This is a genomic window from Roseovarius tolerans (assembly GCF_900109855.1).
In the GTDB taxonomy this organism is placed as follows: domain Bacteria; phylum Pseudomonadota; class Alphaproteobacteria; order Rhodobacterales; family Rhodobacteraceae; genus Roseovarius; species Roseovarius tolerans.
The window spans coordinates 55,521-110,644 of record NZ_FOBO01000012.1 but is presented as its reverse complement, the minus strand read 5'-3'; the positions used below and the strand labels follow the sequence as shown (position 1 = coordinate 110,644).

At 65.7% G+C, this 55,124-nt stretch carries 57 protein-coding genes (2 of these 57 cut by a window edge); 34 read left to right on the top strand and 23 right to left on the bottom strand.

The genetic code is table 11. From position 1 onward, the window contains the following. The 3 genes in view from BMX04_RS12820 to BMX04_RS12810 are tightly spaced (each overlapping or abutting the next) and all read left to right on the top strand, a layout consistent with a single transcriptional unit that may run on beyond the window. Positions 1-937: the 3' portion of an L-aspartate oxidase gene (locus BMX04_RS12820; RefSeq protein ID WP_074787100.1), read on the top strand. It extends 818 nt beyond the left edge of the window; the window shows 937 of its 1,755 coding nt (coding positions 819-1,755); the start codon falls outside the window, past its left edge; it ends in the stop codon at positions 935-937. Continuing rightward, positions 934-1,893 (top strand): fumarate hydratase, encoded by a 960-nt coding sequence (locus BMX04_RS12815; RefSeq protein WP_074787098.1) that lies wholly within the window; start codon positions 934-936, stop codon positions 1,891-1,893. Before BMX04_RS12820 ends, BMX04_RS12815 begins: the two co-directional genes overlap by 4 nt. After that, positions 1,890-2,561, top strand: coding sequence for a fumarate hydratase C-terminal domain-containing protein (locus BMX04_RS12810; RefSeq protein WP_074787096.1), 672 nt, complete (start codon positions 1,890-1,892; stop codon positions 2,559-2,561). The genes BMX04_RS12815 and BMX04_RS12810 overlap by 4 nt, the downstream gene beginning before the upstream one ends. A gap of 27 nt (positions 2,562-2,588) precedes the next feature. On the opposite strand, the gene BMX04_RS12805 is transcribed toward BMX04_RS12810, so the two are convergent. Together BMX04_RS12805 and BMX04_RS12800 are read right to left on the bottom strand one after the other, a co-directional pair. After that, a complete protein-coding gene (locus BMX04_RS12805; protein WP_074787094.1) occupies positions 2,589-3,332 on the bottom strand; it encodes a sulfite exporter TauE/SafE family protein in 744 nt (247 codons plus the stop codon). Continuing rightward, on the bottom strand, positions 3,329-4,237 hold the full coding sequence (locus BMX04_RS12800) for a LysR family transcriptional regulator (RefSeq protein WP_074787092.1): 909 nt from the start codon (positions 4,235-4,237) through the stop codon (positions 3,329-3,331). Before BMX04_RS12800 ends, BMX04_RS12805 begins: the two co-directional genes overlap by 4 nt. 150 nt (positions 4,238-4,387) lie before the next feature. Between BMX04_RS12800 and BMX04_RS12795 the strand changes: the two genes are divergently transcribed. The 7 genes from BMX04_RS12795 to BMX04_RS12765 all read left to right on the top strand — a co-directional run bounded on the left by BMX04_RS12795 (position 4,388) and on the right by BMX04_RS12765 (position 10,250). Continuing rightward, positions 4,388-5,365: a tripartite tricarboxylate transporter substrate binding protein gene (locus BMX04_RS12795; RefSeq protein ID WP_074787090.1), complete on the top strand. Its 978-nt coding sequence runs from the start codon at positions 4,388-4,390 to the stop codon at positions 5,363-5,365. 80 nt (positions 5,366-5,445) lie between these two features. Then, complete coding sequence (locus BMX04_RS12790) at positions 5,446-5,937, top strand: tripartite tricarboxylate transporter TctB family protein (RefSeq protein WP_074787088.1); 492 nt, start codon at positions 5,446-5,448, stop codon at positions 5,935-5,937. Beyond that, positions 5,934-7,424, top strand: a complete 1,491-nt coding sequence (locus BMX04_RS12785; RefSeq protein ID WP_074787086.1) for a tripartite tricarboxylate transporter permease — start codon at positions 5,934-5,936, stop codon at positions 7,422-7,424. Before BMX04_RS12790 ends, BMX04_RS12785 begins: the two co-directional genes overlap by 4 nt. Positions 7,425-7,556: 132 nt before the next feature. Further along, complete coding sequence (locus tag BMX04_RS12780) at positions 7,557-7,997, top strand: YeeE/YedE family protein (RefSeq protein WP_074787084.1); 441 nt, start codon at positions 7,557-7,559, stop codon at positions 7,995-7,997. A gap of 3 nt (positions 7,998-8,000) precedes the next feature. Next, complete coding sequence (locus BMX04_RS12775; protein WP_074787082.1) at positions 8,001-8,435, top strand: DUF6691 family protein; 435 nt, start codon at positions 8,001-8,003, stop codon at positions 8,433-8,435. Beyond that, positions 8,432-9,316: an MBL fold metallo-hydrolase gene (locus BMX04_RS12770; protein WP_074787080.1), complete on the top strand. Its 885-nt coding sequence runs from the start codon at positions 8,432-8,434 to the stop codon at positions 9,314-9,316. The genes BMX04_RS12775 and BMX04_RS12770 overlap by 4 nt, the downstream gene beginning before the upstream one ends. 73 nt (positions 9,317-9,389) lie before the next feature. After that, positions 9,390-10,250 carry a helix-turn-helix transcriptional regulator gene (locus BMX04_RS12765; protein ID WP_074787078.1) on the top strand — a complete coding sequence of 287 codons (861 nt, stop codon included), beginning with the start codon at positions 9,390-9,392 and terminating at the stop codon, positions 10,248-10,250. Between the two features lie 86 nt (positions 10,251-10,336). Here BMX04_RS12765 and BMX04_RS12760 read toward each other — a convergent pair whose 3' ends face one another. The 5 genes from BMX04_RS12760 to BMX04_RS12740 form a co-directional block, all read right to left on the bottom strand. Next, complete coding sequence (locus tag BMX04_RS12760; RefSeq protein WP_074787076.1) at positions 10,337-11,161, bottom strand: ABC transporter substrate-binding protein; 825 nt, start codon at positions 11,159-11,161, stop codon at positions 10,337-10,339. A gap of 24 nt (positions 11,162-11,185) precedes the next feature. After that, a complete protein-coding gene (locus BMX04_RS12755) occupies positions 11,186-11,956 on the bottom strand; it encodes an ATP-binding cassette domain-containing protein (protein WP_083398179.1) in 771 nt (256 codons plus the stop codon). Beyond that, the gene (locus BMX04_RS12750; RefSeq protein ID WP_083398178.1) at positions 11,949-12,656 is read right to left on the bottom strand and encodes an ABC transporter permease; all 708 of its coding nucleotides are present in this window, start codon (positions 12,654-12,656) and stop codon (positions 11,949-11,951) included. The genes BMX04_RS12755 and BMX04_RS12750 overlap by 8 nt, the downstream gene beginning before the upstream one ends. A gap of 73 nt (positions 12,657-12,729) precedes the next feature. Continuing rightward, positions 12,730-13,401, bottom strand: a complete 672-nt coding sequence (locus tag BMX04_RS12745) for a class I SAM-dependent methyltransferase (RefSeq protein ID WP_074787074.1) — start codon at positions 13,399-13,401, stop codon at positions 12,730-12,732. Between the two features lie 4 nt (positions 13,402-13,405). After that, positions 13,406-14,533, bottom strand: a complete 1,128-nt coding sequence (locus BMX04_RS12740) for a CaiB/BaiF CoA transferase family protein (RefSeq protein ID WP_074787072.1) — start codon at positions 14,531-14,533, stop codon at positions 13,406-13,408. 132 nt (positions 14,534-14,665) lie between these two features. Here BMX04_RS12740 and BMX04_RS12735 point away from each other — a divergent pair, with 132 nt between their 5' ends. From BMX04_RS12735 to BMX04_RS12700, 8 genes are all read left to right on the top strand, one after another. Continuing rightward, on the top strand, positions 14,666-15,850 hold the full coding sequence (locus tag BMX04_RS12735) for an acyl-CoA dehydrogenase family protein (protein WP_074787070.1): 1,185 nt from the start codon (positions 14,666-14,668) through the stop codon (positions 15,848-15,850). 1 nt (position 15,851) lies between these two features. After that, positions 15,852-16,673 (top strand): HTD2 family dehydratase, encoded by an 822-nt coding sequence (locus tag BMX04_RS12730; protein ID WP_074787068.1) that lies wholly within the window; start codon positions 15,852-15,854, stop codon positions 16,671-16,673. Positions 16,674-17,016: 343 nt separating this feature from the next. Then, entirely contained in the window at positions 17,017-17,991 is a 975-nt protein-coding gene (locus tag BMX04_RS12725; protein WP_074787067.1) for a TRAP transporter substrate-binding protein, read from the top strand. A gap of 70 nt (positions 17,992-18,061) precedes the next feature. Then, positions 18,062-18,625 carry a TRAP transporter small permease gene (locus BMX04_RS12720; RefSeq protein WP_074787066.1) on the top strand — a complete coding sequence of 188 codons (564 nt, stop codon included), beginning with the start codon at positions 18,062-18,064 and terminating at the stop codon, positions 18,623-18,625. Beyond that, positions 18,615-19,919, top strand: a complete 1,305-nt coding sequence (locus BMX04_RS12715; RefSeq protein WP_074787064.1) for a TRAP transporter large permease — start codon at positions 18,615-18,617, stop codon at positions 19,917-19,919. Before BMX04_RS12720 ends, BMX04_RS12715 begins: the two co-directional genes overlap by 11 nt. Beyond that, positions 19,889-20,416: a winged helix DNA-binding protein gene (locus BMX04_RS12710; protein ID WP_244888546.1), complete on the top strand. Its 528-nt coding sequence runs from the start codon at positions 19,889-19,891 to the stop codon at positions 20,414-20,416. Before BMX04_RS12715 ends, BMX04_RS12710 begins: the two co-directional genes overlap by 31 nt. After that, positions 20,413-21,348 carry a hypothetical protein gene (locus BMX04_RS12705; RefSeq protein WP_074787062.1) on the top strand — a complete coding sequence of 312 codons (936 nt, stop codon included), beginning with the start codon at positions 20,413-20,415 and terminating at the stop codon, positions 21,346-21,348. The genes BMX04_RS12710 and BMX04_RS12705 overlap by 4 nt, the downstream gene beginning before the upstream one ends. A 95-nt stretch (positions 21,349-21,443) precedes the next feature. After that, complete coding sequence (locus BMX04_RS12700; RefSeq protein ID WP_074787060.1) at positions 21,444-22,607, top strand: DUF2793 domain-containing protein; 1,164 nt, start codon at positions 21,444-21,446, stop codon at positions 22,605-22,607. A gap of 111 nt (positions 22,608-22,718) precedes the next feature. Here the strand turns inward: BMX04_RS12700 and BMX04_RS12695 are convergent, their stop codons facing one another. The 3 genes from BMX04_RS12695 to gmd are packed head-to-tail and all read right to left on the bottom strand — an operon-like array spanning position 22,719 to position 26,291. Continuing rightward, positions 22,719-24,167, bottom strand: a complete 1,449-nt coding sequence (locus BMX04_RS12695) for a mannose-1-phosphate guanylyltransferase/mannose-6-phosphate isomerase (RefSeq protein WP_074787058.1) — start codon at positions 24,165-24,167, stop codon at positions 22,719-22,721. A 25-nt stretch (positions 24,168-24,192) separates the two neighbouring features. Then, positions 24,193-25,161, bottom strand: a complete 969-nt coding sequence (gene fcl, locus BMX04_RS12690) for a GDP-L-fucose synthase (protein ID WP_074787056.1) — start codon at positions 25,159-25,161, stop codon at positions 24,193-24,195. 5 nt (positions 25,162-25,166) lie between these two features. Further along, the gene (gene gmd / locus BMX04_RS12685) at positions 25,167-26,291 is read right to left on the bottom strand and encodes a GDP-mannose 4,6-dehydratase (protein ID WP_074787054.1); all 1,125 of its coding nucleotides are present in this window, start codon (positions 26,289-26,291) and stop codon (positions 25,167-25,169) included. Between the two features lie 259 nt (positions 26,292-26,550). Between gmd and BMX04_RS12680 the strand changes: the two genes are divergently transcribed. Genes BMX04_RS12680 through BMX04_RS12665 form a run of 4 tightly spaced genes read left to right on the top strand, consistent with a single transcriptional unit; the run spans position 26,551 to position 30,239 of the window. Beyond that, entirely contained in the window at positions 26,551-27,483 is a 933-nt protein-coding gene (locus tag BMX04_RS12680) for an AEC family transporter (RefSeq protein ID WP_074787052.1), read from the top strand. A gap of 30 nt (positions 27,484-27,513) precedes the next feature. Beyond that, complete coding sequence (gene fghA, locus BMX04_RS12675; protein WP_074787050.1) at positions 27,514-28,347, top strand: S-formylglutathione hydrolase; 834 nt, start codon at positions 27,514-27,516, stop codon at positions 28,345-28,347. Between the two features lie 3 nt (positions 28,348-28,350). Beyond that, on the top strand, positions 28,351-29,787 hold the full coding sequence (gene sthA / locus BMX04_RS12670) for a Si-specific NAD(P)(+) transhydrogenase (RefSeq protein ID WP_050662375.1): 1,437 nt from the start codon (positions 28,351-28,353) through the stop codon (positions 29,785-29,787). Next, complete coding sequence (locus BMX04_RS12665) at positions 29,784-30,239, top strand: YaiI/YqxD family protein (protein WP_074787048.1); 456 nt, start codon at positions 29,784-29,786, stop codon at positions 30,237-30,239. The genes sthA and BMX04_RS12665 overlap by 4 nt, the downstream gene beginning before the upstream one ends. A gap of 89 nt (positions 30,240-30,328) precedes the next feature. Here BMX04_RS12665 and xseA read toward each other — a convergent pair whose 3' ends face one another. Then, on the bottom strand, positions 30,329-31,819 hold the full coding sequence (xseA, locus tag BMX04_RS12660; RefSeq protein WP_074787046.1) for an exodeoxyribonuclease VII large subunit: 1,491 nt from the start codon (positions 31,817-31,819) through the stop codon (positions 30,329-30,331). 73 nt (positions 31,820-31,892) lie between these two features. On the opposite strand from xseA, the gene purD reads away from it, so the two are divergent. Then, positions 31,893-33,158 carry a phosphoribosylamine--glycine ligase gene (gene purD, locus BMX04_RS12655; protein WP_074787149.1) on the top strand — a complete coding sequence of 422 codons (1,266 nt, stop codon included), beginning with the start codon at positions 31,893-31,895 and terminating at the stop codon, positions 33,156-33,158. Next, positions 33,155-34,048 carry a bestrophin family protein gene (locus tag BMX04_RS12650; protein ID WP_050662371.1) on the top strand — a complete coding sequence of 298 codons (894 nt, stop codon included), beginning with the start codon at positions 33,155-33,157 and terminating at the stop codon, positions 34,046-34,048. Before purD ends, BMX04_RS12650 begins: the two co-directional genes overlap by 4 nt. A gap of 94 nt (positions 34,049-34,142) precedes the next feature. Here the strand turns inward: BMX04_RS12650 and BMX04_RS12645 are convergent, their stop codons facing one another. Together BMX04_RS12645 and BMX04_RS12640 are read right to left on the bottom strand one after the other, a co-directional pair. Next, a complete protein-coding gene (locus BMX04_RS12645) occupies positions 34,143-34,895 on the bottom strand; it encodes an FG-GAP repeat domain-containing protein (protein ID WP_074787044.1) in 753 nt (250 codons plus the stop codon). A gap of 4 nt (positions 34,896-34,899) precedes the next feature. Next, positions 34,900-35,223, bottom strand: coding sequence for a 2Fe-2S iron-sulfur cluster-binding protein (locus BMX04_RS12640; RefSeq protein WP_074787147.1), 324 nt, complete (start codon positions 35,221-35,223; stop codon positions 34,900-34,902). A gap of 129 nt (positions 35,224-35,352) precedes the next feature. Between BMX04_RS12640 and BMX04_RS12635 the strand changes: the two genes are divergently transcribed. The 5 genes from BMX04_RS12635 to BMX04_RS12615 all read left to right on the top strand — a co-directional run bounded on the left by BMX04_RS12635 (position 35,353) and on the right by BMX04_RS12615 (position 39,248). Beyond that, the gene (locus tag BMX04_RS12635) at positions 35,353-35,721 is read left to right on the top strand and encodes an OB-fold nucleic acid binding domain-containing protein (RefSeq protein WP_074787042.1); all 369 of its coding nucleotides are present in this window, start codon (positions 35,353-35,355) and stop codon (positions 35,719-35,721) included. Between the two features lie 38 nt (positions 35,722-35,759). Continuing rightward, positions 35,760-36,290 (top strand): peptidoglycan-binding domain-containing protein, encoded by a 531-nt coding sequence (locus tag BMX04_RS12630; RefSeq protein WP_074787040.1) that lies wholly within the window; start codon positions 35,760-35,762, stop codon positions 36,288-36,290. Between the two features lie 122 nt (positions 36,291-36,412). Continuing rightward, a complete protein-coding gene (locus BMX04_RS12625; RefSeq protein ID WP_074787038.1) occupies positions 36,413-37,381 on the top strand; it encodes a DMT family transporter in 969 nt (322 codons plus the stop codon). A gap of 26 nt (positions 37,382-37,407) precedes the next feature. Next, positions 37,408-38,325 carry an ornithine cyclodeaminase family protein gene (locus BMX04_RS12620; RefSeq protein ID WP_074787036.1) on the top strand — a complete coding sequence of 306 codons (918 nt, stop codon included), beginning with the start codon at positions 37,408-37,410 and terminating at the stop codon, positions 38,323-38,325. Then, positions 38,322-39,248 (top strand): alpha/beta fold hydrolase, encoded by a 927-nt coding sequence (locus tag BMX04_RS12615; protein WP_074787145.1) that lies wholly within the window; start codon positions 38,322-38,324, stop codon positions 39,246-39,248. Before BMX04_RS12620 ends, BMX04_RS12615 begins: the two co-directional genes overlap by 4 nt. Here the strand turns inward: BMX04_RS12615 and BMX04_RS12610 are convergent. Then, on the bottom strand, positions 39,245-40,477 hold the full coding sequence (locus BMX04_RS12610; protein WP_074787034.1) for an MFS transporter: 1,233 nt from the start codon (positions 40,475-40,477) through the stop codon (positions 39,245-39,247). The genes BMX04_RS12615 and BMX04_RS12610 overlap by 4 nt on opposite strands. A gap of 127 nt (positions 40,478-40,604) precedes the next feature. Beyond that, positions 40,605-41,393 (bottom strand): alpha/beta hydrolase, encoded by a 789-nt coding sequence (locus BMX04_RS12605; RefSeq protein ID WP_074787032.1) that lies wholly within the window; start codon positions 41,391-41,393, stop codon positions 40,605-40,607. Between the two features lie 90 nt (positions 41,394-41,483). On the opposite strand from BMX04_RS12605, the gene BMX04_RS12600 reads away from it, so the two are divergent. Both BMX04_RS12600 and BMX04_RS12595 read left to right on the top strand, forming a co-directional pair. Then, complete coding sequence (locus tag BMX04_RS12600; protein WP_074787030.1) at positions 41,484-42,950, top strand: NAD-dependent succinate-semialdehyde dehydrogenase; 1,467 nt, start codon at positions 41,484-41,486, stop codon at positions 42,948-42,950. A 67-nt stretch (positions 42,951-43,017) separates the two neighbouring features. After that, complete coding sequence (locus tag BMX04_RS12595) at positions 43,018-44,259, top strand: META domain-containing protein (RefSeq protein ID WP_074787028.1); 1,242 nt, start codon at positions 43,018-43,020, stop codon at positions 44,257-44,259. Between the two features lie 67 nt (positions 44,260-44,326). Here the strand turns inward: BMX04_RS12595 and BMX04_RS12590 are convergent, their stop codons facing one another. The 6 genes from BMX04_RS12590 to BMX04_RS12565 all read right to left on the bottom strand — a co-directional run bounded on the left by BMX04_RS12590 (position 44,327) and on the right by BMX04_RS12565 (position 50,612). Then, a complete protein-coding gene (locus BMX04_RS12590) occupies positions 44,327-44,797 on the bottom strand; it encodes an Hsp20 family protein (protein ID WP_074787026.1) in 471 nt (156 codons plus the stop codon). A gap of 142 nt (positions 44,798-44,939) precedes the next feature. Next, positions 44,940-45,698 carry a trypsin-like serine peptidase gene (locus BMX04_RS12585; protein ID WP_139194550.1) on the bottom strand — a complete coding sequence of 253 codons (759 nt, stop codon included), beginning with the start codon at positions 45,696-45,698 and terminating at the stop codon, positions 44,940-44,942. A 59-nt stretch (positions 45,699-45,757) separates the two neighbouring features. Then, entirely contained in the window at positions 45,758-46,561 is an 804-nt protein-coding gene (locus tag BMX04_RS12580) for a trypsin-like serine peptidase (protein ID WP_050662358.1), read from the bottom strand. 64 nt (positions 46,562-46,625) lie between these two features. Next, entirely contained in the window at positions 46,626-47,948 is a 1,323-nt protein-coding gene (gene glcF / locus BMX04_RS12575; RefSeq protein WP_074787022.1) for a glycolate oxidase subunit GlcF, read from the bottom strand. Positions 47,949-47,970: 22 nt separating this feature from the next. After that, on the bottom strand, positions 47,971-49,116 hold the full coding sequence (gene glcE / locus BMX04_RS12570) for a glycolate oxidase subunit GlcE (RefSeq protein ID WP_074787020.1): 1,146 nt from the start codon (positions 49,114-49,116) through the stop codon (positions 47,971-47,973). 62 nt (positions 49,117-49,178) lie between these two features. Beyond that, a complete protein-coding gene (locus BMX04_RS12565; protein ID WP_074787018.1) occupies positions 49,179-50,612 on the bottom strand; it encodes an FAD-linked oxidase C-terminal domain-containing protein in 1,434 nt (477 codons plus the stop codon). 121 nt (positions 50,613-50,733) lie between these two features. Between BMX04_RS12565 and BMX04_RS12560 the strand changes: the two genes are divergently transcribed. Genes BMX04_RS12560 through BMX04_RS12550 form a run of 3 tightly spaced genes read left to right on the top strand, consistent with a single transcriptional unit; the run spans position 50,734 to position 52,268 of the window. Continuing rightward, positions 50,734-51,144, top strand: a complete 411-nt coding sequence (locus BMX04_RS12560; RefSeq protein ID WP_074787016.1) for a CopD family protein — start codon at positions 50,734-50,736, stop codon at positions 51,142-51,144. After that, positions 51,117-51,872, top strand: coding sequence for a DUF599 domain-containing protein (locus tag BMX04_RS12555; RefSeq protein ID WP_244888545.1), 756 nt, complete (start codon positions 51,117-51,119; stop codon positions 51,870-51,872). Before BMX04_RS12560 ends, BMX04_RS12555 begins: the two co-directional genes overlap by 28 nt. Before the next feature lie 36 nt (positions 51,873-51,908). Beyond that, complete coding sequence (locus BMX04_RS12550; protein WP_074787141.1) at positions 51,909-52,268, top strand: hypothetical protein; 360 nt, start codon at positions 51,909-51,911, stop codon at positions 52,266-52,268. 256 nt (positions 52,269-52,524) lie between these two features. Here BMX04_RS12550 and BMX04_RS12545 read toward each other — a convergent pair whose 3' ends face one another. Continuing rightward, positions 52,525-54,573, bottom strand: coding sequence for a hypothetical protein (locus BMX04_RS12545; RefSeq protein ID WP_074787014.1), 2,049 nt, complete (start codon positions 54,571-54,573; stop codon positions 52,525-52,527). After that, positions 54,570-55,124, bottom strand: the 3' end of a protein-coding gene (locus BMX04_RS12540) for a DUF4159 domain-containing protein (protein WP_175477364.1). The gene runs 2,205 nt beyond the window's last position; the window shows 555 of its 2,760 coding nt (coding positions 2,206-2,760); its start codon lies beyond the right edge, outside the window; it ends in the stop codon at positions 54,570-54,572. The genes BMX04_RS12545 and BMX04_RS12540 overlap by 4 nt, the downstream gene beginning before the upstream one ends.

Below are 55,124 nucleotides of genomic sequence, written 5' to 3'. Positions count from 1 at the left end.
AAACCGCTTCATGTTCGAGTACGACCCCAAGGGCGAGCGCGCGACGCGCGACGTGGTCAGCCGCGCGATCTATGCCGAGATGCGCAAGAACAACACGACGGATAATGGCGGCGTGTTCATCTCCATGTCCCATCTCGGCCCCGACCATGTGCGCGCCAAGTTCCCCGGCATGGTCAAGCGTTGCGCCGATAGCGGGTTCGACCTTGCCGGTGGTTTGGTCGAGGTGGTGCCGACCGCGCATTACTTCATGGGCGGGGTGGTCGTGGATGCCGACACCCGCACGGCGATGGAGGGGCTCTATGTCGCCGGAGAGGACGCGGGCGGCGCGCATGGTTCCAACCGGTTGGGCGGCAATGGCGTGGCCAATTCCACCGTCTATGGCGGCGTGGCGGGCGACGTGATGGGCGCGGATATCCGCAGCATGGGCGCGCTGCGCGATCCCTGCCCGCAGGTGTTGCAGGCCGAAATCGACCGCGCCTTGCACCCGCTCAGCCGCAAGCCCGGCCTTGTGCAGCCGATGCGTCACGCCCTGCAGGAGGCGATGTGGGAGGATGTGGGCGTGATGCGCAACGCGCCCGGCATGGAGCGCGGGCTGACCCGTATCGCCGGGATCTCAACCGAGTTGATGGAGGTGGGCGTCGCGGGCGATGACCTCGCTTTCAACCTGACCTGGCATGACTGGCTGAATCTCCGCTCGCTTTGTGATATATCTCAGGCGATCACGCTGGCGGCCCTTGCCCGAGAAAACTCGCGCGGGGCGCATTACCGCGAGGATTTCCCCGAGACGGGCGATCTCGATGCGTCCTATTTCACCGTGGTCACGCAAACCGGCGAGACGCTCGACGTGCGCCGCGACGCGGTTCAATTCACCCTCGTGCGCCCGGGCGAGACGATCATGCCCGACGGCGCACCCGAAACACTGGTGGCAGCACAATGATACCAATTGATGTGATCGAGAAAACCGCCGGAACGCTGATGGACAAGGCGGCGATCGAGATCCCCGACGACTACCTGACCGGGCTGCAACACGCCGCCGAGACCGAGGATGGCGATCTTTCGTCCTTCGTCCTGCAAGCCATGCTGGAGAATTACAAGGCCGCCAAGGAGGATCGGCGCGCGATGTGCGGCGATACCGGCTGTCCGCGCTGGTATGTGAAGATGGGCAACGAGACGCAGATCGAGGGCGGGCCGGTGGCGCTAGAATCCGCGCTGCGCCGGGCCACGGCGCAGGCGACCGACGGCGTGCCGCTGCGGCCCAACCGGGTGCATCCGCTCTGGCGCACCGATCACAACAATAACGTCGGCATCGGCGCGCCCGAGATCGAATACGGCTACGAGCCGGGGGGCGAGTGGATCGACCTCATCACCGTGCACAAGGGCGGGCTTTTTGGGACCGATTACCGCATGCTCTTCCCCTCGGACGGGATCGAAGGGATCAAGCGCTTCTATCTCGACAGCCTCGTGGCCTTCGGCAAGCGCGGGCTGGCCTGTCAGCCGGCGATCATCGGCATTGGCCTCGGCGGCTCCAAGGATACCTGCATGGTACTGGGCAAGCGCGCCGCCTGCCTGCGCGTGGTGGGCAGCGAGAACCCGGACCCCAAGATCGCGGCGCTGGAGCGAGAGTTCAAGGATCTGGGCAATTCCATCGGCATGGGCGCGATGGGGTTTGTCGGCAAGAACATGGTCGTCGATTGCAATATCGAGGTCGGCTATTGCCACACCGGCGGCATGCAGATGTCGGTACATGCCTTCTGCCTCTCGTCGCGCCGCGCGGTGGCGCGGGTCTACGCGGACGGCCGGGTGGAGTACCGCACCGATCCCGACTGGTTCACCCCCTATCAGCGGCGCGAGACGGTCGAGTGGCCGGGCAGCGCGCAGGAGGCTGCCGAATGACCAAACCGCGCGAAATACGCCTCAGCACCACGCCGACGCCCGAGGCGCTGGCCGAATTACGCCTCGGCGATATCGTCTATCTCGATGGTCTACTCTACACCGCGCGCGAAGGCGTGTATAAGCGCGCGCTGGAGGAGCAGGCGAATATCCCGATGGAACTGCCGGGCGAGAGTGCGGCGAATTTCCATTGCTCACCTGCCGCCGCAATCCGCTCTGACGGCAGCTTTGACATGGGGGCGGTGACGGCGACGGCGTCGTTCCGCTTTGCCAAGTGGCTGCCGGAATGGATGGAAAAGACTGGCGCGCGGCTGATCATCGGCAAGGGCGGCATGTCCTCGAAGGATTACAAGGAATATTTCGTACCCAACGGCGCGATTTACCTGTCGACCGTGGGCTACGGCACCGGCGCTTTGCTCGGGCGCGGGATCGAGAAGGTCGAGGCGGTGCATTGGCGCGACGAGTTGGGGCTTGCGCAGGCGATGTGGGTCATCCGCTGCAAAAAGATGGGGCCGTTCATCGTGGCCTCGGACCTTGACGGCAATTGCCTCTTCGAGCGCGAGAACGCCAAGATCGTGCAAAACCTTGACCGCGTTTATGAAGGCACCCGCCCGGCGACGCTCAAACGCTATGGTGAGACTGATGACCGCTCGGACGAGGTGATCGGCTAGAAAGCCGTTTGCAAACGTCGTTCTAACTCAAACCAGTTCGCGCGCCAGAAGCACTGCGCCGGATATAAATGTCATGGCGATCAGAAGCCGCCGGAAGGCTGCATCCGGCAGCCGCTTGAAGATCGCAATGCCGAGTTGCGCGGCGATGATCGAGAGCGGCAAGGCCAGCGCGAGGTAGCTCAGCGTCTCGCGGGTATAGGCGCCCTTCACCGCGAGAGCGGCGGCCGTGAGCGCCAGAACCGTCACGTTGAAGGGTTGCAGCACGGCGCGCGTCTCGGCCTTGGGCCAGGGGCGCAGGGCGCACCACATCATCGGCAGCGCCCCCGAGAGCGAGGCGGCACCCCCAAGCACCCCGCCCGAGAAGCCCACGATCATGTCCCAGATCGGTGTCGGGCGCTCAAAGCGGGGCAGATGCGTGCGCAGGCTGAAATAGCCGCCATAGAGGATCAAAAACCCGGCGACCCCCAGTTTCAGGCTGCGCGCGTCCAGCACCGACAGGGCCAGCACGCCCAGGGGTATCCCCATGATTCCGGGCAGCAGGAACCGCGTCAGGCGTCGTTTGTTGGCCCCGATGGCATGGCGCACGATCCAGAGCCCTTGCAGACCGGTGAGCGCCGAGAGCACGACGACCACCGCCACCGCCTGCACCGGCGGCATCACGTTGAGGAAAAACCCGAGCGCGAAAAGCGCGGTGCCAAAGCCTGCCAGCCCGTTGATCAACCCGCCCGCAAGGGCCCCCGCGGCGACATACAGCGCGATCTCGGGCGTCATGCGGGGGCGCCCGCCGGGGCCGGTGTGAAGGCTCCGATCCCGACCGCGCCAAGCAGGGCGGTATGGATCTCCTGAATGACCCGGATGCGGGGATTGTCGCGACGATGCGCAAGGGTCAGTTGGCGGATGGGCGCACCCTCGGGCAGGGGCAGGCGGCGCAGGGGCAGGGGGTTTGCGCCGCGCACGCAGCGCGCCGGCACGATCGAGACGCCAAGCCCCGCCAGAACCATGCTGGAGATCGCCTCCAGCCCCTGCAATTCCATCGTCACGTTGACCGCGATTCCGCTGTCGCGCAGCCAGCCGTCGATCAGCCCGCCCACCACCGCATCGCGGCTGAAGCGGATGAAAGGGTGTTGCGTCAGAAGGGTGCGCACATCGTCGCCTATGGTGCCTTCGGGGGCCAAAAGCTCCATCGGTTCGCGGGCGATGTCGGCATGGTCGATCTCGGGCGGCAGCGGGCCTTGCCGCGACAGCACCGCACAATCGAGCGCGCCGCGCTCGACCTCGGCGATCAGCCCGGTCGTCATGCCGGGCACGATGCGCACATGCAGGTCGGGATAGCTCTGTTTCAACAGGCGCACGGACAGGGGCGTCAGGCCGGTCAGTGTCATCGGCACCGCGCCGAGCGAGATTTCGCCCTGAAACCCCTCGTCGCCCAGAACCGACGGCACAATGCCGTCATAGGCGCGCACGATCTCGCGTGCCCGGGCCACAAGCGCGCGTCCCGCCGGGGTAAGTTCCGGCGTGCGGCGCGATCGGTCGAAGAGGGCCAGGCCCCATTCCTCCTCAAGGCTGCGCATCTGCTGGCTGACGGCGGCATGGGTCACGAATACCGCATCGGCGGCGGCGCTGAAGGTCTTGTGCTCGTCCACCGCGATCAGGGTGCGTAGGCGTCGGATTGACATGGCCTGCCTTTACCGTAAGCTTTGCTAACCCAAGCTGTAACGGAATATTGCTTATATTAAGGTTGGCTTAAAGTTACACCTGAACCGGCAGGCGTTGCAATCCGCGATCACGACCCGCGCCGCAACGCCCCGACAGAGGAGGAGGACAGAATGAAACTGAGACATCTGGGCGCGTTTTGCGCCATGGGTCTGGGGCTGGCGGCGGCACCCGCGCTGGCCGAGTATCCCGAACGACCGATCAACATGATCATTCCCTATGGGGCGGGCGGGGCGACCGACATTTCCGCGCGCACCATCGCCGAGCCGCTGGGCACGGCCGTGGGTGGCACGCTGGTCATGTCGAACATCACCGGCGCAGGCGGGGCCACAGGTTCGGTCGCGGTGCAGAACGCCAAGCCCGACGGCTACACGATGCTGTTCGCACGGGTGGGGTCCCATTCCGTGAACCCGGCGATGAAGGCAACGCTGCCCTATACGCTCGATGATTACCGCTTTGTCACGGTCTACGAGATCAACCCGGTGGCCTGTGCCGTGCGGCCCGACTCCGGTATCGAGAGCATGGAGGATCTGGTCAGCCTGACCGAGAGCGAGGGCACCAGCTACAGCTCGTCGGGCGTGGGCTCGATGCTGCACCTCGCGGCGGTCTTCGTGCTGGACGAGTTCGGCGTCAAGGACCCGCTGGAAAAGGCCACGCATATCCCGCAAAAGGGTGGCGGTGCCGCAGCGACGGCGGTGCTCAACGGCACGGCGACGTTCCTGTGCACCAACACCTCCGCGCTGGCGAGTTTCGTAGCCAATGGCCAGTTGAAGCCGCTCATGGTCACCACGGACGAGCCGGTGCCGGGCTTTGACGCCCCCTCGGCGAGTTCGCTTGGAAAATCCGATCTCACCCAGCTGGTCGGCTGGACCGGTATCGCCGGGCCGGATGACCTGCCCGACGACGTGGCCGCCAAATGGGGCGAGTGGATGGCCGAGGCGGCCGGAAACGAAAAATTCGTCGAGCAGATGACGGCGCGCGGCTCGGTGATCGAGGTGATGAGCCCGGAAGAGGCAAACGAGTTCATCGAGACCCAATACGAGACCTTCCGTGCGCTGGTCGACAAGCTGGGCATGCGGATCGAAGGCTGAGGCCCGATTGACAAACCTCCCGGGCGCGGCTGTCCTGCGCCCGGGCAATAAAGCCGTTATCTGATCGGGGAGGGTCAGGTGTGAGCCATCGGGCAATGCAGGTGCAGCTTGGCATCGGGGCCATCATCGGGGCCCTTTTTCTCATCCTCTACGCCATTCCGTACTGGGTTTCGTCGCCCAGCAATGTGCGCAATATCGTGCTGTCGCCGCTGTTCTGGCCGTACATTCTGGGTGGGTTGACGGCGCTGATCGGACTGGCGCTTGTGCTGACGGGGCGGCAACGACTGGGTGGCGGCGATCCGGTGAACGAGCCGATTGACGATCCCCGCCAAGGCATGATGCGCCTCGCTGCAATGGCGGTGCTGATGATGGCGACCTTCTGGGTCATGCCCTGGCTCGGCATGGTCTGGACCTCGATGCTGGCCTTCGTCGCGCTCGCCTTTCTGGTCAAGACGCGCCACCCGGCGACGGCCTTCATCTGTGCAATCGTGGTGCCGCTGGTGCTTTATGCCTTCTTTGCGCATGTGGCGAGCGTGGCCATCCCGCAAGGTGAACTGGTGAGACTGCCATGAGCCTGATTGACAGCGTGATGGCGGGGCTGGCCCTTGTCGGCAACTGGGAGGCGTTCCTGTCACTGGCCATTGGCGTGGTGATCGGCGTGGTTGGCGGTGCGATCCCCGGCATTTCGGCGACCATGGCGGTGGCGCTGGCGCTGCCCTTCACCTTTCCGATGCAGCCGATCAACGGCATCCTGCTGCTGCTCGGCGTCTACAAGGGCGGCATTTTCGGCGGCTCGATCCCGGCGATTCTGATCAAGACGCCGGGCACGCCCGCCTCATCTGCCACGATCCTCGACGGCCACCCGATGGCCGAACGCGGCGAGGCGGGGCGCGCGCTCGGCATGGCGCTCTGGGCGTCCTGCACGGCGGATTTCGTCTCGAATCTGGCACTGATCTTCTTTGCCGGGTTCCTTGCCTCCTTCGCGCTCAGTTTCGGGCCGCCGGAATTCTTCGCGCTGATCCTGTTCTCATTGACGATCATCGCCGGTGTCTCGGGCGAGAGCCTGCTGCGCGGTGCGCTCTCGGCGCTATTGGGGCTTTTGCTCGCCACTATCGGCCTCGATCTGGTCTATGGCACCAACCGCTTTACCTTTGGCGATCCCAACCTGATGGGCGGGCTGAATTTCATCGCCGTGCTGATCGGCCTTTTCGCCATCCCCGAGGTCATCAACATGGTCTGGCACCCCACCGGCCACATGGGCAAGGTGCAGAAGCTGGGCAGCAAATGGGTCACCTTCGCGGAATACAAACGCTGTTTCCGCTCGATCATCCGGGGCAGTTTCATCGGCGTTTTCCTCGGCTCCATCCCCGGTATCGGCGCGGCCCCGGCAGCGTTCCTCAGCTATTCCGAGGCGCGGCGCAAATCGCCGAACAAGGCGAATTTCGGCAAGGGCGAGATCGAGGGCGTCGCGGCCTCTGAGGCGGGAAACAATGGCGTGGCGGGGGCGACGCTCATACCGCTGCTGGCGCTGGGCGTGCCGGGGGACGTGATCACCGCGATCATCATCGGGGCGTTCATGGTGCACGGGCTGCAACCGGGGCCGATGATGTTCGTGCTCAACGTCGATATCATCTACGGCCTCTTCATCGGCCTAATCCTGTCCTCGGGGATTCTCTTCGTCGTCGGCGGGCTGGCCATTCGCGGCTTTCGGCCCGTGGCGGATATCCCCAAGCGCATTCTCATGCCGATGGTGCTGGTGCTGTGCATCTACGGGGTGTTCGCGGTCAACAACAACATCTTCGACGTCGGCGTGATGTTCGTGATGGGCTGGGTCGGATTCGTGATGTCGCGCTATCACATCCCCGCCGCGCCCTTCCTCATCGCCTTCATCCTCGGGCCGCTGCTCGAGGATAATTTCCGCCAATCCATGCTGATGTCGGGCGGCAGCCCCGATATCCTGCTGCGCGGGCCGATCACGTGGTTCTTCTGGACGCTGACGGTGATTGCCATCGTGGCAATCACGCGCGGCACCATGCGCGCGGCGCAATCCGAAGGCTAGGCGCTGCGCGGTCACATTTCTGTGGCCATCGGATTAGCCCTGTAAAAAACGACAGCTCTTTCATATATTCAGTCATGAATATGTATCGGCGCGCCGTCAGGCGCGCCCATGACAGATAAAGGAAGACGAGAAATGACAGGGTTCGAGACGGAATTCACCCCGCTCATGTCACTGGCGGGGGGCGTGCTGATCGGGGCATCGGCGGTCTTACTGATGTTCCTGCAGGGCCGCGTGATGGGGGCCACAGGCATTCTCTCGGGTCTGGTGACAGGCACCGCGCCCGGCGACAAGGGCTGGCGCGCGGCGATGGTCGCGGGGATGATCGCGGGGCCCTTGCTGGTGCTGGCGGTGACCGGGCAGATGCCTGCCGTCGATGTGCCGGTCAGCTGGCCGATGATCGCGGTCGGCGGGTTCATCGTGGGCATCGGCGTGACCTATGGCTCGGGCTGCACCTCGGGGCACGGGGTCTGCGGCAACGCGCGGCTTTCGCCCCGCTCGATGGTCGCAACGCTGACCTTCATGATCACCTGCGGGATCACCGTCTACGTGATCCGTCACGTTATGGGGGGCTGAGAGATGCGCTTGCTGTCCGCTTTCATCGTCGGCCTGATCTTTGGCGTGGGGATCGCCATATCCGGCATGATCAACCCGGCCAAGGTGCTCAATTTCTTCGACATCGCCGGAACATGGGACCCGAGCCTGATCTTCGTGATGGGCGGCGCGCTGGTGACCACCTTCATCGGCTATCGGTTTGTGCTACGACGTGATAAACCTGCCATCGAAGAGAGGTTTCAACTGCCCACGGCACGCGATATCGACGCGCGCCTGGTCGGCGGCTCTGCGGTGTTCGGCATCGGCTGGGGCATTGCCGGGTTCTGTCCCGGTGCCGCCGTGCCGGCGCTCGGCTCGGGCAAGGTCGAGGTCGTGGGCTTTGTCGCCGCCTTGCTCGTCGGGCTTTGGGCGGCGCGCCTCGTTCAGGCGAAACAGGCAGGACGGAAGGCCATGGCATGAGCGACAACCCGGTCAACATGGCGCTGCATCCGCAGGTCGAGGCGTTCTTCGACGCGGCCACCAACACGATCAGCTACGTCGTGAAGGACCCGGGCTCCAACGCCTGCGCGGTGGTCGATAGCGTGATGGATATCGACATGGCCGCCGGGCGCATCACCTACGATCATGCCGACGCGATGATCGCCCATATCGAGCACGAGGGGCTGAGCCTCGAATGGATCATCGAGACCCATGTGCATGCCGATCACCTGAGTGCCGCGCCCTACATTCAGGAGCGTCTTGGCGGCAAGATCGGGATCGGCGAAAAGATCATGGTCGTGCAGGATGTCTTCGGCAAGATCTTCAACGAGGGCAGCGAGTTTCAGCGCGACGGGTCGCAATTCGACCGGCTGTTCAAGGATGGCGACAGCTACACCGTGGGCAGCATGCAGTGCTTTGCCATCCACACGCCGGGCCATACCCCCGCCTGCATGGTGCATGTGACGGGCGATGCGGCGTTTGTCGGCGATACCCTTTTCATGCCCGATGGCGGCTCGGCGCGGGCCGACTTTCCGGGCGGCGATGCGGGTGAGCTTTACGACAGCATCCGGCGCGTCCTGAGCCTGCCCGATGCCATGCGTCTCTTCATGTGCCACGACTACGGACCGGGTGGCCGCGATATCGCGTGGGAGACTACGGTCGCCGAGGAGAAGGCCAACAACATCCACGTCGGTGGCGGCAAGAGCCGTGAGGAATTCGTGCGCTTCCGCACCGAACGCGACGCGCAGCTCAACATGCCGCGGCTGATCCTGCCGTCCTTGCAGGTGAACATGCGCGCAGGCGAGGTGCCGCACGACCGTGACGGCAACCCGATGCTGAAACTGCCGGTCAACCGGCTCTGAGTACGCTTTCCTGCTGATTTCCGGCTTGGAATGGGCTAGGAACAAGGCACTGCCGCAGCGATCCGGAGAGCCGATGGACCCCGCCTATCTGACCACCAAGGAAGTTGCCGACCTGCTCCGCGTGCGCGAGCGCAAGGTCTATGACATGGTGGCGACAGGCGAAATTCCGCATCGCAAGATCACCGGCAAGCTGCTCTTTCCGCAAGGCGAACTCACCGCCTGGATAGAGGGCGAGGGCGCGCTGCGCCCGTCCATGCGCCCGGATCTGGTGACCGGCTCGCATGATCCGCTGCTCGACTGGGCACTGCGCGAAAGTGGGGCCGGTCTGGCGACCCTCTGGAACGGTAGCTGCGACGGTCTGGCAGGCTTCGCCGAGGGGCGCGCGGGCCTTGCCGGGCTGCACATCCCCGATGCTGACGGCTGGAACATCGCCGCGCTCGAGGCGGCGGGGCTGCGCGACGCGGTGCTGATCGGCTGGGCGGCGCGGGAACGCGGCCTGATCCTGACGCCCTCGGTGGCGGACATGGTGCGCGATTTTGGCGATCTGCGCGGGCGGCGGGTGATCCTGCGGCAGGAGGGGGCCGGGACCACGGCGCTCTTTGATCGCCTGATGCGCGAGGCCGGGCTGACCTCCGGTGATATCCTCACGCCCACGAGCCCCGCCCATACCGAAAGCGACGCGGCGGCGGCGGTGGCGGCGGGCGAGGCCGAGGCGACACTCGGCATCGAATCCATGGCGCGTCAGTTCCGCCTCACCTTTCGCCCGCTGTTGCAGGAACGGTTTGATCTGCTGATCGACAGGCGGATCTATTTCACCGACCCCGTGCAGCGCCTTGTCGCCTTCATGAGGTCCGACACGATGGTGGCCAAGGCCGAGGCGCTTGGTGGCTATGACCTATCCCCGATGGGGCAGGTCCGCTGGCTGTCGGAGTAGAAAAGGCCCTTGCAAGCGGCCTTTCAAGCGCTTCGCGGCGCGCGTGCCAAGCCGTTTCGAAACGGCTTGGCGGTGGAAGCCGACGGTCAGCCCCCGGCGTTGGGGAAGAACAGCTGCTGGCCGTCCACCTTGTAGCCCGCGATGGCGGCCCGGCCTTCCTCCGAGAGCACCCAGTCGATGAACGCCTGCCCGGCCTCGGCCTTGACGCTTTCGTGCTTCTCGGGGTTCACTAGGATGATGCCATACTGGTTGAACATCTTGGGGTCGCCCTCGACCGCGATCTGGTAGTCGCCCTTGTTGCCATAGGCGATCCAGGTGGCGCGGTCGGTCATGATATAGGCGTCCATTGCCGTGCCGGTATTGAGCGTCGCGCCCATGCCCGACCCGGTCTCGCGATACCAGCCGCCCGAGGCCGCCTGCGCGTCGATCCCGGCCTCTTGCCACAGGCGCAACTCGGCCTTGTTGGTGCCGCTGTCATCGCCGCGCGAAGCGAAGGCGGCCTCGGCCTCGCTGATCTTGGTCAGGGCCGCGACCACGTCGCTCATCCCCGCCACGCCTGCGGGATCGGCGGGCGGGCCGACGATGACGAAATCGTTATACATGACGTCGGCGCGGGAGACCCCGTGCCCCTCAGCCACGAATTTCTCTTCGGCGGGTTTGGCATGGACGAAGAGCACGTCGCCATCACCATTGGCGGCATTCTTGATCGCTTGGCCCGTGCCCACGGCCACGACCCGCACCTCGATGCCGGTCTCGTCCTGAAACATCGGCAGGATGTGATCGAACAGGCCCGAATTCTGCGTCGAGGTGGTGGATTGCACCACGATGAACTCGTCCTGCGCCTGTGCCGCACCGGTCCCGAGGGCCAGTGTCGCGCCGAGGGCAAGCGAGAGAAGGTGACGTCTGAACATTGCGTGCTCCGTTTTGGTTTGGGGTTAGTTGTCGGTTGCGGTGTAGAGCCGCCCCTGCGTCCAAGCGCGGGCGGCCTCCGAGCGCGGTGCGCCCAGAACCTGGTCGAGCGAGCCGCGTTCCGCGACGCGCCCGGCATGGAGAAAGATCACCTCGTCGCCCATGCGCCGGGCCTGACCCATGTCATGGGTGACCATCACGATAGTCACGCCGCGTTTGTGGGCGGCGTTGACCAGATCCTCGATCATCTGGGTCGAGGCCGGATCGAGACTGCTGGTCGGCTCGTCGAGAAACAGCAAATCCGGCTCGCACACCAGCGCGCGCGCCACCGCGAGGCGCTGCTGCTCGCCGCCCGACAGCACCCGGGCAGGATGCGTCGCGAGATCGGTCAGCCGCGCCATCTCGAGCGCCTCGTTTGCGCGGTCCGCGCGGTCGCGCCCAGCCAGCCCGTGGACCTTCAGCGCGAAATTCAGGTTGGCCAGCACCGAGCGGCGCAGCATCACGGGGCGCTGAAACACCATCGCCTGCGCACGGCGCGCGGCGCGGTCGGGGGCATGGCCGCGCCACAGAACCTGACCCGCAGAGGGCGTCAGCAACCCATGCAGCAGCCGCAACAGCAGGCTCTTGCCGCTGCCATTCGCGCCCATCACGAGGGTGCGCTTGCCCGGCTCAATCTCCAAGTCAATGCCGTGGATAAGGGTCTGCCCGCCCGCCGCAAAGCTCAAGCCCCGCGCCTCCAGCAGCGGTTTCGCCGTCACGGGGCTCTCGGTAAGGATATCCATCACCGTGTCACGCATAGGCCGCCCGCACCGCCGAGGCCCGGAGCGCCATCACAAGCGCGTTGACGATCACCGCCAACGCCAGAAGCAGCACACCGAGTGCCAGTGCCAGTTCCAGATTGCCCTTGGAGGTCTCGAGCGCGATGGTCGTGGTCATCACCCGGGTCACATGGTTGATGTTACCGCCGACGATCAGCACCGCCCCGACCTCGGCCACCGCGCGGCCAAAGCCGGCAAGTGCCACCGTCAACAGGCTGTAGCGCGCATCCCACAACAGCGCAGACACGCGTTCACGCGCTGAGAGGCCGAACGAGGCGAATTGCTCGGCATATTCGCCGTGCAGATCCTCGACCACCTGTTTCGTCAGCGCCGCCACGATGGGGGTCACCAGAATGGTCTGCGCGATGATCATCGCCGTGGGGGTGTAGAGCAGACCGAGAATGCCCAATGGCCCGGCATTCGACAGCATCAGGTAGACGAACAGCCCCACCACCACCGGCGGCAGCCCCATCAGCGCATTGAGCAGCACCGTCGCCACGCCGCGCCCGGGAAAGCGGAACGCGCCCACGATTGCGCCCAAGGGCAGGCCGATCAGGCAGGCGACCGCCACCGCCGTCAGCGTCACGCGCAGCGACAGCGCGACGATCTCGCTCAGGTCCCGATCCCATGTCAGGATCAGGCCGAGCGCCTCTGCCATGATGTCGCCAAAGCTGAACACGTGCGTTTTCTCTCCTTGCCGGGAAAAAAAGCACAAAAAGACATATCAATCCAGAGCCAATTTGTCGAGGTGGTCAGACGGGCCGCAATCGCCAGAGGCGCAGGGGTTGGTGCAGTTCAGGGCCTTCGGCGCCGTCCGTCGCGTGGCGTGCCAAGAGATCGGCAAGCCTCTCGCGCTGCGCCTCGGCCACCGCACGGCGGGCGGGGTCGACGCGCGCGAGGGTGTCGATGAACGCTTCGGTGTCGGCGACCGGCGTGGGCCGCGACCATGTCACCGGGGCCGGTCCGGTCGCATCCCCCGCCGAACAGAGCGCATCAATCGCGGCCATGGCGGCGCGGCGAATGTCGGTCTCGTCCTCCACCGGGCGCATCACCTCGAAGAATGGCCCCTCGGCCAGCGGCTCCACCACGATCACCTCTCCGCCGGGGCGCAAGACCCGCAGCGCCTCGTGCAACGCCCGCCCCATCAGGGGCACAGGCACGTGATGCAGGGAATTGAGAAACACGCAGGCATCGAAACGGCCCGGATCAAACGGCAGGTCTTCGGCCCCGGCAACCGAGAACTGCGCCTCGGGCACGCTCTCTTGCGTCGCCGCGATGGCGTCGGGTGCCGGGTCGATGCCCGTCACGGCAAGGCCCTCGCCGACCAGACGCCGGGCAAGCGCGCCTCGCCCACAGCCGATATCGAGCACGTCGCGCGCGCCGGTCTCCTTCAGGATCGTCGTGATCCGCTCGCCTGTGTCCATCGCCTCACGCCTCTCCGAATTCGTCGCGCAGCGCGCCCGTATGCGCGCCCAGACCGGGTACGGCGCCGGGCGTGGCCGGGGTGTTGTCGATCAGCGCGCCGGGGGCCAGCATCCGCACCGGGCCGCTTGGCGTCTCGGCGGTGACATAGCGGTTCTGCGGGTGGCTCACCACGTCCTCCATCTCGCTCACCCGGCCATAGGCGATGCGCGCGGCGCGCAGGCGGTCGGCCATCGCGTCGCGGGTCACACCGGCAAAGACTGGACGCAGCACCGCATCGAGGGCGGCGCGATTGGCGACGCGGTTCGAATTGCTGTCAAAGCGCGGATCGCGGGCAAGTGCCGCATCCCCGAGGATCGTTTCGCAGAACATGGCCCATTCCCGTTCGTTCTGGATCGAGATCAGCACCGATTTGCCATCGCTGCCCTCGTAGACACCATAAGGTGCGATGGTGGGATGGTTCAGCCCCGCACGCGGCGGCACCTTGCCGCCATAGGCGTATTGCAGGAAAGGAACGTTCATCCAGTCGCTGAGCGCATGAAAGAGCGACACCGCGATATGCCGCCCCGCGCCGGTGGTGGCGCGCCCGATCAGCGCCTCCAGCACCGCCTGATAGGCGGTCATCCCCGCCGAAATGTCGCAAACCGACACGCCGGTGCGCGCCGGGCCCGCCGCGTTGCCGGTGATCGACGACAGGCCGGTTTCGGCCTGCACCAGCAGGTCATAGGCCTTGAGATCCGCGAGTGGCCCCTCTTCGCCATAGCCCGAGATCGACACGGTAATGAGGCGCGGATACTCGGCGCGCAGCCGGTCGGGGGCGAATCCCAGCCGGTCGATGGCCCCCGGCGCGAGGTTCTGGATGAAGATATCCGCGCGGGCCAGCATCCGCTCCATCAGCGCGCGGTCGGCCTCCTGCCGCAGGTCGAGACAGACCGATTCCTTGCCCCGGTTGAGCCAGACGAAATAGGCGCTCTCGCCATGCACAATGCTGTCATAGCCGCGCGCGAAATCGCCCTCGGGGCGCTCCACCTTGATCACCCGCGCCCCCGCCTCGGCGAGACGGGAGGACGCATAGGGGGCGGCGACCGCCTGTTCGAGCGAGACGACGAGAAGACCGGAAAGGTCGGTGCGCATGGGGGCCTCCTTGATGGATCGGGTCGGGCGCACCATGCCCCAGGGCGGGCGGAATGGAAAACCCCGTTGTGAATATTCCATTACCCGTCAAAACCTGCCAATCAGGGGCGGCAAGAAAACGAAGGGGCTGGAATGACGTCTTTTGATCCGACGGCGGAACATGCCGATATTCGCGACGGGGTGGCGCAGGTCTGCGCCGCGTTTCCGGGCCACTACTGGCGCGATCTGGATGCGCGCCGCGCCTATCCCAAGGAATTCGTCGACGCGCTTATCCGCGAGGGCTATCTCGCGGCGATGATCCCCGAGGAGTATGGCGGATCGGGGCTGAACCTGACGGCGGCCTCGGTGATCCTGGAGGAAATCCACCGCTCCGGCTGTAATGCGGCCGCCTGTCACGCGCAGATGTATACGATGGGCACGCTCCTGCGGCACGGGTCCGAGGCGCAAAAGGCCGCCTATCTGCCGGGCATTGCTGACGGCACGCTGCGGCTGCAGGCGTTCGGCGTGACCGAACCGACAAGTGGCACCGATACGCTCGCGCTCAAGACCACGGCGCGGCGCGACGGCGATGAGTATGTAATCAACGGCCAGAAGATCTGGACCTCGCGGATCGAGCATTCCGACCTGATGATCCTGCTGGCACGCACAACCCCGCGCGATCAGGCCAAATCGAAAACCGATGGCCTCTCGGTCTTCCTCGTCGATCTGCGCGACAAGGTGGGCCGAGGCGTGGAAATCCGCCCGATCCGCACGATGATCAACCACGCCACGACCGAGGTGTTTTTCGACAACCTGCGCATCCCGGCGGACAGCCTGATCGGCGAGGAGGGCAAGGGCTTTCGGTATATCCTCTCCGGCATGAATTCCGAGCGTATCCTGATTGCCGCCGAATGCATCGGTGACGCCAAGTGGTTCCTGAAAACCGGGTCGGACTATGCCCGGGACCGCGCGGTGTTCGGCGAGGCGATCGGCGCCAATCAGGGCGTTCAGTTTCCGCTGGCCCGCGCGCAGGCGCATCTGATGGCGGCCGAAGCCATCGTCTACCGCGCGGCGGCGATGTATGACGCAGGCGACAACCCCGGCGTCGAGGCCAATGCCGCCAAGCTCTTGGCCTCCGAGGCCAGCTGGGAGGCCGGCGAGGCCTGCATGCAGACCCATGGCGGCTTTGCCTTTGCCGAGGAATACGACGTGGAGCGCAAGTGGCGCGAGGCGCGGCTCTACCAGATCGCGCCGATCTCGACCAACCTGATCCTGTGCTACATCGCGGAGCAGGTGCTGGATCTGCCCAAATCCTACGGGTCGGGACGGGGGGTGTGAGATGAGCGAGTACAACGACTGGATCGGCTGGGGCTACGCGCGGTCAGAGCCGATGTCGGAGCGTCTGATCACGCAATATCGCGCGACGCTGGCGGGATATCTGGCCGAAGCCGAGGTGCCGGTGGGCCTCCATTGGTGCCTTGTGCCGGATGCGGTGGCACCGGACAAGCTGGGCCGCGATTGCCACCCGAAAACCGGCCTCTTCCTGCCCGCGCTGCCCCTGCCGCGCCGGATGTGGGCGGGGGGCGAACTGGAGTTTCACGCGCCTTTCGCGCCCGGCGATCTGGTGAAACGCGAGACGCTGATCGAGGACGTCGCGTTCAAGGAGGGGCGCAGCGGCAAGCTGGGCTTCGTCACGCAGCGCCATAGCTACAAGGTCTCCGGCGAGGCGCGGATATCCGAACGTCAGGACATCGTCTACCGCGAAGACCCCAAGCCCGGCGAGGCCCGCGCGTCTGAGCGCGCCGAGGACTGGCCGGGGTCCACGGCGTGGCACATCACCCCCGACCCGACGATGCTCTTTCGCTTTTCGGCGCTCACCTTCAATGGCCACCGCATCCATTACGATCACCCCTATGCGACCGGTGTCGAAGGGTATGAGGGCCTTGTCGTGCATGGCCCGATGCAGGCGGTGTGGATGATGAACCTCGCCACGCATCTTATGGGGCACCTGCCCGCACGGTTCACCTATCGCGGCCTCTCGCCGCTGATCTGCAACGTGCCGGTGGCGATCGAGGCGCGCGAGAGCGACGAGGGGCTGAGCCTGCGGGTGCGCCGCGAAACCGATGGCGTCGCCACGATGGCCGCCACCGCCCATCGCTGAGGCGGGGCGGGAAGCCGTTTGCAAACGGCTTCCAAAGCGGCGTCGACGCCGCTTTCACGCGCTTTGCAAAGCGCGTGACAAGGCCTTTGCAAAGGTCTTGTCCAGCCCGCGCGGAAGCCGCCTGCCGTGGGCGTGATTACGGCCGCGCCCGGCCACCGGGCTGATGAGACGAGAGGAGTGCGCAATCCACCCGGTCCAGAAATCCCGGAGATTCCGCGTGTTGGGCTGAACTTGCCGCGCCACAATGACAATTTGTTGACAAATTGCAAGTGACCGGTCAGGCTTTCCTCAGAACCGGGACAACACCCGGCACCAATTCAAAACAGAACCCAGGGAGACGACCATGAAACATTTCAACACACTGGCCCTGTCGACGGCCTTCGCCATGAGCTTTGGGGCCGCGCAGGCACAGACCGCATGGGACATGCCGACACCATATGGCGATTCGGTGTTTCACACCCAGAATATCATGCAATTCGCCGATGATGTCGCAAGCGCGACCGAGGGCGAGTTGACCATCACCGTGCATTCGGCGGGCTCGCTCTATGCCCATCCGGAAATCCGCGACTCGGTGCGCCGGGGCCTTGCGCCTATCGGCGAGATCCTGATGTCACAGCTGGCCAACGAAGACGCGGTCTTCGGCGTCGATTCGGTGCCGTTCCTCGCGGCAAGCTATGAGGATGCCTCGAAACTCTGGGCCGCCTCGCGCAATCAGATCGCGGCCAAGCTGGCCGATCAGGGGCTGACGCTGCTCTTTGCCGTGCCGTGGCCGGGCCAAAGCCTCTACCTGACCGAGGAAATCGACTCGATCTCGGAAATGCAGGGCGTCAGCTTTCGCGCCTACAACACCGCGACCGAGCGTCTGGCGCAGCTGATGGGCGCTGTGCCGACCACGGTCGAGGCGGGCGATATCCCCACCGCCTTTTCCACCTCGCGGGTCGAGGCGATGATCACCTCGCCCTCCACCGGTGTCTCTTCGCAGGCCTGGGATTTCGTAAGCCATTATATCGACACGCAGGCCTGGCTGCCCAAGAACATGGTCTTCGTCAACACCCGCGCGTTCGAGGCATTGAGCGCCGATCAGCAGCAGTCGCTGATCGAGGCTTCGGCCGAGGCGGAACTGCGCGGCTGGGAAATGTCGATGGCCGAGACCGAGGAAAAGATCGCCGCCCTCAAGGAGAACGGCATGCAGGTCTCGCAGCCCTCCGAGACATTGGCCCGCGAACTGCGCGAGATCGGCGAGACCATGACCAAGGAATGGCAGGCTCAGGCCGGTGACGAGGGGGCTGCGATCCTGTCGGGCTATAACGCGCGCTGATCCTGGCTGATCCTGACCGGCGCGGGGTGAAACGCCCCGCGTCTCTCCTCTGACAGAAAGGGGGCCGCGCATGATCCGCAGGCTGCTCGACCGTCTTTACGATGCGGGCTTCGTTCTGGCCGCATTGGCACTGGTGGCGATTGCCGTGCTGGTGCTGGTGCAGGTGATGGGCCGCGTCATCGACAAGGCCATGCTGGCCATCGGGCAGGACCCCGTCGGCATCGCCATCACGTCGCTGTCAGAGTTCGGCGGGTTCCTTTTCGTGGGTGCCGTGTTCCTGGCCCTCGCGGGCACGCTGCGCGCCGCGGGCCATGTGCGGGTGACAATGCTGACGCAATCTGTCCCGCCCGGATTGCGCCGTGCTCTGGCCGGGCTGGTGCTGGTCCTTGCCCTCGGGCTGGGCAGTTTCGCGCTCTACAGCACCGGGGTTCAGGCCTGGGATTCCTGGACGTTCAACGCGGTCTCCTTCGGGATGGCGAAATTCCCGCTCTGGATACCGCAGGGTGTGATGGTGCTAGGCCTCGTGATCTTCTGGATCGCGCTTCTGGACGAGGCGCTCGCCGTGCTGCGCGGGCAGACCCCGGCCTTCCTGCGCGCCGAGGCCGAGAAACAGGGCAAGACCGATGGGCATTGAACTTCTGTCGCTGATCCTCGTCGTGATCCTGTTCGGTTGTCTGGCACTCGGCCTCTGGGTGGGCTTCGCGCTCATCGCCGTGGGGCTGGCAGCGATGATGCTGGCCTCGACCGCGCCCGCGGAACTCGTGTTCGGCACCAAGGTCTGGGGCGCGCTCAATATCTGGGATCTGACGGCGCTGCCGATGTTCATCTGGATGGGCGAGATCCTGTTCCGCTCGCGCCTGTCGTCCGACATGTTCTCGGGGCTGGCCCCGCTCACGGGTCGCCTGCCGGGGCGGCTCTTGCATGCCAACATCTTCGGCTGCGCGCTTTTCGCCGCCGTCTCGGGCTCGTCGGCGGCCACCACCGCCACGGTCGGGCGCATGTCGGTGCCCGAACTCACCCGGCGCGGCTATGATGACCGGATGATCATCGGCACGCTGGCCGGGTCCGGCACCTTCGGCTTTCTCATCCCGCCCTCGATCATCCTAATCGTTTACGGGGCTGCGACCGAGCAGAGCATCGCGCGGCTGTTCCTCGCGGGCATCGGCCCGGGGCTGCTGCTGGCGTCGCTTTTCTCGGGCTACACCATGCTCTGGGCGCTGACTCATCGCGACAAGATGCCCGCCGCCGAACCCGCCACCTCGCTCGGGGACAAGCTGCGCGCGGTAATCCTCCTGGGGCCGACGATCCTGCTGATCATCGCCGTCATCGGCTCGATCTACGCAGGCCTCGCCTCACCGACCGAGGCGGCGGTGGTCGGCGTGCTGGGCGCGCTGATCCTATCGGCCCTGGGTGGCTCGCTCAATTGGGAGAGCACGTGGGGCGCGCTGCGCGGTGCCACGATCACCACCTGCATGATCTCCTTCATCCTTGCGGGCGCGGCCTTTCTGACCGTCGCCATGGGTTATACCGGCATCCCCCGCGCGCTGGCGGCATGGATCGGCGAGCAGGGCTATTCGGCCAACATGCTCTTGGCCGCATTGGTGGTGTTCTTCATAGTGCTGGGCATGTTCCTCGACGGGATTTCCATCGTCGTGCTGACCACATCCGTCATTCTGCCGATGGTGCTGGCGGCGGGGATCGACCCGATCTGGTTCGGCATCTTCCTCGTGCTGGTGGTCGAGATGAGCCAGATCACCCCGCCGGTCGGCTTCAACCTCTTCGTGCTGCAATCCATCACCGGGCGCAGCATATTCGAAATCGCGCGCCATGCCTTTCCGTTCTTCCTTCTGCTGGTGCTCGCCACCGCCATCCTGACCCTGTTCCCGGAGATTGCGCTATGGATCCCTCAGACGATGCTGGCGCGCTAGGGCCGGTCGTGTCCTCGGCGCATCTGGCGAATTCCGGCCTGCCGGAACTGTCGGAGATGGAGTTTGCCCTGACCATGGCGAACAACGCCTTTCAACGCTGGATCGTGCGTTGCATGACGGCCTCGGGCATGCCGGGGCTGACCCCGCTCGAAGTGTTGATCGTGCATCTGGTGCATCACCGCGAACGCCCCAAGAGCCTCGCCGATATCTGCCTCGTGCTGAATATCGAGGATACCCATCTGGTGAATTACGCGGTCAAGAAACTGGCCGGGCACGGGCTGATCACCACCGGACGCTCGGGTAAGGAAAAGACCGTGAGCATCACCGGGGCGGGGCAGGACTACTGCACCCTATACGGCCGCGTACGCGAGCGTCTGCTGGTCCGCTCGGTGCGGCAGCTGGGGCTCGACAAGGCGGAACTGTCGCGTCTCGCGGGTCTCCTGCGCACGCTCTCGGGCAGCTACGATCAGGCGGCGCGGGGGGCGGCGGCGCTGTGATACCGGCTCTTCACGCGCTAGCGCGGCATGGGCGGCTTGTTCTGGTGCTCGGGCTTGTGGTGGGCATCCTCGCCCCCGGCCTTGCCCGCGCGATGGAGCCGCTGATCTTTCCGCTGATCGCGCTGATGCTGTTCCTGGCCACCCTTCGGGTCGATGTTGTCGTGGCCTTTCCCGGCGCGCGCACCCTGCCACGCTTCCTGATCGCCACGCTGATCCTGCAGGTGGTCCTGCCGCTTTGCGCGATTGCCGGGCTCTGGGTGCTTGGCGCGATGGACTCGATCATCGGCATCGGTGCGGTGCTGGTGCTGGCCGCCGCCCCGCTCACGGGCAGTCCGGGCCTCACCATCATGGCGGGCGGCGACCCGGCCCCGGCCCTGCGGCAGCTGGTGCTGGGCACGGCGCTCCTGCCGCTGACGGTGCTGCCGGTGTTCTGGGTGCTGCCGGTCTTCGGCGCACCCGAGGTGGTGGCGATGGCCGCGCTGCGCCTGCTGGCGGTGATCGCAGTGGCGGGGGGCGCGGGCATGCTCCTGCGCCGTGCGGTGCCGTGGCTGCGCGCCGCCGAAGGGCATGGGGCTGTCGACGGCACCATCACGCTGGTGATGTCCGTGGTGGTCGTGGGGCTGATGTCGGCGGTGGGGCCTGCGATCCTCGCCCCGTCAACGGAACTCTGGCTGACGCTTGCCGCCGTCTTCACGCTCAATTTCGGCGCGCAGATCGGCGCGCTGCTCCTTCTGCGAAACGGCCCCGAGGCCCCCGCCGCCGCCGCTCTCGCCATCGTCGCGGGCAACCGCAATCTCGCGCTCTTTCTCGGCGCGCTGCCGCCCGAGACCGGCGCGGCGCTGCTGCTGTTCATCGGTTGCTACCAACTGCCGATGTATCTCACGCCGCTGTTCATGGCCCCGCTCATCCGCCGCCTCGTGCGGCACGGCTAGGGCACGCAACGCACGCCCGGTTCAGGGATTGGCAAGGCTTCGCTTCAAGAGTGTGCGCAGTCTTTACGATTGTCCCATCTCCGGAGGCCGACCCGATGCCCGACCATTCCCCGCGCCTTGCCCTGCCGTTCATTCAACCGTCGCAGGCGCAAAAGCATGTCACCCATAACGAGGCGCTCGCGACGCTCGACACGGTGGTGCAACTCGCCGTCGAAGCGGTCGAGGCCACCATCCCGCCCGCCGCGCCGAATGAGGGCGAGGTCTGGGCAATCGGCCCCGCGCCCGAAGGCGCCTGGGCCGGGCAGGCGGGCCGGATCGCAACGCTGATCGACGACACCTGGCGGTTCATAGACCCGCAGGAGGGATGGATCGCGCTCGACAAGAGCACGGGCCGTCTGTTGCGACAGGCAAGTGGTGCCTGGGCTCCGTTGGCACCGCCCGACCTCGTCAATCTCGCTGGGGTCGGCATCAATGCAGGTTTCGACGCGGTCAACCGTCTGGCGGTGGCGGCACCTGCGACCCTCTTCAATCACGAGGGCGCGGGGCACCAGCTCAAGATCAACAAGGCCGACGAGGGCGACACGGCCAGCCTGCTCTTTCAGACCGGCTTTGGCGGGCGGGCCGAGATGGGCACCGCCGGGTCGGATGATTTCGCGATCAAGGTCAGCGCCGATGGCGGCACATGGTTCACCGCGCTCAGCTTTGAGGCGGCATCCGGTCTGGCCTCCGGCTCGGCGGTGCAGCAGGCGGCGGATGACGCGACAGCGGGGCGGCTGATGCGCGTGGGGGCCTTCGGCTGGGGGCAGGATGGCGCGCAGGCGGTGCCGGTCCTGATCGATCTCGATGCGCCGGGCACGGCGTCGGGCGTCTATGCGGTGACGTCTGCCACAACGGGCGCGAGCGGGACCGGCACATGCCTCATTCTGCGCGGTGCCGCCGATGAACCGGCGCAGATCCTGCTGGATGCGGATGGTCAGAGCCTGGCCTTTCGCACCCGGGCAGGCGGCGCGTGGGGGGCGTGGGCCGTACTTTCAGGCGCGCATAACATTACCCGCGACAGCGGCCCCGATGGCAGCTATGTGCGCTATCCCGACGGCACCCAGATTTGCCAGCATAGCCTCACGCTCGACGCGCCCGATCAGGTCGACGGCGCGCTCTTTCGCGCGGCGTTGCCGACCGGATGGAGCTATCCCGCCGCCTTCGCCCCCGGCACCCGCCCGACCCTGACGGCCAGTGCGACGACCCAAGATGGCCCGTGAATCAGCGCAATTGCAGGCGATCACCTCAGCGGCACTCTGCGCGCCCATTCGGCGACGCCAATCGCGACCGCGCCCGAGATCACCGTCACTGCAATCGGGCGCTGGACCTGATCAGCCCTTGGCCCCCTGTCCGCGCGCGTAGACATCCTCGTAGCGAATAATGTCATCCTCGCCCAGATAGCTGCCGGTCTGCACTTCGATCAGAACCATCGGCACCTTGCCGGGGTTCTCCATCCGGTGCACCGCACCCAGCGGGATATAGACCGACTCGTTCTCGCTGATCAGCTTTACCGCGTCGTCGATGGTCACCTTGGCCGTGCCCTCGACGACGATCCAGTGCTCAGACCGGTGATGGTGGCTTTGCAAGGAGAGCGCGGCCCCGGGATGCACGTGGATGCGCTTGACCTGAAACCGCCCGCCGGTGGCGAGGCTCTCGAACCAGCCCCAGGGGCGATAGTCGCGCGGCAGGGTCTCGGCCTGTTTCATGCCACGCGCTTTCAGCGCCTCCACCGCCTTTTTCACGTCCTGCGCGCGGCTCCGATGCGCCACCAGAACCGCATCGGGCATGGCCACGGCGATCACGTCGCTCAGCCCGATACCGACCAGCGCCTGTTGTGCGTCCTCGGCCCGCAACAGCGTATCCGCGCAGTCGATGGCGGTCGCAGGCCCCGAGGTGACGATGCCCGCCGTATCCGGCCCGCTCTCGCGCCAGACCGCATCCCAGCCACCCAGATCCGACCATGCGCCGCCATATGGCACGACGGTCAGATTGTCCGCCTTTTCCATCACCGCATAGTCGATCGACTCGCTCTCGCACGCGGCCCAGGCCTCGGGATCGAGGCGCAGGAAATGCAGATCGCGCTCTGCCGCTGCGTGCGCGCGCCTCACGGCGGCCAGCATCGCGGGCTGATACGTCTCGAAGGCGGCCAGAATGGCGTCGGTGGAAAACAGGAAAATCCCCGCATTCCAAAGATGCATGCCGTCCGCCAGCAACGCCTCTGCGGTCTCTGCATCCGGTTTCTCGACAAAGCCCTTCAGCGGCTGCGGCACCGGCGTGAAATCGGCCTCCGGGGCGGCGCTCAGGCGCAGCCAGCCATAGCCGGTCTCGGCCCGGTCAGGCCGGATGCCGAAGGTAACAAGCTGTCCCGCCCGCGCCGCAGGCACCGCCGCCTGCACCGCATCGCGAAACGCTTGCGCATCGGGGATCACGTGATCCGACGGGGCCACCAGCATCAGCGCCCCGGGCGCGCGCGCCTCTAGGTCAAGCGCCCCGGCGAGGATGGCGGGCGCGGTGTTGCGCCCTTCAGGCTCGATCAGCGTGGCCCCGGCGGCGATTTCCACCCCGGCCAGCTGTTCGGTCACGACAAAGCGGTAATCCGACCCGGTGATGATCGCGGGGGCGGCATACCCGTCCCCCGACAGCCGCCGCGCCGAGGCCTGAAACAGGCTCTCTTCGCCGGTCAGCTTGGTGAATTGCTTGGGATAGCTCTTGCGCGACAGCGGCCAGAGCCGGGTGCCGGAGCCCCCGCAGAGCAGAAGCGGGTGAATATCCTCAGTCATGGTCAAACCTCCCTCGGCCCCCTTGTCAGCCGCGAAACTCGTCTTGATGCGCCAGGAACCAGCGATAGGTGTCCGCGATCCCGTCTTCCAGCGCAATCGAGGCGCGCCAGCCCATACCCTCCAGACGGCTCACATCCATCAACTTGCGCAGGGTGCCGTCGGGCTTGCTCGGGTCGGTGGCGATCCGTCCCTCATAGCCTGTCACCTTCGCCACCATCTGCGCCAGGTCCAGAATGGTCACATCCTGCCCGGTGCCGACATTGATATGGCTCAGCATCGGCTGCGTGTTGGCGTCATAGGTGGGCTTGTCGAGGTCCAGCACGAACAGCGATGCCTCGGCCATGTCATCCACATGCAGAAACTCGCGCATCGGCTTGCCCGATCCCCAGATCGTCACCGTCTCGCGCCCGTCCTGTGCCGCCTCATGAAAACGCCGGATCAGGGCGGGCAGGACATGGCTGTTCTCGGGGTGAAAATTGTCGCCGGGGCCATAGAGATTGGTCGGCATGACCGAGCGGTAATCGGTCCCGAACTGCCGGTTGTAACTCTCACACAGCTTGATGCCCGCGATCTTGGCGATGGCATAGGGCTCGTTGGTGGGCTCCAGCGTGCCGGTCAGCAGCGCGTCCTCGGCCATCGGCTGCGCAGCCTCGCGCGGGTAGATGCAGCTTGACCCCAACTGCAACAACCGCCGCACCCCGGCCTGATACGCCTGATGGATCACATTGCATTCGATCATCAGGTTCTCATAGATGAAGTCTGCCGGATAGGTGTTGTTAGCGAGGATGCCGCCCACCTTCGCGGCGGCCAGAATCACCACATCCGGGCGCTGATCCGCCATGAAGGCGCGCACGGCGGCCTGATCCGTCAGATCAAGCTCCGCATGGGTCGCGGTGATGAGCGTGATCGCCTCGCCCGACGCCTGCCGCGCCTCCAGCCGCCGCAGGATCGCGCCACCCACCATGCCCCTGTGCCCGGCGATATAGATCCGCATTGCGCTCACCCGTTCTCGAAACTCACCGGCATGTCCATGCCATGCTCGCGCAGCAGCGCATGCCGTTGCGCGGTGCGCAGGTCATCGGCGACCATCTCCGCGCACATCTCCTGCGCGGTGATCTCGGGCACCCAGCCCAGTTTCGCCTTGGCCTTGGCCGGATCGCCCAGCAAGGTCTCCACCTCGGCGGGGCGGAAATAGCGCGGGTCGATGCGCAAGAGCACATCACCCGGTTTCACCGCCGGAGCCTTGTCACCGGTCACCGCCGCCACGGTCCCGATCTCACGGGCGCCCTCGCCGGAAAATTCCAGCGTGATGCCCAGTTCCGCCGCCGACCAGATGATGAACTCGCGCACCGAATATTGCTTACCCGTGGCGATCACAAAATCCTCAGGGGTCTCCTGTTGCAGCATCATCCACTGCATGCGCACGTAATCCTTGGCATGGCCCCAATCGCGCAGCGCGTCGATATTGCCCATGTAGAGACATTCCTCCAGCCCCTGCGCGATATTGGCCAGCCCCCGGGTGATCTTGCGGGTCACGAAGGTCTCGCCGCGGCGCGGGCTCTCGTGGTTGAAGAGAATGCCGTTGCAGGCATACATGGCGTAAGCCTCGCGATAGTTGACAGTGATCCAGTAGGCATAGAGCTTGGCCACGGCATAGGGCGAGCGCGGGTGAAACGGCGTCGTCTCGCTTTGCGGGGTCTCCTGCACCAGCCCGTAGAGTTCCGATGTCGAGGCCTGATAGAACCGGGTGCTGTTCTCCAGCCCCAGAAAGCGGATCGCCTCCAAGAGGCGCAGCGTGCCCATCCCATCCACATCCGCCGTGTACTCCGGGGCCTCGAAGCTGACCGCGACATGGCTCTGCGCGCCGAGGTTATAGACCTCGTCGGGCCGCACTTCGCTCAGGATGCGGGTCAGGTTGGAACTGTCGGTTAGGTCCCCGTAATGCAGCTTGAAATTCTGGTTGGTGACATGCGGATCCTGATAGAGATGATCGACGCGCTGGGTGTTGAACAGCGATGCGCGACGCTTGATCCCGTGCACCTCGTATCCCTTGGCCAAGAGAAATTCCGCCAGATACGACCCATCCTGCCCGGTGATGCCTGTGATAAGTGCCCGTTTCTTCATGGTTTTTCTATTCTCAATTCTACTGTTCAATGGTCCGGCGGACTGCGGGCTACGATACCTGCCGACCCCGCACAAATCGCCGGGAGTTGTGGTTCAATAACATAATCCCGCCGCGTGTTAATCGCTCGTTTTCGCATCAGTCGCGACGTGCCGCGTTTTGTTGCAGCAATGCGCCGCAAATCCGGTGTGGCGCGTGGCCCCGCCTTTGGACATGCGCCGCCGATTGACGTGGCCCGCGAACCTGCTACGACACATCCCCATGCTGAGCATCTTTCTCCAGACCCTGCCATTCTTCCTGATCATCGGTCTGGGCTACGGGGCTGGCCGCAGCGGGTTCTTCCCCGAGGAGGCCACCGCATGGCTCACGAAGTTCGTCTTCTACTTCGCGCTCTCGGCGATGCTGTTCCGGTTCTCCGCCAACTTGACGCTGTCGGACGTGCTCGACTGGAATTTCGTGATGGCCTATCTCGCGGCCACCACGCTGGTCTATGCCCTTGCCACCGTCGTCGCGATGGTCCGGCGCGTCGGGCTGGAGGAAACGGCGATCGAGGCGCAATGCGCGGTGATCGGCAATGTCGGCTTTCTCGGGGTGCCGATGCTGGCGATGCTGATGGGCGAGGCGGCGATCGGCTGGGTGATGGTCATGCTGGCGGTGGACCTGATCGTCTTCGGCTCGCTGGTGGTGATCCTGATCACCGGCTCGCGCGACGGGCGGATGAGCTCGCGGATCTTTCGCACCGTGGGGCTGGGGCTGCTGAAGAACCCGATGATCGTCTCGATCCTGCTGGGGCTGGCATGGTCGGCGCTGCGCCTGCCGATCCCCGATCCAATCAACGCCTTCGTGCGCATTCTGGGCGATGCCGCCACTCCCGGCGCGCTTTTTGCCATTGGCGCATCGCTTGCCTCGAAATCGGCGGAACGCGCCAGCGTGGCGGGGTGGCTCTCGTTCTGCAAGCTGGTGCTGCACCCTGGTGCAGTGGCGATCTCGGCGCTGCTCCTCTTCGAGGTTCAGCCCTATGCCGCGGCGGTGATGATCGCGGCCGCCAGCCTGCCGGTCGCGGGCAATGTCTTCATGATCGCGCAACATTACGGCGTGGCCCCCAAACGGGTGTCATCTGCCATCCTTATATCGACGGTCGCGGCCATCGTCACGGTGTCGCTTGTGATCGGCTGGGTCGCCCGGCTTTACTGAACAGTTACCAAGAGGAAAGAGGAGAACGACATGGAAACGGTTTCGCAGAACGCATGTTTCGGCGGTACGCAGGGGGTCTATACGCATAAATCCGACGCCTGCGGCTGCGACATGACCTTTGGCCTCTTCCTGCCCGAAGACGCGCAGGACGGCCCCGTCCCGGTGCTGTGGTATCTCTCGGGCCTGACCTGCACCCATGAGAACGCCATGGTCAAGGCCGGTGCTCAGGGCTGGGCGGCGGAACAGGGTATCGCATTGGTCTTCCCCGACACCTCGCCACGCGGCGACGATGTGGCCAATGACGAGGCCTATGACCTCGGCCAAGGCGCCGGGTTCTACGTCAACGCCACGCAAGAGCCCTGGGCCCCGCATTTCCGCATGTGGGATTACCTGGCTGATGAACTGCCCGCGCTTCTGGGCCGCGAGTTCGCTCTCGACATGGACCGGCAGGCCATCACCGGCCATTCCATGGGCGGGCACGGCGCACTTACGCTGGCGATGTCGCTGCCGGGCCGGTTCCGCTCGGTCTCGGCCTTTTCCCCGATCTGCAACCCCACGGGCGGCGATTGGGGCCGCAAGCAGTTCGCGGCCTATCTCGGGGCGGACGAGTCCGCATGGGCCGCCCATGACGCCAGCCTGCTGATGGCCGAGCGCGGCTTTGACGGGCCGGTGCTGGTCGATACCGGCACCTCCGATCAGTTCCTTGAGCTCTTGCGCCCCGAAACGCTGGCCGCAGCCATGGCCGTGCGGCGGCAAGAGGGCACGTTCCGCGTGCAGAAGGGCTATGATCACAGCTATTTCTTCATCTCCACCTTCATGGAGGATCACGTCACCTTCCATGCCGAGGCGCTCTATGCGGAGTAAATCATGAGCCATTACGACCTGATCATCATCGGCTCCGGCCCCGCCGGTCGCGCGGCGGCCATTCAGGCCGGCAAGCTCAAGCGGCGGGTGCTGGTGATCGACAAGAAGGACAAGCTGGGCGGCGTCTCGGTGCATACCGGCACGATCCCCTCCAAGACCCTGCGCGAGACGGTGCTCAACCTCTCGGGCTGGCGCGAGCGCAGCTTTTATGGCCGCTCCTACCGGGTGAAGGAGGATATCGAGGCGCAGGACCTCAAGATGCGCCTGCACAAGACGCTCGACTATGAGGTCGACGTGCTGGAACATCAGTTCAACCGCAACCATGTCGATACGCTCAACGGTGTGGCCCGCTTCACCGATGCCCATACCGTCGAGGTCGCGACCGAGGCGGGCGAGGTCACGCGGCTCACTGCCGAGCGGTTCCTGATTTCCACGGGGACCAAGACCTACCGCCCCGATACCGTGCCTTTCAACGGCAGCACCGTGGTCGACAGCGACGAGTTTCTCGAACTCGGGCAGATCCCGCGCAGCCTGATCGTGGTGGGCGCGGGCGTGATCGGCGTGGAATACGCGACGATGTTTTCCGCACTTGACGTGCGGGTGACCCTGATCGAGCCGCGCGAGACTTTCCTCGATTTTATCGACCGCGCGATCATTCAGGATTTCACCCATCAGATTCTCGAAAATGGCGTCGATCTGCGGCTCGGCTCGGCCATCGACAAGATCGAGGACGCGGGCAAACATGTGGAGGTGAGCCTTGCCAATGGCCGCCACGTGCGCGCCGAGATGCTGCTTTTCGCCGCCGGGCGGATGGGTGCGACGGACAAGCTCAACCTCGGCGCCGCCGGGCTGGAAACCGACCATCGCGGGCGGCTCGAGGTGGATCGCAAGACCTATCGGACGTCGGTGCCGCATATCTACGCGGCGGGTGACGTGATCGGGCATCCCTCGCTCGCCTCGACCTCAATGCAGCAGGGCCGCGTCGCCGCCTGCGACGCGCTGGAGACCCCCACCCTCCCCGAGAGCCCGTGGTTCCCCTATGGCATCTATTCGGTCCCCGAGATTTCCACCTGCGGCATGTCCGAAGAGGAGATGCAGGAACGCGGCATCCCCTACGAGGTCGGCGTCGCGCGCTTCCGCGAGACCTCGCGCGGCCATATCATGGGGCTGGAACACGGCCTCCTGAAGATGCTCTTCTCGCTCAAGACCCGCCGGGTCTTGGGCGTGCAGATCGTGGGCGAGGGGGCGACGGAACTGATCCACATCGCGCAGGCGGTGCTGAACCTCAAGGGCACGGTGGATTACTTCGTGCAGAACACCTTCAACTACCCGACGCTCGCCGAGGCCTACAAGATCGCCGGGCTCGATGCCTTCAACCGCATGCCGATCCCCGAGGAATACAAGGTCGGGCGCGACACCAAGAAGGCCAAGAGCGCGTGAGCCTCTACGTCGATGCCGATGCCTGCCCCGTCAAGGACGAGGTCGAGCGGGTGGGCACCCGGCACGGGCTGCGGATGTTCATCGTCTCCAACGGCGGCTTGCGGCCCTCGCGCAATCCGCTGGTCGAGATGGTGATCGTGCCCGACGGGCCCGACGTGGCCGACATGTGGATCGCCGAACGCGCGGGGCCGGGCGACGTGGTGATCACCGGGGATATTCCGCTCGCCGCCAAATGCGTCGAGGCCGGGGCGCAGGTGCTCAAGCATACCGGCGAGGCGCTGACGGCGGCCAATATCGGCAACGTGCTCGCCACCCGCGATCTGATGGCCGACCTGCGGGCCGCCGACCCGTTCCGCCAGGGCGGTGGCAAGGGCTTCACCAAGGCCGACCGCTCGCGCTTTCTGGAGGCACTGGAACGCGCGGTGCGGGCTGCCGGGCAATCCGCCACCTGACGGCGCATCGTGACCGGCGCGCGCTTTTGCACCGCTTGGCTCTGCAAAGCCGCGTCAGGCCACGCCGCCGAACCGCGCGTCTTTCCCCCTCAGAACAAACTGCCTTGCCCCTTGGGCGGTTCTTTCGGCTTGGGCGCCTTGCGCGGGGCACTCGCGGTTTCGCCAACGCCCAGAGCCCCGTCGGCGAATTCGATCTCTAGCGCCTTGGCCGCCGCCGCCGCATCGCGCGTCGTCACCAGCGCGCCATCGCCGCGTACCACCGCATAGCCGCGCTGCAACGTCGCCTTGTAGCCCAGCGTCTCGCGCAGCCGGTCGAGCGCGTCGATCCGTTCGCGCCAGCCCTTGGTCTGTCGCCCTGCGGCATCCGAAAACCGCGCTGTCATTCGGTCCAGCTCGCGTCTCTTGTGGTCGATATCGCGGGTCAGCGCGTGGATGTTGAGACGCGCGGCGGTGTTCGCCAACCGCCGCCGATCCCCCTCGACCGCACGCCGCAACAGCGACGGACGCAGCGCACCCGCGGCATCCGACAGTGCCACGCGGCGCACCTGCACCGACCGGATGAGCGCGGCAGGCAGGCGATCCGACCAGGTGTCGAAGCGCTGGCGCGGGGCCTCCAGCAAGGTCTCGGGGCGGGGCAGGGCGCGCGCCAGATCGCGCAGCCGCTGGCCGCGCAGACCAATCGACTGGCTCTGCGCATGGCTGAGCCGCGCGGCCTGCCCGTCAAGCCAGGCCAGCAGATCGAGCCGCACCGGCACGGCGAGTTCCGCCGCCGCCGTCGGCGTCGGCGCGCGCTTGTCCGACGCGTGGTCAATCAGCGTCGTGTCGGTCTCGTGCCCGACGGCGGAAATCAGCGGAATGCCACTCTCGGCGGCGGCACGCACAACCGCCTCGTCGTTGAAACCCCACAAATCCTCGACCGACCCGCCGCCCCGCGCCACGATGATCAGATCCGGGCGCGGCAGCGCCCCGCCGGGGGTAAGCGCGTTGAACCCGCGAATAGCATTCACCACCTCAGGCGCGCAGCGGTCGCCCTGCACGGCGACCGGCCAGATCAGCACCTTGCGCGGAAACCTCTCGCGCAGCCGGTGCAGGATATCGCGGATGACCGCGCCCGAGGGCGAGGTGACCACCCCGATGATCTCGGGCAGGTAGGGCAGGGGCTGCTTGCGCTCGGCTGCAAAGAGCCCCTCGGCCGCCAGCGCCGCCTTGCGCTTTTCCAGCATCGCCATCAGCGCGCCCATGCCCGCCGGTTTGATATCCTCGATCACGATCTGATAGCGCGACTGGCCGGGGAAGGTGGTCAGCCGCCCGGTGGCGACCACCTCCATCCCCTCCTCGGGCTCGACCGAGAGGCGCGCCGCCACGCCCTTCCAGATCACGCCCGACAGGACCGCGCGGTCATCCTTGAGGTCGAGATAGATATGGCCCGAGCGGGGCCGCGATATCCGCCCCAACTCGCCGCGCACCCGGACGTGGCTGAATTCGCCCTCGATCACCCGCTTGATCGCGCCCGACAGGTCCGAGACCGAGAATTCGGGGGCGTTCTCGCCGGGATCGGGATCGTCGATAAGATCGGACATGCTGCTGCCTTGTGTCTGCCTGCGCGTCACCCTAGAACGCATGCCAAGCGAGGCCAAGCCGGAGTTGTGCGCCATGAATATCCTGATCCTCGGCGGCGGGGGCCGTGAACACAGCATCGCATGGGCCGCGTTGCAGAACCCCAAATGCGACCGGCTGATCGTGGCCCCGGGCAATGCCGGGATCGCCGAGATCGCGGATTGCGCCACGCTCGATATTCTCGATGGCGGCGCCGTTGCCGGGTTCTGTGAGGCCGAGGCGATTGATTTCGTGATCATCGGCCCCGAAGCCCCGCTGGCGGCAGGGGTCGCCGACCGGCTGCGCGAGGCGGGTCTGCTGGTCTTCGGCCCGGGGGCCGAGGCCGCGCGGCTGGAGGCCTCGAAGAGTTTCACCAAGACAATCTGCGACGCGGCGGGCGCACCCACCGCCGCCTATGGCCATTTCACCGACCACGCGGCGGCGCGCGACTACGTGCAGGCCCAAGGCGCACCGATCGTGGTCAAGGCCGATGGGCTGGCCGCAGGCAAGGGCGTGATCGTGGCCGAGACCGAGGATCAGGCGCTGGCCGCGCTTGACGACATGTTCGGCGGCGAGTTTGGCGCAGCCGGGGCCGAGGTGGTGATCGAAGAGTTCATGACCGGCGAGGAGGCGTCGTTCTTCGTGCTTTGCGACGGCGATACGGCGCTGCCTATCGGCACGGCACAGGATCACAAGCGCGTCGGCGAGGGCGACACCGGCCCCAACACGGGCGGCATGGGGGCCTATTCCCCCGCGCCGGTGATGACCGAGGCGGTCACGCAAAAGGCGCTGGACCAAATCGTGCGCCCGGTTCTGGCGGAAATGGTGCGGCGCGGCACGCCCTATCAGGGGGTGCTCTTCGTAGGGCTGATGATCGAGGACGGTCAGCCCCGGCTGGTCGAATTCAACGTCCGCTTCGGCGATCCGGAATGCCAGGTGCTGATGATGCGCCTGGGCGGTCAGGCGCTCGACTTGATGCAGGCCGCGGCCGAAGGGCGGCTGGACGAAGCCCGGGTCAACTGGGCCGAGGATCACGCGCTGACCGTGGTGATGGCGGCCAATGGCTATCCGGGGGCGTATGAAAAGGGCAGCGTCATCAACGGTGTGGAGGATGCGCCCGAGGACAGCTTTCACCAGGTGTTTCACGCGGGCACCGCGCGCAAGGATGGCCGGTTCGTCGCCAGCGGCGGTCGCGTTCTGGCGCTGACCGCGCGGGGCGCGACCCTGCAAGAGGCCGCCGACCGCGCTTACGGGCTGGTCGACCGGATCGACTGGCCGCAGGGGTTCTGCCGCCGCGACATCGGCTGGCGCGCGCTCGGATGATCCTGCGCGACAAGCCGGGGACGCTGCAGCTGCTCTTCGCGGTGCGCGGATCGGTCCTGCCGCAGATCCTGCCGCGCATCGTCGGGGTGACGGTGATTGCCGTCCTGATGGTGGCGGTGGACCGTCATGTCGTGACCCTGACCCATACCAGCACCGCGCCCTTTGCCGTGTTCGGCATCGCGCTTTCGCTCTTTCTGGGGTTTCGCAACAATGCCGCCTATGACCGCTGGTGGGAGGCGCGCAAGCTGTGGGGACAACTGGTCGCGGACCTGCGCGCACTGGCCCGCGAGATGACGCTCTTCATGGACGATGCCGCCCGCCGGGACCGCATGCTGCGGCTCACGCTGGCTTTCATCCATCTGCACCGCGCGCAACTGCGCAAGCTGGGGCCGTCCAAGGCGGCGCAGATGTGGTGCGATGACGATTTCTCGCAGGCCGCGCATCCGCCCTGTGCCGCGCTCGACCGGATCACCGAGGAGATTGCCGCCGGGCACAAGGCTGGCCAGATAGACGGGTTCGGCCTCAAGGCGCTGAGCGAGCGGATGGGGCAGATCGCGCTGGCACAGGCGGGATGCGAGCGGATCGCGGCCACGCCGCTGCCTTACGTCTATTCGCTGCTCGTCTTTCGGACGACCTATCTCTATTGCCTGCTGGTGCCGCTCGCGCTGCTGGATGTGGCGGGCTGGATGACGCCCGCCTTCGTGGCGGTGATCGCCTATGTGTTCTTCGGCCTTGCCGAAGTGACCGAGGAACTGGCGCATCCCTTTGGTGAGACGGTGAACGGGCTGCCGCTCGACGCGATGTGCCGCACCATCGAGATCAGCCTTGCGCCGCATCTCGGACAGACCCCGCCCGCGCCATTGCAAGCGAAGAACTACTACCTGAGTTGAGAGCGGCGGAACGGGTCTCGGATCGCTGACGCGATCCGACCAAGGCGGGGGCCAGCCCCCCGCACCCCCCGGAGTATTTCCGCCAAGAAGAAGATCAGCGGCAGGACATCGCCTGGTCGAAGCCGGAGGCACTGGCCTCAAGTCCGAGCGGGCGTGCGACAAGCTCGACCCCGTCGAAACCCACCGCCACGAGGCTGCGAAGCCCCGCATCGGCCAGCACGATCTCGGGCCCCTGACCGCACTCGCGCAGCCCGCCCCAGATCACCTCGTCGCCGATCCGGTGGTTGGTCACGCCGCGCAGATGCGCGATCTGCGTGAGGCCGCCCGGAGCCCAGCTCCAGACCCGCAGGGTCTTGCCCAGATGCGGCGTTTCCACATAGGCGATATCGGTCACACCGTCGCCGTCGAGATCGGCAATCGCGGCGGGGGCGAGCCAGCGAAACCGCGTGCCGATATGCGGCGTGGCGGCGGATTTCACAAGGCCGCCCCGGCGCAGCGTGTAGATGGCCAGCTGCGCGCCCTCACGCGGGTTCGATTCGACCAGCACCACGTCGTTCTGCCCGTCGCCATCGGCATCGACGACGCGCGGCGCGATATCCTCGAAGACATGATCGGGGTCGGGGCCCTGCCGCAGGTCAAGCCGTATCTCGCGGCCTGCCGCATCGCGCACCGCCAGCACCCGGCGCTCGGGGATGGTGCCCATGATGCGATGCGGATAGCTGTCGTCGGGCATCTCGAACCGCGCGGCAGAGATGCCCGCGCCGGGGGCGGTGACCCATGCCTCCCCGGCCGCGCCCGTCGTGGCGAGCGTGGCCCCGAGCGCGGCGATGAGGGCCGCCGCGCGCATCGGCTCAGATCTGCTTTTCGGGCATCTGCACCACGAGACCGTCAAGCGCGTCGCTCACCTTCAGCTGGCAGGTCAGGCGCGAGCGCACGGCGTCGGGCTCATAGGCGAAATCGAGCATGTCCTCTTCCATGTCGTCCTTGGTGGGCAGTTTCTCGACCCAGTCCGGTGCGACATAGACATGGCAGGTGGAGCACGCACAGGCCCCGCCGCAATCGGCCTCGATGCCGGGGATGTTGTTGTCGCGTGCACCTTCCATCACGGTCAGGCCATTGGCGACCTCGACCTCGTGGCGGGTTCCGTTGTGCTCGATATAGGTGATTTTGGCCATGCCCGGCATGCTCCCTTTCATCGCGTGTCACTGGGCTAACTAGCCAAGCCCCCCGCCCGAGACCAGCCCCATTTGCGACGCAGGCGCAAAAGAGTTGCGACAAAATCTACATGTTCTATATTTGTTCTAATGACGCATCCCTTGCCGCGCCCCCCCTCTGCCCTTGTCGCCGCACGGCTCGACGCGCCGCGCCCGGGCGCGCGGGTGACGGTGGCGGGGCTGGTCCTGCTGCGCCAGCGCCCCGGCACTGCGCAGGGGGTGGTTTTCGTCACGCTGGAGGATGAGACCGGCGTTGTGAACGTGGTGATCTGGCGCAAGGTGTTCGAGCGGTTTCGCCGGGCCGTCATCGCCGGGCGGCTGTTGCGGGTGACCGGCCGGGTGGAGCGGCAGAACGGCGTGGTGCATGTGGTGGCCGATCTGATCGAGGACCTCTCGCCGCTGCTCGACCGGCTGAGCGATCCGGACTGCGTGCTTTCGCAAGCGGGCGAAACCGGCTAAGCTTCGCGCAAAAAACCGCCCCTCCGAGGCCAGAGCCGATGATCCGCACCCGTTTTCCCGCCGTTCTGGCCGCCCTGACCGGGCTGATCCTGATGGGCTGTCAAAGCGACCTTTCAGGCCCTTCGGAACCCGCGCTCGTCACCCGGCTGGAAGAGGCCCCGCCGGGGGCCGCCCCCGGCACCTGCTGGGGCAAGACCGTGACACCGGCGGTGATCGAGACGGTGACCGAGCAGGTCCAGACCGCGCCACCGGAGATGGACAACTCGGGCCGCGTCATCCGCCCTGCACGTTACGTGACCGAAACCCGGCAGGCGATCATCAAAGAGCGCAAGACCACGTGGTTCGAGGTGCCCTGCGCCGAGATGCAGACGCCGGATTTCACGGCCTCGGTGCAGCGTGCGCTGGCCGCGCGCGGGGTCTATCGCGGGGCGGTGACGGGGCAGATGGATGCCCGCACCCGCGCCGCCATACGCCGCTATCAGGCGGCGCGCGGTCTCGATAGCGGGATATTGTCGCTGGAAACCGCGCGCGATCTGGGGCTGGTCGCGGTAGAGCGCCCTGCGGGGTAAGAGGTGGGTCGGATGGTCTTTGGCGGCCGTCAACCCTAACCCGCCCGCAGACGACCGCAGGGGTTTACATCCGGCAGCCCCGCGTCTCATGTATCGGTCAACGACATCAACCTTGGATCCTCATGACCTCCGCCACCGTTCAGCGTTCCAACCTGATCGGCGCCGCCTATGCTTTGGCGGCGGTGATGTGCTTTTCGATCAACGATGTGGGGATCAAGTTCCTCTCGGATGCCTATGCCCTGCATCAGGTGGTGTTCATCCGCGCGCTGGTCGGTCTCACGGCGTTCACCTGCTTCATCATGCCCTTCGCCGGTGGCCCGCGCCTGTTGCGCACGCGGCGGCCCGTGGTCCATCTGATCCGGGGGCTCTGCGTGGTCTCGGCCAATATGTGCCTCTTTCTGGGGCTTGCCGCGCTTCCCATCGCCGATGCCACCGCGATCTTCTTCGTCTCGCCGCTGGTGATCACCGTGTTCTCGGTGATCTTCCTCAAGGAGGTGGTCGGCCCCCGCCGCTGGGCCGCCATCGCTGTGGGCTTCGTCGGCGTTCTGGTGATCGTCAAGCCGGGCACCTCGGCCTTTCAACTGGCCTCGCTCCTGCCCATCGTGGCGGCATTTCTCTACGCCACGCTGCACATGCTCACCCGCAAGATCGGCGGCACGGAATCCGCCCCCACCATGGCGTTCTATATCCAGCTGACCTTTCTCATCGCCAGCACGATGATCGGGCTGGGGCTGGGCGACGGGCGCTTTGCCGGGTCGGGGCACCCGTCGCTGGAATTCCTCTTTCGCGCCTGGGTCTGGCCGCCGGTCGGGGATTACCCGATCCTCGCCATGCTGGGCATCTCCGGCATGTTGGGCGGGCTCTTCATTTCTCAGGCTTACCGCCTGTCCGAGGCCGCCTTCGCCGCACCGTTCGAATATGTCGCCATGCCGATGGCGATCATGTGGGGGGTGACGGTGTTCGGGACATGGCCAGATGCCACCGCCTGGATCGGAATTGCCCTCATCGTCGGCTCCGGTCTCTATCTGGTGTGGCGCGAGTCGGTGAAGGATGCGAGGCTGACACCCAAGACAAACCGATACCGACGCTAAACCGACGTGATACCGAGGAGGAAAAGATGAGCCTGACGATCATTCCATTCGCTGAAGGCGAGGCGCATCTCGATTGGCTGGGCCTCTGCGCGGCGTTGCAGGCGGGGCACGATCTGCCCCGCGCCGAGATCGCCGACACCTTCCTCTATCGCGGCAAGGACACGCTTCTGAACCGCTCCGCCTGGATCGACGGGATGGGCATCGCGGTGAAATGTGCGACGATCTTTCCGGGCAATCCCGACAAGGGCGATCCGATGATCAACGGCGCGGTGAACCTCTATGATGACGCCAACGGGACGCTCTCGGCGCTGGTCGATTTTCATCTTGTCACCAAGTGGAAAACCGCCGGCGACAGCCTCTATGCCGCCACCCGGCTGGCCCGGCCCGACAGCGAAAATATCCTTATTGTTGGGGCGGGTACGGTGGGCCGCTCGCTCTGGCAGGCCTATTCCGCCGCCTTCCCCAAGGCGCGCTTTACCCTCTGGAACCGCACCCGCGCCAATGCCGAGAAGATGGCGGCAGAGTGCGGCGGCATGGCCGTGGCCGATGATCTGGAGGCCGCCGTGCGCGCCGCCGATATCGTCACCTCCGCCACCATGTCCACCGATCCGCTGATCAAGGGGGACTGGTTCCAGCCCGGCCAGCATATCGACCTGATCGGCGCCTACCGCCCCGACATGCGCGAGGTGGATGACGAGGCCCTGAGCCGCGCGCGGGTCTTCGTCGACAGCTTTGAGACCACAGTGGGCCATATCGGCGAGATCAAGATACCACTGGAATCCGGCGCGATCACCCGCGATCATCTGGTGGCGGACTATTATGAGCGGGAGAAATTTCACAGACAAAATGATGATGAAATCACGCTCTTCAAGAACGGCGGCGGTGCGCATCTCGACCTGATGACCAGCCGCTACATCCACGACGCATGGCGGGCGGCGGCATGATCTGGCTGGGGCTTCTGGGGCTTGTTCTGGCGGTGTTGGCGGCGGCGCCTTTCCTGCGCGAGATGTCTAGGCCCGAGATGGATGCCACCGCCCGACGCCACGCCCCGGGCGAGTTCGCCACGCTCTCGCGCGGGATCACGCATTACCGCTGGATGGGGGCCACGCGCGGCCCGGTTGCGGTCTGCGTGCATGGCCTGACAACGCCCTCCTTTGTCTGGCAAGGGGTGGCGCAGGGGCTGGGGGCCATGGGCTTTCGCGTGCTGGTCTATGACCTCTACGGACGCGGTTACAGTGACCGGCCCGCAGGTCCGCAGGACAGCGCCTTTTTCGTCACCCAACTTGAGGACTTGCTGGAAGATCAGGGCGTTGGCGGTGACATCACGCTTATGGGCTATTCCATGGGCGGGGCCATCGCCACGGCCTTTGCGGCCCTTTACCCCGAGCGCCTGCGCCAGATCGTGCTGATCGCACCGGCCGGGCTGGGCCATGATCTTGGCCCCGTGGCGCAGGTGGTGGCCAAAGGCAACGCGTTCAGCCGCTGGCTCATGCGGGCGGTCTTCCCGCGCGTATTCCACAAGGGCACGGAGGCCGAGCGCGACCTGCCCAGCAGTGTCGAAGGCATCGTCGATCTGCAACAGGACGAGCTGAGATATCGCGGTTTCGTGCCCGCGATCGAACGCTCGATGAGCGGCATGCTGTCCGAGGATCTCGCCGAGGCGCATGGCGATATTGCCGAGGCGGGCGTGCCGGTTCTGGCGATCTGGGGGCGCGAGGATGAGATCATCCCGCTCAGTGCCATGGGACGGCTCGCGCAGATCAACCGCAATGCCCGGCAAGAGGTGATCGAGGGCGCGGGCCATGGTCTGCCCTACACCCATACCGAAGAGGTGCTGCACGCGATGCGCGACCTGATGCGCGATTAGGCCGCCTGCAACCGCCGTTCCTTGACCGGCAGATGCACGATCGCCGAGAACGCGCCGACGCCCACACCGACCCACCACACGACGGAATAGTCGCCATGCAGGTCATAGAGCTTGCCACCCAGCCAGACCCCCATGAAGCTGCCAAGCTGGTGCGAGAAGAACACGATCCCGTAAAGCGTGCCCATGTAGCGCAGCCCGTAGATCTGCGCGATCAGGCCAGAGGTGAGCGGCACCGTCGCCAGCCATAGCGCCCCCATGGAGACGGAAAACAAGATCACCGTTGCGGGCGTGATCGGGGTCATGATGAAGGCCGCCGCAATCAGTGTCCGGCCCAGATAGATGCCGGCCAGCAGGTTCTTCTTGGAATAGCGATGGCCCAGCCAACCCGCAGTCAGAGTGCCCGCGATATTGGCCAGACCAATGAGCGAAATCGCGACCGCACCAAGCGCCGAGGTGGTGGTGATCCCGATATTATGCAGCGCGCCACCGGGCAGGATCGGGCCGCACATCTCGGTCACAAAGGCCGGGAAATGCGCGGTGATAAAGCCCAGCTGATAGCCGCAGCTGAAAAACCCCAGGAAAATCAGCGTATAGGACGGATCGCGGAACGCCCGGCGCAGGATCGTGCCCATCGATTCCTCGATCACGCTGCGATCCACCGGCTCGGGCGCGCGCATCATCGGCAGCATCGCCAGCACCGCCAGGATCACGGCGGCAAAGACCAGGAACACGCTCTGCCATGTCATCGCCGACAGCATGAACTCCGCCACCGGCGCGCCGAAAACCTGCCCCGCCGATCCGGCGGCGGTCGCGATGGCGAGGCTCATCGAGCGATTGTCGTCAGAGCTTGCGCGCCCCACCACCGCGAGGATCACGCCAAAGCCGGTGCCCGCGATGCCAAAGCCCACGAGGATCTCATAAAGCTGATGCGCCTCGGGCGTGACCGCAAAGGACGACAGCACCAGCCCCGCTGCGTAGGTCAGCGCACCGAGGATGATCGCCTTTTGATCCCCGAGTTTCTCGGCCAGTGCCCCGAAAATCGGCTGGCCGATTCCCCAGGCGAGGTTCTGGATCGCGATAGCGAGCGAGAACTCTGCACGTGGCCAGTTGAACTCCGACGCGATCGGGATCTGGAACACCCCGAACGAGGCGCGGATCGCAAAGGAGATCAGGATGATCGTGCAGCCCGCGATCAGGACGGGCGTGATGAGAGGGGCGGATTTTTGCATGAGGGCCTCGCGCGGTTCTCGCGCAGACTACGGCAATTGAACGGCTGGTCAATTCAGCCTTTGTGATGAGGCGCATCACGTTTTGCGGCGCCGGGCCGTTTCGGGCACGAGGGACGGCGCGCGCCTGTCACCCCAGCAACTGCCCGACCATGCGGCTCGCCGGGTCTTCCAGCGCCTCGATCACGTCGAAATGGTGCCGTCCCCGTGCCACCTCGTGTCCGGCCCCCCAGGCTTCGGCCAGCCACCTCGCCTGATCCAGAAACACGGGTCGCTCCTCGGCCCCGACCCAGACCGTGACCGGCACGGGCAGGGGGCGCATCAGGACCGGGCTTTCGGCCTCGGCTGCCGCCATGTCCAGCCGAAACTGCTCGTTCATCGAGGTTTGCAACAACGGCCGCAGGTCCGAAACCGGCGAGATCGGCACGACGTGGCTCACTCGCGCCGCCACCTCGTCCGGCAAGACCCCCGGCACCGCCATGCGCGCCACCAGATGCCCGCCCGCCGAATGACCCGCAAGCGCGATCCGCCCCTCGACTCGTCCCGCCACCACCGCCACTGCGCGGCTGATCTGCCGGGTGATATCGGCGATCCGCACCTCGGGACACAGATCATAGGACGGCATCGCCACCGCCCAGCCCCGGGCCAACGGCCCAGCCGCCAGATGCGACCAGTAAGACCGGTCGAACCGCAGCCAATAACCGCCATGGACGAAGACCACGAGGCCCTGCGCCGTTGTCTCGGGGTGAAACAGATCGAACGCCTGCCGCGAGCCTTTGCCATAAGGCAGGCCGAGCTCCGCACGCCGCTCCGCGCTCAGCCGCGCGCGAAACGCCTCGGCCGCGACGGTCCATCGCGCCGGATACTGTGCCCCACCCGGAATATGCGGGACATTGGCATAGGCATCGTCCAGTTCCATGGCGTGATCTCCCTTATCTGGCCCTAGACATTCCTAGCCCAAGCTGGTCTGTCATGACGAGACCAAAAGACACGCCCGGAGGACACCGCGATGACCACGACCGACCTGAAATCCCTGCTCAATGATCCCGGCCTGCTGGCGGAAAAGGCCTATATCGGCGGGCAATGGGTGGATGGCGACAATGGCACGTTCGAGGTCACAAATCCCGCACGCGGCGACGTGATCGCCCATGTCGCCGATCTCAGCCGCGCACAGGTCGCCCGCGCCATCGCCGAGGCCGAGGCCGCACAAAAGGACTGGGCCAAGTGGACCGGCAAGGAACGCGCCGCCGTGCTGCGCAAGTTCTTCGACCTGATGATGGAGAACCAGCACGATCTGGGCGTGATCCTGACCGCCGAACAGGGCAAGCCGCTGTCCGAGGCCAAGGGCGAGGTGGCCTATGGTGCCTCGTTCATCGAGTTCTTTGGCGAAGAGGCCAAGCGCATTTATGGCGAGATGATCCCCGGCCATCAGCGCGACAAGCGGATCATGGTGCTGAAACAGCCGATCGGCGTCGCCGCCTCGATCACGCCTTGGAACTTCCCCAATGCGATGATCGCCCGCAAGGCGGCACCTGCACTGGCGGCGGGCTGCGCCTTTGTCGGGCGCCCTGCGGCGGAAACGCCGCTCTCGGCCACGGTGATGGGCGTGCTTGCGGAACGCGCGGGCATCCCGGCGGGCGTGTTCAACATCGTCACCTCGTCGCGGTCGTCCGAGGTGGGCAAGGAATTCTGCGAGAATCCGGCCGTGCGCAAGCTGACCTTCACCGGCTCTACCGAGGTCGGGCGCATCCTGCTGCGGCAGGCTGCCGACAGCGTTATGAAATGCTCGATGGAGCTGGGCGGCAACGCGCCCTTCATCGTCTTTGACGACGCCGATCTCGATGCGGCGGTCGAGGGCGCGATCCTGTGCAAGTTCCGCAACAATGGCCAGACCTGCGTCTGCGCCAACCGCATCTATGTGCAGGCGGGCGTCTATGACGCCTTCGCCGCCAAGCTCAAGGCGGCGGTCGAAAAGATGAAGGTCGGCGACGGTCTGGAAGAGGGCACATCGCTCGGCCCGCTGATCAACGCCGATGCGCTGGTCAAGGTGCGTGAACATGTGGCCGACGCAACGGCCAAGGGCGGCACTGTCATTCTCGGCGGGGCCGAGGAGACCGACGGGCTGTTTCTGCCGCCCACCATCATCACCGGTGCGACCCGCGACATGGATTTTGCCACTGAGGAAACCTTCGGGCCCCTCGCGCCGCTGTTCAAGTTCGAGGACGAGGACGAGGTCATTGACCTCGCCAATGACACGATCTTTGGCCTTGCCTCTTATTTCTACGCCAAGGATCTCAGCCGCGTCTACAAGGTGGCCGAGGCGCTGGAATACGGGATCGTCGGCGTCAATACCGGCATCATCTCGACCGAGGTCGCGCCCTTCGGAGGGGTCAAGCAATCCGGCCTCGGCCGCGAGGGTAGCCACCACGGAATCGAGGATTACCTCGAAATGAAATATGTCTGCCTGAGTGTCTGATTGTCTCGACCGGCGGGCTGGCATTGACTAGGGTAGGGAAAACCTGACCGCTAGAGGGAGGCGGCCCATGTTCCGTGTCATGTCTCTGACCTGTATTCCGGCGCTTTTGTCGGTTCTGCCCGCCGTCGCGCAAGAGGACGCTGTGCGCCGGGTCAACGGCACGCTTGGCTATCTGCAGCGCATCGCCCTGCCGCCCGAGGCGCGTGCCACGGTGGTGGCCGAGGGCCGCTTTGGCGCGATGCTGGGCGAGGCGACGCTCAATCCCGACGGAAAACAGGTGCCGTTGCCTTTTGAGATGGCGGTGCCGCCGGGCCTGTCGGGCGAGGTGAGCGCGGTAATCCGCGTGCATGGCGAACCCCGGTGGGTGCTGCGTGGTCTGGCGTTCGAGGCCGGGAGCGCACCCGTCGATCTGGGCGAACTGACGCTGGAGCCGGTTACGCCGATCGCTTTCGCCACCGAGCTGATGTGTGGCGATACGCCGGTTCTTGTCGGCATATTGGACGAGGAGATGGTGCTGCGCGCCGAGGGCCGCGATATTCCGCTCGTGCAGATCGAGGCAGCCTCGGGCGCGCGCTACGAAGGCGTGAAGGACCCCGAGACGACGGTCTGGAACAAGGGCGACGCGACCACGATCCGGCTCGAAGGCCGTGATCTGCCGGAGTGCCGCAAGGTGCCGCCGGCAGACGCGATGCCCTACCGCGCGCGCGGCAACGAGCCGGGCTGGCACGTCACCTTTTCCGCGCAGACCGCCGAGGTGGTCGGCAACTACGGCGAGATCAGGCGCGAGGCCCCGCGCCCCGTGGTGCAGGTCGTGCCTGGGGCCTATGAGTTCGATATGCCTGACGCGGGCGCGCATCTGCGGATCGAAGAACAGCTCTGCCATGACGACATGAGCGGCATGCCCTATCCCGACACCGCCTACCTCACGCTTGATGGCCGCGATCTGCGCGGTTGCGGCGGTGATCCGGCTTCGCTGCTGACCGATGGCGCCTGGCAGGTCACGGCCCTGGGAGACGCGGAACTGATTGAGGCCGAGCGCCTGTCCCTCAATTTCCTCAACCCGGGCCGTGTCGCGGGCAGCAGCGGGTGTAATCGCCTCGTCGGGGATTTCACGCTCACCGGTGAGGGGATGCAGTTCGGGGCCATGGGCAGCACGATGATGGCTTGCCATGAGCCCCTGATGGAACAGGAGCGCCGGATGCTCGACGCGCTCGAACAGGTCACCCGGTTCGATGTTACCGAGGATGGCGCATTGCTGCTGATCGGGGGCGAGAGCGGGACTGTGCTGCTCGAAGCGCGCCAGCCCTGAAACGGCAAGACGCGCGGCCGAGGGACATACGGCCGGGCGCAAGGTGCCTTTGGCGGGGTGTCCCGTCTCAGTTCACCTTTTCGGCGTCCACCACATCCTTGGCAACGGACTGATCGCCACTGGCAATCGAAATGCGGCGGGGTTTCAGCGCCTCGGGCATTTCGCGTTCCAGGTCGATATGCAGCATGCCATCGGCATGCGACGCCCCCGTCACCCGGACATGATCGGCCAGCTGGAACCGGCGCTCAAACGCGCGCGTGGCGATGCCGCGATGCAGATAGCTGCGGTGGCTGTCATCCTCGGCCTTGGCCGCCGAGACGACAAGCGCGCCATCTTTCACCTCGACACTGAGGTCGTCGGCCCCAAAGCCCGCGACGGCGATCGAGATGCGATAGGCATCGTCGGCGGTCTTCTCGATATTGTAGGGCGGGTAGGTGGGCTGCGTCACGTCGCTGGCCATCACCCGGTCCAGCAGGTCGGCGATCTGGTCGAATCCGACTGTTGCCCGGTAGAGCGGTGCAAGATCAAAGTTGCGCATGGGTCATCCTCCTTTGAGCGATACCTGTTCTGACGACCTTCCCATGGGGACAGGCCTGTTCATGTCCCGGCCCATTACGAGGCACCGGGTGGAGTTGATTTGGGGAGCGGTGCCACCCCTGTCAAGAGGCGGATGGAATGGCTCAGGGTTTGGCGAAACGCGCGCCCGATGCGCGCTTGCCCTCACCGACCTGCACCCGCTTGAAGCCGGGATTGACGGTTGCCTGTCCGGCGGTGGCGGCGTGCAGATCGCGCTTCAGCATGGGCAGAAGCGTGCTCAGGTCCATACCATAGGCGCGCCGATCCTCGCCCTGCCAGTTGCCTGCACTGACCAGCGACAGGATGCGCGCGCGATTGCCGTGCCGGGCAAAGACCGGCGCGCCGGACGAGCCGAAGATCACGTTGCAGTCAAAGCCCATGATCCCCTCGGCGCGCCACAGCATGTTGCATTCGCGCTGCCACGAGGGGGCCTTGTCGCGGTCGCGCCCGTAAGAGACGACGCTCACGCGTTCGCCGTCGCGAGGGCGTTCATGCACCGCGAATGGCGCGGCAAGCGCGCTGCTGATCGGGGTGGCGAGGCGCAGGAGGGCCGCATCATTTCGGATGTTCTCGACCCGCGTGCCGCCCTGCGGATCATAGTCGGGGGCGGTGGCATAGCCCGTCACCCCGGCCTCGGCGATCACTTCGCCATCGCGCAGCCCGGCGCGAAAACGGATCGTTTCGGCCGCGACGGGCTGACCGGCGCGATCATAGACGCAATGTGCGGCCGTCAGCACCTGATCGGGCGCGATCAGCACCCCGGTGCAGAATCCAGCCCGCCCGATATCCACGCGCCCCACCGCCTCCCAGCCGAACAGGTCGTCGCGGTCGGTCAGCCTGATCAGACCGCTCGATTGTGCCATGGCCCCGCCAGCCCACAGGCAGAGCGCGGCAACAAGGGCCGGGATATGCCGTGACCCGATCATGGCTTGGCGAATTTCGCCCCGGTGTCGCGCCGCTCGCCAAAGGTAAAGGTCTTGGGGGCGGCATCCTGAAACACGCCTTGGCCCGCGTCGAGCGCGGCGCGCAGGGTTTGCAGCGGGGCCACCAGTTGCGTGCCGAGCGATACCTTGCGCCCTTCCACCTCGGCCATGGCCGAGACCACCGACACGATGCGCGGTTGCCCGCCCTCGAAGGAAAAGACCGGCGCACCACTCGACCCGAAATCGACATCGCAGGACATGATGAGCACCCCCTGCTGGCGCGCCATCACCTTGCACACGTTCTGGAGAGACGGGGCCTCAGAGCGGTCCTTGGCATAGCTGACCACGCCGATCTCCTGCCCCTTGCGCGGGCGCTCGTCGGTCTCGAACGGGGTGACGCGGGTGTTGTTGATCGGGTGATGCAGTTCCAGAAGCGCCAGATCATTGCGTACCCGGTCCGCCGTCACCTCGGCGTCGAAATCATAATCGGGATGGACCACGGCCCGGCGAATCGTGCGATAGGCCACGGCGCGCCCGTTGCGCCACCCGGCCATGAATTCGATGCGACCATGATCGACCCGCGCACCCGTGGCGCGATCGTAAAGGCAATGCGCCGCCGTCAGCACCAGATCAGGGGCGACCAGCGCGCCAGTGCAGAATCCGCGCCCGCCGAGTTCCAGCCGCCCCACGGCCTCCCACTGGCGTGCGGCATCACCCACATCAAGCCGTTCCAGGCGGCTGTCCTGTGCAATGGCGCTGCCGGCCAGCATGACAAAAAGGGTGACAAGAACAGGGCGCAGCATCGGACCTCCGGCACATCATTACGCCTGTCGGTTAGCAGGCGTTTGGGGCCAGAATATGACCGGCTCAGCGCAGGATCGGAACCCCCGACATGCCTGTCGCGGCACGCTCCATCGCGGGCGGCTTCGGCCCGCCGGTGGCCCAGTCGAGCAATTCGACCGTATGCACCACGGGCGTGCCGGTGCCCGAGCCGATCTGCATCATGCATCCGATATTGCCCGCCGCGATCACGTCCGGCTGCTTGGCCTCCAGCGTGCGGATCTTACGATCCTTCAGCTTCTTGGAAATCTCCGGCTGCATCAGGTTGTAGGTGCCAGCAGAACCGCAGCACAGGTGGCTGTCCGCGGGCTCCACGACGCTGAACCCGGCACGCTTGAGCAGGTCCTTGGGATAGGTCTTGATCTGCTGGCCATGCTGGAGCGAGCAGGCGGCGTGATAGGCGATCACCATCTCCTTATCCGCACCGTCGGGCAGATCGAGTTGCATCAGCAACTCGCTCACATCCATCGCGATATCACTCACCCAGGCTGCATCCCCGGCCAGCGATTCCAGCCGGAACATATGCCCGTAATCCTTGACCGTGGTGCCGCAACCGGATGTGTTGATCACGATGGCATCCAGCCCCTCGCCGTCCATCTCGCGCGCCCAGGCCTTGATGTTCTTCGCCGCCGTCGCGTGGCTTTCCTCGGTCTTGCCCATGTGATGCGTCAGCGCCCCGCAGCAGCCCGCACCCTCGGCCACCACCACCTCGCAGCCCAGCCGGGTCAGCAGGCGAATGGTGGCGTCGTTGATATCGGTGTTGAGCGCCTTTTGCGCACAGCCCGTCATCAGCGCCACGCGTTTCTTGCGCTCACCCTGCGCCGGGAAGGTCTGCGGATCGTCATTGCGGCTCACGGGCGGCACCTGCGCCGGTGCCATCTCCAGCATCGCGCGCAGCCGCGCATCGGGTATCAGCCGCGCGAAGGGCCGGCCGATCTTGGCCCCGAGCAGAGCGACGCGAAAGCGCATCGGATAGGGCAGGATGCGCGCCAAAATCCAGCGCAGGGCGCGGTCGCCCATTGGCCGCTTGTAACGTTCCTCGATATATTCGCGGGCCTGATCCACCAGATGCATGTAATGCACGCCCGAGGGGCAGGTCGTCATGCAGGCCAGACAGGACAGGCAGCGGTCGATATGCTTGACCGTCTTCGCGTCCGGGTCGCGGTCGTTCTCGAGCATGTCCTTTATGAGGTAGATACGCCCGCGCGGGCTATCCAGTTCATCGCCCAGCACCTGATAGGTGGGGCAGGTGGCGGTGCAGAACCCGCAATGCACGCAAGAACGCAGGATCTCGTTGGAGCGCGCGATCTTTGGATCTTCGAGCTGTTCGGCGGTGAATTCGGTCTTCATATGCTATCTCTCCGGGCGCGGCTCAGGCGGTCTCGCCCTGCGCCATCAGGCCGGGGTTGAGGATTTGACGGGGGTCGAATTTCTGCCGCAGCCCCTCTTGCAGGGCGGCCACCGGTGCGGGCAGGGGCGGGAACGTGGCCCGGCTCCGATCCCCCCGGATCAGCATCGCGTGCCCGCCTCTTTCTGCCACAGTGGCGCGCAGCTTGGCAGCATTCACGCCTGATCCCTCGGGCGCCAGAAGCCAGATCAGCCCGCCACCCCAATCATAGAGCGCCTCTGCTCCGGACAGATCGGCCACGATTTCGGCTGCGTCGGTGGGCTTGACCGAGATGCGCCAGACATCGCCGTCGCGCCCGTGGAACGGGGCCACGTCCCGGACATGGTGCCAATCGGCCTCGGTCTTTTCGGGGTCGGTCTCCAGCGTGAAACTACCGAACTCCGCCAGCAGCGATTGCAATTCTCCGGCGCGATAAGCCACGGAATTCTCGAACCCTTCCAGCCGGATCATCGTCACCGGTGCCCCATCCACACCGCGTTGCAGATGCGCCGCCCCGGTCACCTCGTAGGGCGAGCCGAGCGCACGGCTGAGCGCGGTGATGGCCTGCGCGTCGCTCAGGCCCTCAACCCGCATTACCCCGGTACTGCGGGGGCGCGGCAGCACCTTGAGCGCCACTTCGGTCAGTACGCCCAACGTGCCGTAACTCCCGGCCATCAGCTTGACCAGATCATAGCCGGTCACGTTCTTCATCACCCGCCCGCCATTCTTGACGATGCGCCCCTGCCCATCGACAAATCGCACGCCCAGCAGGAAATCGCGGCAGGCCCCGGCCTGAATGCGGCGCGGTCCGCTGACATTGGCGGCCACCACGCCGCCGATGGTGGGTGTGCCACTCGTGCCCAACAACCCGCGATGATCCATCGGCTCGAAGGCCAGCCGTTGCCCCTCGGCCTCCAGCGCGGCCTCGATCTCCGCCAGCGGCGTGCCCGACTTGGCAACCAGCGTCAGCGCACCCGGCTCGTATAGCTCGATGCCCGTTAGCCCGGACGTGCTCAGCCGCGCCCCGTTCGAGGCCCGCCCAAGGGGGCGTGTGCCGCCGCCCTCGATGCGCAGCGGCCCTTCGGCGCCGGTGATGATCTCGGCGAGTTCCGCCTCGGTTTTCGGTGTCATGCTGTTTCTTCTTGGCAAGAATACTCAGAGGGTCCGGGGGTGAAACCCCCGGGTTGATCACGTCAGGCTGCGCGCCGCGGGTCTGAGGAATCGAGCGGAAATACCTTGGCCGGGTTGAGCAGCCACTTGGGGTCGAACACATCCTTGACGTCCATCTGCGCGGCCAGATCATCCGGCGCATATTGATGCGCCATCAGGTCGCGTTTCTCGATACCCACGCCATGCTCGCCGGTGAGACATCCACCCACCTCGACGCAGAGCTTGAGGATCTCCGCGCCGAATTCCTCGCACAGTTCCAGATCGCCCGGCTTGTTGGCATCGAACAGGATGAGCGGATGCATGTTGCCATCGCCCGCGTGAAACACATTCGCCACGTCCAACCCGTACTGCGCCGACATCTCGCCGATGCGGCGCAGAACGTAAGGTAGCTGGCTGACCGGGATGGTGCCGTCGAGGCACATGTAATCGTTGATATTGCCCATTGCACCAAAGGCCGATTTGCGGCCCAGCCAGATCTTGGCGCTTTCCTCGGCGGACCGGCTCTGGCGCAGTTCCACCGGGTCATGCTGGCGCGCGATCCCCTCGATCAGGGCCAGTTGCTCGTCGATCTCGGCATCCGATCCCTCGACCTCGATGATCAGCAACGCCTCGCAATCGGGATAGCCCGCCTTGGCGAAATCCTCGGTCGCGCGGATGCAGGGGCGGTCCATGAATTCGATCGCCACGGGCAAAACGCCCGCCTTGATGATATCGCTGACGCAGGCCCCGGCCACCTCGTTCGAATCAAACCCGATGAGAACGGGCCGCGCGCCCTCTGGCTTGCGCAGGATGCGCAATGTCGCCTCGGTCACCACGCCCAATTGCCCCTCGGACCCGCAGATCAGACCCAGCAGGTCATAGCCTTCGGCCTCCAGATGCGCGCCGCCCAGTTCCATCACGGTGCCGTCCATCAGAACTATGGTCACGCCCATCAGGTTGTTGGTGGTCACCCCGTATTTGAGGCAATGCGCGCCACCCGAATTCATCGCGATATTGCCTGCGATGGCACAGGCCAGCTGGCTTGACGGGTCCGGCGCGTAGAAGAACCCATGCTCTTCGACCGCCCCCGTGACGCTCAGGTTGGTGCGCCCGGTCTGAACCCGGATAAAGCGGTTGTCGTAATCGGTCTCCAGCACATCGGCCAGCCGCGCCACGCCGAGGATCACGCTATCCGCCGTGGGCAGCGCGCCACCTGCCAGCGACGTGCCAGACCCGCGCGGCACCACCGGCACACCCATCTCGTGACAGATCGCCAGCGCCTCCGAGACCTCTTGCGTCGAGGCGGGCAGGATCACCGCGAGCGGCGGGCATTTATAGGCGGTCAGCGCGTCGCATTCATAGGCCCGCGTCTCGGCCGCGTCGGTGATCACCGCGTCGGCGGGCAGAACCTCTTGCAGACGCTCTACAAGCGCGGCCTTCTTGGCGAGAATGGCGGGATTCGGGTCAGGCATTTGCATATGCGCACCTCCTAAAATTGGTAAAACTATATAACCAATTTGCCGATGTTGCGAGTCCTTTTTCATCGGCGCGACCCTCTGACACTTGCGCAGCTTGGCGCGCTGGGGCAAGGGAAAGCACATGGATTGGGTCAAGATCATACATATTCTTTGCGTCATGGGCTGGATGACGTCGATTTTCGCCGTGCCGCGCGCGCTGATCTACTGGCACCGCGAATGGGACAGGCTGGGCGAATTCGGCCCGCTTGGCGACCTGACCATCCGGCTTTACCGGTTTTCGCTCGGTCTCGGCGTGATCGCCATCGCGACCGGGCTCTACCTCGCGAATTGGCTGGGCTGGCCGGCGTGGACACATCTCAAGCTGGCGCTCGTACTGGCGCTTGCCTTGCATTACGGCTGGACCGGGCGGCTGGTGCTGCGGGCCCGCAAGGGCATATTTTCCGAAAACGACCGCTTTTTGCGCATCTTCAACGAAATCAGCGTGTTCGGCGCGATTGCGGTTCTATGGGCCGTGGTCGTGCGCCCGTTCTGAGCCCGATGGACGCCTTGCCGCCAGAGCTGTCGCATTTCACACTTCCCGACCTTGTCGGTGTGCTGCTGCTGCTCGGGGTCTGGATCGGTATGACCCTGCTGATCGAGAATGCCCCGCGCCGCTGGCCGTCCACCTCCAATCTGATGGCGGACTACCGCCGTGAATGGATGGTACAATTCGTCGATCGCGATCCGCGAATCTTCGACTCTCAGGTGATCGGGCAATTGCGGCAGGGAACCTCGTTTTTCGCCTCGGCCACGCTGATTGCCATTGGTGGCGCGCTGGCCCTTCTGGGCGACCTGGAACGGGTGATCGGCCTTGCCGGGGATCTGAGTGCCGGGCAACGCCCGATCATCGTCTGGGAGGTGAAAATTCTCCTGATCGTTCTGTTTCTGGTCAACGGCTTTCTCAAATTCGTCTGGTCCAACCGGCTGTTCGGCTATTGTGCGGTGCTCATGGGGGCCGTGCCGAACCAACCGGATCATCCGGCGGCCTTGCCTCGGGCGCGCAAGGCCGCAGAGATCAACATCACCGCCGCGCGCGGGTTCAATCGGGGGCTTCGTGCGCTCTATTGCGCGCTTGCCGCGACGGCCTGGCTGCTCGGGGCTTATGCGCTGATCACGGCGGCCACGATCACGGCGCTGGTCCTGCTCCGGCGCGAATTCGCCTCGGCCTCGCGCGCGGTGCTGATGCAGCCCGATACTGCGGAAAACCACACACAGACGTGAGTGCAAGACAAGCGTTTTCGCGCTATGGTGGAGGGTATGAAACAGATCATCTCTTGCCTTGCCGCCTGTTGTCTCGCCACTGCCGCCACCGCGCATGAGCCCGCGATTCTCGACGTTCAGGTCGAGAAATCGGGGATGTCCTGGCGCGTTGATGTCACGCTCGAGCATCCCGATACCGGCTGGGACCATTATGCCGATGGCTGGGAAGTGCTGGACGCCGAGGGCAATCGCCTTGGATATCGGGTTTTGCATCATCCACATGTGAACGAGCAGCCGTTCACCCGCTCGCTCACGAACCTCCAGATTCCCGACGGCACCCGCGAGATTTTCGTCAAGGCGCATTGTTCCGTCGATGGCTGGAACGATGAGCCGGTGCGCGTCGAACTGGAGCCGTAGGGCAGGTTTTGGCCTTAAACTGCCATTCGACTTGTGCCCTTCCGCGCGGAATCAAGGTGCCGCAGGCACTGCCGCGCAGCGCCCGACCGCCCCCTCGGGCGGGCGCTTTTGCAACGTATCAAGCCATTGATAACGCTAGAGTGTTTGGCTGGCATAAAGTGCGGTCCACCGAGGCTGCTGCGCCCACCCGGCGGTCGGGCACCGCGCGGCTCATCTCTGAAACCGCCAAGGTCCGCTCCAGGCCCACCCTCGCCCCTTACCTACGCCCCTCGCGCAGCCAGCCCGCAAGGATCAGTCCCGAGACCAGCAACAGCACCAGCCACGGCGGCAGTAACGCCATCTGGCTCACGCTCATCGTCTCATAGGCCCCGCGCGGGGTAATCCCGATCCAGCCGCGCCCGGCGGCGGGGCGGCCCTCGCGCACCTCGCGGATACGCGGCACCCCGTCGGCCATCGCCTGTACGCCGCCATTGGTGGCGTCGATCACCGGGCGCAGGGCGGCATCGCTGGCAATCGTGCGCTCGAACTCGACCGGGGCCGCTGGGCCGAGCCCGATCACCGCGCTCTCCTCGCCATTCTCCAGCCGGTAGAGCCCGATCTCGGGCCCGTCATAAAGCGTCTCGAACCGTCCGGGCGAGACCTCTTCGAGTTCGCGCTCCACCACCTCGCCCGAGGGTGTGGTGATCGTGACCGGCCCGACCTCATCCGAGAGCGACCGGCGGATCACGCGCATCTGTTGGCCCGTCGCCTCGGCCCAGAGTGCCTCTTCCTCAAGCTCCGGTTCCTTCATCATCCAATGCGCCAGACGGCGCAGCAATTCGAGTTGCGGCCCGCCGCCCTCGAACCCGCGCCCCCAGAGCCAGGCATGATCCGACGCCAGCAGCGCCACGCGCCCCTCGCCGACGCGGTCGAGCATCAGGAGCGGGCGGTCGCCTACGCCGGACATGACCACATCGCCGCCCGTCGGCGTCACCTCGATCTGCCGCATCCAGCGGCCCCACTCGGCGCCGAAATCACGCTCCAGCCCTGCGGTAACGGGGTGACGCTCGCCCAGATCGGTGACGTCGGGGCGATAGCCCTCTTCGACCACCCGTGCGGTGGGGCGGGCGGGCACAAGTTCCTCGAACGGGCCGCGATAGATGCTCTCGGCCCCAGCAAAATCCGGACCAGCCGCCAGCAGCACCGCGCCGCCCTTTTCGACATATTGCCGGATGTTTTCGAGGTAGATCGAGGGCAGGATGCCGCGACGGCGGTAGCGGTCAAAGATGATCAGGTCGAAATCATCGACCTTTTCAAGGAACAGTTCGCGCGTCGGAAAGGCGATGAGCGACAGTTCCCGCACCGGCACGCCGTCCTGTTTCTCGGGCGGGCGAAGGATCGTGAAATGCACGAGGTCCACCGAGCTGTCGGATTTCAGCAGGTTGCGCCATGTCCGCGTGCCGGGATGCGGCTGCCCCGAGACCAGCAGCACGCTGAGCCGGTCGCGCACGCCGTTGATCTGCACCAGCGCGGTGTTGTTGCGGTCGGTGAGCTCGCCTTGGGCCATCGGCGTGGTAAATTGCAGCACGTTGCGCCCGCCATGCGGCAGGGTCAGCGGCAGGGTCATTTCCTCGCCCAGAGGCACCGAGAAGCGGCGTGGCTCTTCCCCGTCGATGGAAATGTCGAGCGGCACTTCCTCGACGCCGTCGGGGGCCGCGCCGTCATCCTCGATGGTCAGAGTGAGGCGTACTTCCTCATCCAGAATGGCGAAGGCCGGGGCATTGTCGACGCGCAGGCGCCGGTCCCAGTCGCCCTCGCGCCCACTATGCAAAAGGTGCAGCGGCGCGGGCATGTCCGGCGCGCGGTCGGCATCGTGAATGCGCCCGTCAGAGAGCATGATCACCCCGGCGATGCGGCCGCGCGGTTCCTCGGCCATGGCCTGTGCCAGGGCTGTCATCGCCAGCGTGCCGCCATTCTCGGGCGCATCCGGCACCGGCACGCGCCGCACTTCGGTATTGTCGCGCGCCTCGAGCCGCGCGGCGAGCGCATCGGCAGTCGATTGCGTCATCGTCTCGCGGTCGCCAAGGCCCTGACTGGCGCTTTCATCCTCGACCAGCAGCACGATATCGCTGAGCGGGGCGCGATCCTCCTGCTGATAGGCGGGGCCAAGCAGCGCGACCAGCACCACAAACCCAGCCAGTGCGCGAAACGCCCAGCCCGAGAGGCCCCGCCACAGTGCAAGGGCCAGCCCCGACGCCACAAGCAGTGCCAGCACGGCAATCAGCCAGACCGGCAGAAGTGGATCAAAAATCACGCTGCCCGTCATTGGCCCAACCTGTCCAGAAGAGCAGGCACATGTACCTGATCGGATTTGTAATTGCCGGTCAGCACATGCATCACCAGATTGACACCAAAGCGGTAGCTGAGTTCGCGCTGCCGCTCTCCGGCATAGCCGCGCCCGACCGGAAAGAGCGGATCGCCGCGCTCGTTCACGGCCCAGGCGGAGGCCCAGTCATTGCCGCCGATCACCACCGGTGTCACCCCGTCATTGAGATTGCGAAACGGCATGCCCTCGATGCGTTCGGCATCAGGCGGTGCAGCTTCGACCCAGACGGCGCGACCGGTGTGACGGCCCGGAAAATCGCTGAGCAGATAGAACGTGCGGGTCAGGACGTGATCCTCCGGCACCGGCTCCAGCGGGGGGATATCCAGCGGGGCGGCCAGCCGTTGCAGCCGCGCGCCATTGGGCGAGGAGGCCCCGAAGCCCGCCACATCGGCGTCGCGCGTGTCAAAAACGATCATGCCGCCGCTGCGCAGGTAGTCGTTGAGCTTCACATAAGCCTCTGCCGACGGGGCGGGCTGATCCGGGGTGATCGG

Excerpts from the sequence above, each read along its gene's own strand:
- BMX04_RS12785 (WP_074787086.1), top strand. The coding sequence starts at position 5,934 with ATGAGCCTGATTGACAGCGTGATGGCGGGGCTGGCCCTTGTCGGCAAC.
- BMX04_RS12740 (WP_074787072.1), bottom strand. The coding sequence starts at position 14,533 with ATGCGCACCGACCTTTCCGGTCTTCTCGTCGTCTCGCTCGAACAGGCG.
- BMX04_RS12700 (WP_074787060.1), top strand. The coding sequence starts at position 21,444 with ATGCCCGACCATTCCCCGCGCCTTGCCCTGCCGTTCATTCAACCGTCG.
- BMX04_RS12555 (WP_244888545.1), top strand. The coding sequence starts at position 51,117 with ATGGGCCGTGGTCGTGCGCCCGTTCTGAGCCCGATGGACGCCTTGCCG.
- BMX04_RS12715 (WP_074787064.1), top strand. The coding sequence starts at position 18,615 with ATGGGCATTGAACTTCTGTCGCTGATCCTCGTCGTGATCCTGTTCGGT.
- BMX04_RS12745 (WP_074787074.1), bottom strand. The coding sequence starts at position 13,401 with ATGGACACAGGCGAGCGGATCACGACGATCCTGAAGGAGACCGGCGCG.
- BMX04_RS12635 (WP_074787042.1), top strand. The coding sequence starts at position 35,353 with ATGACGCATCCCTTGCCGCGCCCCCCCTCTGCCCTTGTCGCCGCACGG.
- BMX04_RS12795 (WP_074787090.1), top strand. The coding sequence starts at position 4,388 with ATGAAACTGAGACATCTGGGCGCGTTTTGCGCCATGGGTCTGGGGCTG.
- BMX04_RS12580 (WP_050662358.1), bottom strand. The coding sequence starts at position 46,561 with ATGCTGCGCCCTGTTCTTGTCACCCTTTTTGTCATGCTGGCCGGCAGC.
- BMX04_RS12680 (WP_074787052.1), top strand. The coding sequence starts at position 26,551 with ATGCTGAGCATCTTTCTCCAGACCCTGCCATTCTTCCTGATCATCGGT.
- BMX04_RS12760 (WP_074787076.1), bottom strand. The coding sequence starts at position 11,161 with ATGTTCAGACGTCACCTTCTCTCGCTTGCCCTCGGCGCGACACTGGCC.
- BMX04_RS12605 (WP_074787032.1), bottom strand. The coding sequence starts at position 41,393 with ATGGAACTGGACGATGCCTATGCCAATGTCCCGCATATTCCGGGTGGG.
- BMX04_RS12780 (WP_074787084.1), top strand. The coding sequence starts at position 7,557 with ATGACAGGGTTCGAGACGGAATTCACCCCGCTCATGTCACTGGCGGGG.
- BMX04_RS12645 (WP_074787044.1), bottom strand. The coding sequence starts at position 34,895 with ATGCGCGCGGCGGCCCTCATCGCCGCGCTCGGGGCCACGCTCGCCACG.
- glcF (WP_074787022.1), bottom strand. The coding sequence starts at position 47,948 with ATGAAGACCGAATTCACCGCCGAACAGCTCGAAGATCCAAAGATCGCG.
- BMX04_RS12560 (WP_074787016.1), top strand. The coding sequence starts at position 50,734 with ATGGATTGGGTCAAGATCATACATATTCTTTGCGTCATGGGCTGGATG.
- gmd (WP_074787054.1), bottom strand. The coding sequence starts at position 26,291 with ATGAAGAAACGGGCACTTATCACAGGCATCACCGGGCAGGATGGGTCG.
- BMX04_RS12810 (WP_074787096.1), top strand. The coding sequence starts at position 1,890 with ATGACCAAACCGCGCGAAATACGCCTCAGCACCACGCCGACGCCCGAG.
- BMX04_RS12625 (WP_074787038.1), top strand. The coding sequence starts at position 36,413 with ATGACCTCCGCCACCGTTCAGCGTTCCAACCTGATCGGCGCCGCCTAT.
- BMX04_RS12730 (WP_074787068.1), top strand. The coding sequence starts at position 15,852 with ATGAGCGAGTACAACGACTGGATCGGCTGGGGCTACGCGCGGTCAGAG.
- BMX04_RS12600 (WP_074787030.1), top strand. The coding sequence starts at position 41,484 with ATGACCACGACCGACCTGAAATCCCTGCTCAATGATCCCGGCCTGCTG.
- BMX04_RS12630 (WP_074787040.1), top strand. The coding sequence starts at position 35,760 with ATGATCCGCACCCGTTTTCCCGCCGTTCTGGCCGCCCTGACCGGGCTG.
- BMX04_RS12585 (WP_139194550.1), bottom strand. The coding sequence starts at position 45,698 with ATGGCACAATCGAGCGGTCTGATCAGGCTGACCGACCGCGACGACCTG.
- fghA (WP_074787050.1), top strand. The coding sequence starts at position 27,514 with ATGGAAACGGTTTCGCAGAACGCATGTTTCGGCGGTACGCAGGGGGTC.
- BMX04_RS12565 (WP_074787018.1), bottom strand. The coding sequence starts at position 50,612 with ATGCAAATGCCTGACCCGAATCCCGCCATTCTCGCCAAGAAGGCCGCG.
- BMX04_RS12720 (WP_074787066.1), top strand. The coding sequence starts at position 18,062 with ATGATCCGCAGGCTGCTCGACCGTCTTTACGATGCGGGCTTCGTTCTG.
- sthA (WP_050662375.1), top strand. The coding sequence starts at position 28,351 with ATGAGCCATTACGACCTGATCATCATCGGCTCCGGCCCCGCCGGTCGC.
- BMX04_RS12610 (WP_074787034.1), bottom strand. The coding sequence starts at position 40,477 with ATGCAAAAATCCGCCCCTCTCATCACGCCCGTCCTGATCGCGGGCTGC.
- xseA (WP_074787046.1), bottom strand. The coding sequence starts at position 31,819 with ATGTCCGATCTTATCGACGATCCCGATCCCGGCGAGAACGCCCCCGAA.
- BMX04_RS12620 (WP_074787036.1), top strand. The coding sequence starts at position 37,408 with ATGAGCCTGACGATCATTCCATTCGCTGAAGGCGAGGCGCATCTCGAT.
- glcE (WP_074787020.1), bottom strand. The coding sequence starts at position 49,116 with ATGACACCGAAAACCGAGGCGGAACTCGCCGAGATCATCACCGGCGCC.
- BMX04_RS12615 (WP_074787145.1), top strand. The coding sequence starts at position 38,322 with ATGATCTGGCTGGGGCTTCTGGGGCTTGTTCTGGCGGTGTTGGCGGCG.
- BMX04_RS12770 (WP_074787080.1), top strand. The coding sequence starts at position 8,432 with ATGAGCGACAACCCGGTCAACATGGCGCTGCATCCGCAGGTCGAGGCG.
- BMX04_RS12805 (WP_074787094.1), bottom strand. The coding sequence starts at position 3,332 with ATGACGCCCGAGATCGCGCTGTATGTCGCCGCGGGGGCCCTTGCGGGC.
- BMX04_RS12735 (WP_074787070.1), top strand. The coding sequence starts at position 14,666 with ATGACGTCTTTTGATCCGACGGCGGAACATGCCGATATTCGCGACGGG.
- BMX04_RS12695 (WP_074787058.1), bottom strand. The coding sequence starts at position 24,167 with ATGACTGAGGATATTCACCCGCTTCTGCTCTGCGGGGGCTCCGGCACC.
- BMX04_RS12800 (WP_074787092.1), bottom strand. The coding sequence starts at position 4,237 with ATGTCAATCCGACGCCTACGCACCCTGATCGCGGTGGACGAGCACAAG.
- BMX04_RS12775 (WP_074787082.1), top strand. The coding sequence starts at position 8,001 with ATGCGCTTGCTGTCCGCTTTCATCGTCGGCCTGATCTTTGGCGTGGGG.
- BMX04_RS12815 (WP_074787098.1), top strand. The coding sequence starts at position 934 with ATGATACCAATTGATGTGATCGAGAAAACCGCCGGAACGCTGATGGAC.
- BMX04_RS12640 (WP_074787147.1), bottom strand. The coding sequence starts at position 35,223 with ATGGCCAAAATCACCTATATCGAGCACAACGGAACCCGCCACGAGGTC.
- BMX04_RS12590 (WP_074787026.1), bottom strand. The coding sequence starts at position 44,797 with ATGCGCAACTTTGATCTTGCACCGCTCTACCGGGCAACAGTCGGATTC.
- fcl (WP_074787056.1), bottom strand. The coding sequence starts at position 25,161 with ATGCGGATCTATATCGCCGGGCACAGGGGCATGGTGGGTGGCGCGATC.
- BMX04_RS12755 (WP_083398179.1), bottom strand. The coding sequence starts at position 11,956 with ATGCGTGACACGGTGATGGATATCCTTACCGAGAGCCCCGTGACGGCG.
- BMX04_RS12545 (WP_074787014.1), bottom strand. The coding sequence starts at position 54,573 with ATGACGGGCAGCGTGATTTTTGATCCACTTCTGCCGGTCTGGCTGATT.
- BMX04_RS12725 (WP_074787067.1), top strand. The coding sequence starts at position 17,017 with ATGAAACATTTCAACACACTGGCCCTGTCGACGGCCTTCGCCATGAGC.
- BMX04_RS12710 (WP_244888546.1), top strand. The coding sequence starts at position 19,889 with ATGGATCCCTCAGACGATGCTGGCGCGCTAGGGCCGGTCGTGTCCTCG.
- BMX04_RS12550 (WP_074787141.1), top strand. The coding sequence starts at position 51,909 with ATGAAACAGATCATCTCTTGCCTTGCCGCCTGTTGTCTCGCCACTGCC.
- purD (WP_074787149.1), top strand. The coding sequence starts at position 31,893 with ATGAATATCCTGATCCTCGGCGGCGGGGGCCGTGAACACAGCATCGCA.
- BMX04_RS12765 (WP_074787078.1), top strand. The coding sequence starts at position 9,390 with ATGGACCCCGCCTATCTGACCACCAAGGAAGTTGCCGACCTGCTCCGC.
- BMX04_RS12650 (WP_050662371.1), top strand. The coding sequence starts at position 33,155 with ATGATCCTGCGCGACAAGCCGGGGACGCTGCAGCTGCTCTTCGCGGTG.
- BMX04_RS12595 (WP_074787028.1), top strand. The coding sequence starts at position 43,018 with ATGTTCCGTGTCATGTCTCTGACCTGTATTCCGGCGCTTTTGTCGGTT.